49 protein-coding genes and 1 tRNA gene are annotated in these 48,887 nt (G+C 69.4%); 27 read left to right on the top strand and 23 right to left on the bottom strand.

Translation table 11 applies throughout. The annotated features are described in order from the left end of the window. Positions 1-89: 89 nt before the first annotated feature. From ACHFGS_RS11295 to ACHFGS_RS11305, 3 genes are all read right to left on the bottom strand, one after another. Positions 90-275: a hypothetical protein gene (locus tag ACHFGS_RS11295; RefSeq protein ID WP_394278137.1), complete on the bottom strand. Its 186-nt coding sequence runs from the start codon at positions 273-275 to the stop codon at positions 90-92. Between the two features lie 5 nt (positions 276-280). Continuing rightward, positions 281-463 (bottom strand): hypothetical protein, encoded by a 183-nt coding sequence (locus tag ACHFGS_RS11300; RefSeq protein ID WP_394278136.1) that lies wholly within the window; start codon positions 461-463, stop codon positions 281-283. A gap of 142 nt (positions 464-605) precedes the next feature. Further along, positions 606-1,277 (bottom strand): fasciclin domain-containing protein, encoded by a 672-nt coding sequence (locus tag ACHFGS_RS11305; protein ID WP_394278135.1) that lies wholly within the window; start codon positions 1,275-1,277, stop codon positions 606-608. Between the two features lie 151 nt (positions 1,278-1,428). On the opposite strand from ACHFGS_RS11305, the gene ACHFGS_RS11310 reads away from it, so the two are divergent. The 5 genes from ACHFGS_RS11310 (at position 1,429) to ACHFGS_RS11330 (ending at position 6,682) form a co-directional block, all read left to right on the top strand. Further along, positions 1,429-3,177: a cytochrome c biogenesis protein DipZ gene (locus ACHFGS_RS11310; protein WP_394289476.1), complete on the top strand. Its 1,749-nt coding sequence runs from the start codon at positions 1,429-1,431 to the stop codon at positions 3,175-3,177. Positions 3,178-3,205: 28 nt separating this feature from the next. Further along, positions 3,206-3,793, top strand: a complete 588-nt coding sequence (sigK, locus tag ACHFGS_RS11315) for an ECF RNA polymerase sigma factor SigK (RefSeq protein ID WP_394289477.1) — start codon at positions 3,206-3,208, stop codon at positions 3,791-3,793. After that, a complete protein-coding gene (locus tag ACHFGS_RS11320; RefSeq protein WP_394278132.1) occupies positions 3,790-4,722 on the top strand; it encodes an anti-sigma factor domain-containing protein in 933 nt (310 codons plus the stop codon). Before sigK ends, ACHFGS_RS11320 begins: the two co-directional genes overlap by 4 nt. Positions 4,723-4,805: 83 nt before the next feature. Continuing rightward, on the top strand, positions 4,806-5,444 hold the full coding sequence (locus tag ACHFGS_RS11325; protein ID WP_394278131.1) for a DNA-directed RNA polymerase subunit beta: 639 nt from the start codon (positions 4,806-4,808) through the stop codon (positions 5,442-5,444). 353 nt (positions 5,445-5,797) lie between these two features. Then, the gene (locus tag ACHFGS_RS11330) at positions 5,798-6,682 is read left to right on the top strand and encodes an aminodeoxychorismate lyase (protein ID WP_394289478.1); all 885 of its coding nucleotides are present in this window, start codon (positions 5,798-5,800) and stop codon (positions 6,680-6,682) included. Positions 6,683-6,848: 166 nt separating this feature from the next. Here ACHFGS_RS11330 and ACHFGS_RS11335 read toward each other — a convergent pair whose 3' ends face one another. The 8 genes from ACHFGS_RS11335 to ACHFGS_RS11370 all read right to left on the bottom strand — a co-directional run bounded on the left by ACHFGS_RS11335 (position 6,849) and on the right by ACHFGS_RS11370 (position 16,212). Further along, positions 6,849-7,658, bottom strand: coding sequence for an endonuclease domain-containing protein (locus tag ACHFGS_RS11335; protein WP_394289479.1), 810 nt, complete (start codon positions 7,656-7,658; stop codon positions 6,849-6,851). 427 nt (positions 7,659-8,085) lie between these two features. Further along, positions 8,086-8,865, bottom strand: coding sequence for a phosphate ABC transporter ATP-binding protein PstB (gene pstB, locus ACHFGS_RS11340; RefSeq protein ID WP_394280401.1), 780 nt, complete (start codon positions 8,863-8,865; stop codon positions 8,086-8,088). 30 nt (positions 8,866-8,895) lie between these two features. After that, on the bottom strand, positions 8,896-9,978 hold the full coding sequence (gene pstA / locus ACHFGS_RS11345; RefSeq protein WP_394280402.1) for a phosphate ABC transporter permease PstA: 1,083 nt from the start codon (positions 9,976-9,978) through the stop codon (positions 8,896-8,898). Next, the gene (gene pstC, locus ACHFGS_RS11350; RefSeq protein ID WP_394280403.1) at positions 9,978-10,940 is read right to left on the bottom strand and encodes a phosphate ABC transporter permease subunit PstC; all 963 of its coding nucleotides are present in this window, start codon (positions 10,938-10,940) and stop codon (positions 9,978-9,980) included. Before pstC ends, pstA begins: the two co-directional genes overlap by 1 nt. Positions 10,941-11,020: 80 nt before the next feature. Continuing rightward, positions 11,021-12,139 (bottom strand): phosphate ABC transporter substrate-binding protein PstS, encoded by a 1,119-nt coding sequence (locus tag ACHFGS_RS11355; protein ID WP_394280404.1) that lies wholly within the window; start codon positions 12,137-12,139, stop codon positions 11,021-11,023. Between the two features lie 205 nt (positions 12,140-12,344). After that, entirely contained in the window at positions 12,345-13,283 is a 939-nt protein-coding gene (locus tag ACHFGS_RS11360; protein WP_394280405.1) for an NUDIX domain-containing protein, read from the bottom strand. Continuing rightward, a complete protein-coding gene (locus tag ACHFGS_RS11365) occupies positions 13,280-15,448 on the bottom strand; it encodes an RNA degradosome polyphosphate kinase (protein WP_394280406.1) in 2,169 nt (722 codons plus the stop codon). The genes ACHFGS_RS11360 and ACHFGS_RS11365 overlap by 4 nt, the downstream gene beginning before the upstream one ends. 77 nt (positions 15,449-15,525) lie before the next feature. Next, entirely contained in the window at positions 15,526-16,212 is a 687-nt protein-coding gene (locus ACHFGS_RS11370) for a winged helix-turn-helix domain-containing protein (RefSeq protein ID WP_394280407.1), read from the bottom strand. Between the two features lie 112 nt (positions 16,213-16,324). Between ACHFGS_RS11370 and ACHFGS_RS11375 the strand changes: the two genes are divergently transcribed. The 4 genes from ACHFGS_RS11375 to ACHFGS_RS11390 all read left to right on the top strand — a co-directional run bounded on the left by ACHFGS_RS11375 (position 16,325) and on the right by ACHFGS_RS11390 (position 19,573). Continuing rightward, positions 16,325-16,615 carry a hypothetical protein gene (locus tag ACHFGS_RS11375; protein ID WP_394280408.1) on the top strand — a complete coding sequence of 97 codons (291 nt, stop codon included), beginning with the start codon at positions 16,325-16,327 and terminating at the stop codon, positions 16,613-16,615. A 158-nt stretch (positions 16,616-16,773) separates the two neighbouring features. After that, on the top strand, positions 16,774-17,379 hold the full coding sequence (locus ACHFGS_RS11380) for an FABP family protein (protein WP_394280409.1): 606 nt from the start codon (positions 16,774-16,776) through the stop codon (positions 17,377-17,379). Between the two features lie 8 nt (positions 17,380-17,387). Beyond that, positions 17,388-18,482: a YgfZ/GcvT domain-containing protein gene (locus ACHFGS_RS11385; RefSeq protein WP_394280410.1), complete on the top strand. Its 1,095-nt coding sequence runs from the start codon at positions 17,388-17,390 to the stop codon at positions 18,480-18,482. Next, a complete protein-coding gene (locus ACHFGS_RS11390) occupies positions 18,479-19,573 on the top strand; it encodes an aromatic acid exporter family protein (RefSeq protein ID WP_394280411.1) in 1,095 nt (364 codons plus the stop codon). Before ACHFGS_RS11385 ends, ACHFGS_RS11390 begins: the two co-directional genes overlap by 4 nt. On the opposite strand, the gene ACHFGS_RS11395 is transcribed toward ACHFGS_RS11390, so the two are convergent. Next, on the bottom strand, positions 19,570-20,409 hold the full coding sequence (locus tag ACHFGS_RS11395) for a class I SAM-dependent methyltransferase (protein ID WP_394280412.1): 840 nt from the start codon (positions 20,407-20,409) through the stop codon (positions 19,570-19,572). The two genes, ACHFGS_RS11390 and ACHFGS_RS11395, sit on opposite strands and share 4 nt — an antisense overlap. A gap of 41 nt (positions 20,410-20,450) precedes the next feature. Between ACHFGS_RS11395 and ACHFGS_RS11400 the strand changes: the two genes are divergently transcribed. Further along, complete coding sequence (locus ACHFGS_RS11400; protein WP_394280413.1) at positions 20,451-21,200, top strand: phosphoglyceromutase; 750 nt, start codon at positions 20,451-20,453, stop codon at positions 21,198-21,200. Positions 21,201-21,403: 203 nt separating this feature from the next. On the opposite strand, the gene phoU is transcribed toward ACHFGS_RS11400, so the two are convergent. Further along, on the bottom strand, positions 21,404-22,075 hold the full coding sequence (gene phoU, locus ACHFGS_RS11405; RefSeq protein ID WP_394280414.1) for a phosphate signaling complex protein PhoU: 672 nt from the start codon (positions 22,073-22,075) through the stop codon (positions 21,404-21,406). A 179-nt stretch (positions 22,076-22,254) separates the two neighbouring features. On the opposite strand from phoU, the gene ACHFGS_RS11410 reads away from it, so the two are divergent. Both ACHFGS_RS11410 and ACHFGS_RS11415 read left to right on the top strand, forming a co-directional pair. Next, entirely contained in the window at positions 22,255-23,466 is a 1,212-nt protein-coding gene (locus ACHFGS_RS11410) for a sensor histidine kinase (RefSeq protein ID WP_394280415.1), read from the top strand. Next, positions 23,463-24,146, top strand: a complete 684-nt coding sequence (locus tag ACHFGS_RS11415; RefSeq protein ID WP_394280416.1) for a winged helix-turn-helix domain-containing protein — start codon at positions 23,463-23,465, stop codon at positions 24,144-24,146. Before ACHFGS_RS11410 ends, ACHFGS_RS11415 begins: the two co-directional genes overlap by 4 nt. A 72-nt stretch (positions 24,147-24,218) precedes the next feature. Here ACHFGS_RS11415 and ACHFGS_RS11420 read toward each other — a convergent pair whose 3' ends face one another. Next, on the bottom strand, positions 24,219-24,689 hold the full coding sequence (locus ACHFGS_RS11420) for a DNA modification methylase (RefSeq protein ID WP_394280417.1): 471 nt from the start codon (positions 24,687-24,689) through the stop codon (positions 24,219-24,221). Between the two features lie 135 nt (positions 24,690-24,824). On the opposite strand from ACHFGS_RS11420, the gene ACHFGS_RS11425 reads away from it, so the two are divergent. Continuing rightward, positions 24,825-25,307, top strand: coding sequence for a CarD family transcriptional regulator (locus ACHFGS_RS11425; protein WP_394280418.1), 483 nt, complete (start codon positions 24,825-24,827; stop codon positions 25,305-25,307). A gap of 112 nt (positions 25,308-25,419) precedes the next feature. Then, a complete protein-coding gene (gene ispD, locus ACHFGS_RS11430) occupies positions 25,420-26,601 on the top strand; it encodes a 2-C-methyl-D-erythritol 4-phosphate cytidylyltransferase (protein WP_394280419.1) in 1,182 nt (393 codons plus the stop codon). A 6-nt stretch (positions 26,602-26,607) separates the two neighbouring features. Here the strand turns inward: ispD and ACHFGS_RS11435 are convergent, their stop codons facing one another. Together ACHFGS_RS11435 and ACHFGS_RS11440 are read right to left on the bottom strand one after the other, a co-directional pair. Then, entirely contained in the window at positions 26,608-27,072 is a 465-nt protein-coding gene (locus ACHFGS_RS11435; protein WP_394280420.1) for a GNAT family N-acetyltransferase, read from the bottom strand. A gap of 2 nt (positions 27,073-27,074) precedes the next feature. Beyond that, positions 27,075-27,998: a DMT family transporter gene (locus ACHFGS_RS11440; protein WP_394280421.1), complete on the bottom strand. Its 924-nt coding sequence runs from the start codon at positions 27,996-27,998 to the stop codon at positions 27,075-27,077. A gap of 58 nt (positions 27,999-28,056) precedes the next feature. Between ACHFGS_RS11440 and cysS the strand changes: the two genes are divergently transcribed. From cysS to ACHFGS_RS11455, 3 genes are read left to right on the top strand one after another with little or no spacing between them, the layout of a single operon-like run. Next, the gene (gene cysS / locus ACHFGS_RS11445) at positions 28,057-29,493 is read left to right on the top strand and encodes a cysteine--tRNA ligase (RefSeq protein WP_394280422.1); all 1,437 of its coding nucleotides are present in this window, start codon (positions 28,057-28,059) and stop codon (positions 29,491-29,493) included. Continuing rightward, positions 29,486-30,472, top strand: coding sequence for a 23S rRNA (guanosine(2251)-2'-O)-methyltransferase RlmB (gene rlmB / locus ACHFGS_RS11450; protein WP_394280423.1), 987 nt, complete (start codon positions 29,486-29,488; stop codon positions 30,470-30,472). The genes cysS and rlmB overlap by 8 nt, the downstream gene beginning before the upstream one ends. 14 nt (positions 30,473-30,486) lie before the next feature. Continuing rightward, positions 30,487-31,125, top strand: a complete 639-nt coding sequence (locus ACHFGS_RS11455) for an NAD(P)-dependent oxidoreductase (protein ID WP_394280424.1) — start codon at positions 30,487-30,489, stop codon at positions 31,123-31,125. Here ACHFGS_RS11455 and ACHFGS_RS11460 read toward each other — a convergent pair. Together ACHFGS_RS11460 and ACHFGS_RS11465 are read right to left on the bottom strand one after the other, a co-directional pair. Next, entirely contained in the window at positions 31,122-32,423 is a 1,302-nt protein-coding gene (locus ACHFGS_RS11460) for a DUF4032 domain-containing protein (RefSeq protein ID WP_394280425.1), read from the bottom strand. The two genes, ACHFGS_RS11455 and ACHFGS_RS11460, sit on opposite strands and share 4 nt — an antisense overlap. Positions 32,424-32,498: 75 nt before the next feature. Continuing rightward, a complete protein-coding gene (locus tag ACHFGS_RS11465) occupies positions 32,499-33,602 on the bottom strand; it encodes an ABC transporter ATP-binding protein (protein WP_394280426.1) in 1,104 nt (367 codons plus the stop codon). A gap of 228 nt (positions 33,603-33,830) precedes the next feature. Here ACHFGS_RS11465 and ACHFGS_RS11470 point away from each other — a divergent pair, with 228 nt between their 5' ends. Further along, positions 33,831-34,799, top strand: a complete 969-nt coding sequence (locus ACHFGS_RS11470; RefSeq protein ID WP_394280427.1) for a DsbA family protein — start codon at positions 33,831-33,833, stop codon at positions 34,797-34,799. 32 nt (positions 34,800-34,831) lie between these two features. Further along, positions 34,832-34,904 (top strand) — tRNA-Thr (locus tag ACHFGS_RS11475). Between the two features lie 54 nt (positions 34,905-34,958). Here the strand turns inward: ACHFGS_RS11475 and ACHFGS_RS11480 are convergent. The 4 genes from ACHFGS_RS11480 to ACHFGS_RS11495 all read right to left on the bottom strand — a co-directional run bounded on the left by ACHFGS_RS11480 (position 34,959) and on the right by ACHFGS_RS11495 (position 40,566). Next, a complete protein-coding gene (locus ACHFGS_RS11480) occupies positions 34,959-36,233 on the bottom strand; it encodes a hemolysin family protein (RefSeq protein WP_394280428.1) in 1,275 nt (424 codons plus the stop codon). A gap of 109 nt (positions 36,234-36,342) precedes the next feature. Beyond that, positions 36,343-37,335 (bottom strand): TerC family protein, encoded by a 993-nt coding sequence (locus ACHFGS_RS11485; protein ID WP_394280429.1) that lies wholly within the window; start codon positions 37,333-37,335, stop codon positions 36,343-36,345. A 186-nt stretch (positions 37,336-37,521) separates the two neighbouring features. Continuing rightward, positions 37,522-38,403: a hypothetical protein gene (locus ACHFGS_RS11490; protein ID WP_394280430.1), complete on the bottom strand. Its 882-nt coding sequence runs from the start codon at positions 38,401-38,403 to the stop codon at positions 37,522-37,524. Between the two features lie 60 nt (positions 38,404-38,463). Next, positions 38,464-40,566 (bottom strand): S9 family peptidase, encoded by a 2,103-nt coding sequence (locus tag ACHFGS_RS11495; protein WP_394289481.1) that lies wholly within the window; start codon positions 40,564-40,566, stop codon positions 38,464-38,466. Positions 40,567-40,753: 187 nt separating this feature from the next. Here ACHFGS_RS11495 and ACHFGS_RS11500 point away from each other — a divergent pair, with 187 nt between their 5' ends. From ACHFGS_RS11500 to ACHFGS_RS11520, 5 genes are all read left to right on the top strand, one after another. Next, a complete protein-coding gene (locus ACHFGS_RS11500; protein ID WP_394280431.1) occupies positions 40,754-42,028 on the top strand; it encodes an anion permease in 1,275 nt (424 codons plus the stop codon). After that, a complete protein-coding gene (locus tag ACHFGS_RS11505; protein ID WP_394280432.1) occupies positions 42,025-42,360 on the top strand; it encodes a peptidase in 336 nt (111 codons plus the stop codon). Before ACHFGS_RS11500 ends, ACHFGS_RS11505 begins: the two co-directional genes overlap by 4 nt. Before the next feature lie 59 nt (positions 42,361-42,419). Beyond that, entirely contained in the window at positions 42,420-43,319 is a 900-nt protein-coding gene (locus ACHFGS_RS11510; protein WP_394280433.1) for a phosphodiesterase, read from the top strand. Between the two features lie 114 nt (positions 43,320-43,433). Then, positions 43,434-44,912 (top strand): aspartate ammonia-lyase, encoded by a 1,479-nt coding sequence (locus ACHFGS_RS11515; protein WP_394289480.1) that lies wholly within the window; start codon positions 43,434-43,436, stop codon positions 44,910-44,912. 45 nt (positions 44,913-44,957) lie between these two features. Next, positions 44,958-45,416: a DUF4190 domain-containing protein gene (locus ACHFGS_RS11520; RefSeq protein WP_394278142.1), complete on the top strand. Its 459-nt coding sequence runs from the start codon at positions 44,958-44,960 to the stop codon at positions 45,414-45,416. A 72-nt stretch (positions 45,417-45,488) separates the two neighbouring features. On the opposite strand, the gene ACHFGS_RS11525 is transcribed toward ACHFGS_RS11520, so the two are convergent. Next, a complete protein-coding gene (locus tag ACHFGS_RS11525) occupies positions 45,489-46,352 on the bottom strand; it encodes a fumarylacetoacetate hydrolase family protein (protein WP_394278141.1) in 864 nt (287 codons plus the stop codon). 102 nt (positions 46,353-46,454) lie between these two features. Between ACHFGS_RS11525 and ACHFGS_RS11530 the strand changes: the two genes are divergently transcribed. From ACHFGS_RS11530 to ACHFGS_RS11540, 3 genes are all read left to right on the top strand, one after another. Continuing rightward, positions 46,455-47,618 carry a PrsW family intramembrane metalloprotease gene (locus tag ACHFGS_RS11530; RefSeq protein WP_394278140.1) on the top strand — a complete coding sequence of 388 codons (1,164 nt, stop codon included), beginning with the start codon at positions 46,455-46,457 and terminating at the stop codon, positions 47,616-47,618. 240 nt (positions 47,619-47,858) lie between these two features. After that, positions 47,859-48,422, top strand: coding sequence for a YceI family protein (locus ACHFGS_RS11535; protein WP_394278139.1), 564 nt, complete (start codon positions 47,859-47,861; stop codon positions 48,420-48,422). A 42-nt stretch (positions 48,423-48,464) separates the two neighbouring features. Then, complete coding sequence (locus tag ACHFGS_RS11540; RefSeq protein ID WP_394278138.1) at positions 48,465-48,833, top strand: FKBP-type peptidyl-prolyl cis-trans isomerase; 369 nt, start codon at positions 48,465-48,467, stop codon at positions 48,831-48,833. Positions 48,834-48,887 lie beyond the last annotated feature (54 nt).

Raw genomic sequence — 48,887 nt, forward strand, 5'->3', positions numbered from 1 at the left:
AACTCGGATTAAAAGTCCGATGCTCTACCGACTGAGCTAGAGGCCCTCAGCGATCCAGCCTAATAGGCGGAGCGGATGGCATCCGCCAGTCAGCGCCTCTTCTTGGTGTCATACATCGACCCGAGAAGAAGGCCGAGCGGCAGGCCGAAGGCGATGCCGAGCGCGAAGTTGTCGAAGAAGAGCAGACCGATTGTGCCGCCGATCGGGATCCCGAGCGCGATCCCCAGAGCCAGCCCGTCACCCTTGCTCGACTTCTTTTTCCGCTTGTCGGTCACGAGACTCAGCCGTTCTGGCGGCGGTCGTACAGCATCCCGAAGATCAGGCCGAGCGGAACGCCGATCGCGGTGCCGGTCGCGAGGTCGTCGAACACGGTGAGTCCGAGTCCGGCGCCGAGCGCGAGACCGATGCCGACTCCGACGCCGGTGGTGGACGTGGGCTTCTCCTGGCTCTCTGCGTTGGTCACGCTTCGACGCTACCGAGGCGGCGCGGCAACGGCATCCGTCGTGTGCGGGAGATCTCCACGCCACGCGGGGGAGACGAAGAAAAGCGGCGCCGCCGGAGCCCGCAGAGCTCCGACGACGCCGCCGGTATCGGTGAGACCGAGATCACATCGGGGGCATCAGCACCGTGTCGATGAGGTAGACGGTCGCGTTGGCGGTCTGAACGCCACCGCAGATGACCATGGCGTCGTTGACCATGAGCTCGTCACCCGAGCCGGTGACCTCGAGGTCGGCGCCCTGCACGGTGGTGTGGGTGCCGGCGATGTCGGCCGGCTCCACCTGACCGGGAACGACGTGGTAGGTGAGGATCGACGACAGCAGGTCGCTGTCGGTCTTCAGGGTCTCGATGGTGGCGGCGTCGATCTTGCCGAACGCCTCGTCGACGGGAGCGAACACGGTGAACTCGTCACCGTTGAGGGTGTCGACCAGGTTCACGTCGGGGTTCAGCTCACCGCTGACCGCCGAGACCAGCGTGGTCAGGAGCGGGTTGTTGGATGCCGCGACCGCAACCGGGTCCTGCGACATGCCCTGCACCGAGCCCGCACCGTCCGGGACCTGCTCGGCGTAGTCGGCGCAGCCGGGGCCCACGAGGTTCGCGGCGGGGTCCATCATGCCCTCGTCGGTCTCCTCGGGAGCGGTGGACTCCATGGGAGCCGAGGGTTCCATCGCCTCATCGGTCTCGGTGTCGGAAGCGCCCATCGAACATCCGGCGAGGACGAATGCCCCGGCCAGGGTGAGGGAGAGTGCTGCTGTCATCTTCTTCGTCGTGCTGAGCATGATTGCCTCCAGATGTGTGACCGCCCTCTGCGGCGGCGATGACAGGTCTTCGGAGACCCTTCCGGAATCGGATTGCTCGTCTGTCAAGTTTTTTCGGAATCAATCCGAATGCCCACCCGTGGCGAACCTCCTGTGACAGACGGGACACCCCATGGACCTCATCCTCATCGGCCTCCTCGGCGGGCTCATCACCGGAATCTCGCCGTGCATCCTGCCGGTGCTCCCGGTCATCTTCCTCACCGGCGGCGCGCAGTCGGCGACCTACGAGCAGGGCGACGCCGCCGGCGGCGGAACCGCCACCGCGCAGCGCACCCGCACCCTGCCCGCCAAACGCAGCCGGCCCTACCTCGTCATCCTCGGCCTGGTCATCAGCTTCACGATCGTCACCCTCGCGGGCTCGCTCATCCTCGGCGTCCTGAACCTGCCGCAGGACATCATCCGCTGGGTCGCGATCGGCGTTCTCCTCATCATCGGCGTCGGCCTTCTCTTCCCCGGCTTCGAGCAGCTCCTCGAGAAGCCCTTCTCCTGGGTGCCCAAGAAGGAGGTCAAGAACCAGGGCAGCGGCTTCGGCGTGGGCCTCGCGCTCGGCGCTGTCTTCGTGCCCTGCGCCGGCCCCGTCCTCGCCGCGATCATCGTCGCCGGCGCCACCGGCCAGATCGGCCTCGACACCGTCCTGCTCACCACGTCGTTCGCGATCGGCGTCGCCGTGCCGCTGCTCATCTTCGCGCTCGCCGGCCGCAGCGTCGTCGAGCGCATCCGCGCCTTCCGCAGCCGCGAGCGCGGCTTCCGCATCGCCGCGGGCATTGCGATGATCGCGCTCGCCGTCGGCCTCGTCTTCAACGTTCCCCAGCAGCTGCAGCGCCTGCTGCCCGACTACACCGCAGGGCTGCAGCGCGACCTCACCGAGAACGAGCAGGCGCGGGAGGCACTCAACCTCGGCGGCCTCGTCAACGACGAGAACAAAGACCTCGACAAGTGCACCAACGGCGCCGAAGAGCTCGAATCCTGCGGCACCGCGCCCTCGATCAGAGGTATCGAGCAGTGGCTGAACACTCCGAACGGCGAGGGGATAGTGCTCGACGATCTGAAGGGCGAGGTCGTCCTCATCGATTTCTGGGCGTACTCCTGCATCAACTGCCAGCGCTCCATCCCGCACGTCGTCGCGTGGGACGAGACCTACCGCGACGCGGGGCTGAACGTCATCGGCATCCATTCGCCGGAGTACGCCTTCGAGAAGGATGCCGGCAATGTGAAGGCCGGGGTCGAGGACTTCGGCATCGAGTACCCCGTCGCCCTCGACAACACGCTCTCCACGTGGACCAACTACCGCAACCGGTACTGGCCCGCCCATTACCTGATCGACGCCGAGGGCACCGTGCGGCACATCTCGTTCGGCGAGGGCAACTACGCCGCGACCGAGAAGATGATCCGCGAACTGTTGACGGATGCCGACCCCTCGGCGCAGCTGCCCGGCGAGACCGACGTCGAAGACACCACTCCCGATGTCGGGTCCACCACGCGGGAAACGTTCCTCGGGTCGTCGAAGGACGTCAACTTCGGCGGCGGCGAGTACCGCGCGGGGGAGCGGGACTACACGTTCCCGGAAGGCCAGCCCAGCGACTCGTTCACCCTCGACGGCGGCTGGAACGTCGAGACCCAATACGCCGAGCCCATGGGGGAGAACGGACGCATCCGCCTCGACTTCACGGCATCCGAGGTCCGCGTGGTCGTCGCCGGCGAAGGCGAGATCCGCGCGACGCTCGACGGCGGCGAGGAGAAGGTCATCGATGTCTCGGGAACGCCCCGGTCGTACGAACTCCTGAAGGGAGACAGCACCGACGGCATCCTCGACCTCGAGGTGTCACCGGGCCTGCAGGTCTACTCGTTCACATTCGGATGAGAGCGGGGGATAAGGCATGCTTATCGAGATGGTTATCGACGGTGTAGACGTCCCCGAAGACGGGCCCGCGGCAGATCATGCCGCCGACCTGCTGGTGCGCGTCGCCAGCGGCGACCAGACCGCCTTCGCCGACCTCTACGACATGCTCTCGTCCCGCGTCTTCGGACTCATCCGGCGGGTCCTCGTCGATCCCTCGCAGAGCGAAGAAGTGCTGCAGGAGGTTTTCCTCGAAGTGTGGCAATCCGCTGCGGCCTTCGCTCCGAACAAGGGGCAAGGAAGAAGCTGGATCCTGACGATCGCCCATCGTCGGGCCGTAGACCGGGTGCGCGCGTCGCAAGCGAGCACCGACCGGGACCTGCGCGTCGGAGCCCGCGACGCGCACACATCTCAAGAGGGAGTAGCCGAGCAGGTCGAACTGCGCATCGAGGGACGTCGCGTCATGCGCGCCCTCGGCACGCTGCCCGACCCGCAGCGCGAAGCCCTCACCCTCGCCTACTTCGGGGGATACAGCCAAAGCGAGATCGCTGCCCTGCTGGGCACGCCGCTCGGAACGATCAAGACCCGCATGCGCGACGGACTGTCGCGCTTGCGTCAGGAAATGGGGGTGACACTGTGAACGAGAAGGACTTCGCCGAACTCTCGGCCGGACACGCGCTGAACGCGCTGACTCCCGAAGACGAGCGCGCCTACCGTGACGCCCTCGCGGCCCACCCCGAATGGGCCGACCTCGCGAACGCAGATGTCCAGACCGCCGCCTTCCTCGCTGAAGGATTCGGCGAAGAGACGCCGCCCGAATCGGTGCGCGAGAACCTGCTCGCGCGCCTCGGGACCACACCGCAGTTCACGATGGATGCCGCGGACGCCGCCCCGGCGCCGGTTCCGGCTGTCGTTCCGGATGCCGCGGACACGCCGGTTGCTGGTGGAGTTCCGGATGCCGCTGATTCTGTGACGCCGGCGGAGGCTCCGGATGCCGCGGCCCCGCCGCTTCCGCCCGTTCCCGCCGCTGAGGCTGCCGCGGCGGAGCCCGCCGCTCCCACGGCGCCGCCGACCGAGGTCGTGCAGACCATCCAGCGCAAGAACTGGACCCGAGGGCTGTTCGCGCTCGTCGCATCGGCAGCGCTTCTGGTCGGCATCGGCTGGGGTGTCGGCTCGATCGTCGAGCGGGCCCGGACCCCCGTCGAGGTGCTGGCGCTCGAGGAGATCGAGGCCGCCCCCGACGCGGAGACCGTGGTCGGTCAGTTCGAGGACGGCAACGAGGCGACCGTGCACTGGTCGGACACGGTCGGCAAGGTCGTGTTCACCGTGGATGAGACTCCCGAGATCGCTGATGACCGCACCTTCGAACTGTGGATCATCCGCGACGAGACCCCCGTCGCTGCGGGCACCTTCGAGCCCGGGCAGGACATCACGGCGCTTCTCGACGGCACCGTCGAACCCGGCGACGTCATCGCCGTGACCGTCGAGGCCGACGGCGGATCGCCCGACGGCTCGCCGACGACCGACCCGATCATCGCGATCTCGACGAACCCCGGCGACGAAACCTGACGCGCGGCCGGAGACCCTCCTGGAAGGCCCGGCCCGGCCGCGGCCCCGGCCCTTGGCGGAAGGCCCGCCGGTACCCTGGAGTGATGTCCGACGCGTCCCGTGACTTCCACAAACCGGTCCGCCGCTCACCCGACTCGTTCGACCGAAACTTCGCCGCCGACGATCCCGCTGAGGCCAGCCGGGTCGCACACGCCACGGCATCCGCTCTGCTCTCGCGCGTGCGCGAGGCGCCGCACGACGAGGTCATCGACCGGCTCGTGCAGTTCACAGACGCGCACGGGATCGCGACGATCGCCGAGCTGTGGTCGCAGTCGCCCGCCCGGTCGCTGCCCGGCACGCTCTGGCGGCTGTACCTGCTGCAGCTGATGATCCACGACGACCCCGAGACCTCCGCGCTCCTCTACGAACGCGGTCGCGTGCGGCTCGCCTCGGCCGATCCGGTCATCGCCGGTGCCCCCGCACCCGCCGGGCCCGACGAGCTCGTCGCACTGATCGACCTGATCCTGCGCGGCGTGTTCGCCGGCGACTTCGCGCTGGCTTTGGAGCGCGCGGCATCCTTCTCACGCGTCGTCGCCGCCGGCGCGACCGACCTCGCCGACGACTACGACGAGAGCGAACCCGCGCGGGCGTCGCAGTTCACCGTGCGGGCGCTGCGCCTCGACACGTATGCGGGCGACCTCGCAGCATCTGCCGGCCTCTGGCGACGCGACGGCCTCGCCTGAGCATTCCGCGGCGTGGTCGCCTGCAGTCTCTGCGGCGCCATCGCCTGCAGAAAAAAGTAAGCGCCGAGCCGCAGAACGCCTCTCGGCGCGTGGCCGCTCGCAGCGGCTGAAGATGGAGCCCGGGGTTACTGCGGCCCGGCTAGAAGAGTGTAACGAATCCTCGCCGGGGGTATTCCGACGGATGCCACTCGATCCGCATTCCGCGCCCTGACGCGGCTCCTGCGGCGACGGTTCCGGCCGGGTCGGGCGTGTCGCCCGAGCATCGTCGATGCCATCGGAAGCCCGCCCGCGACACGCGTCGAGGCGCCCGCGCGCGCCCGCTGTCGGAGGCTCTGCGAGCGTAGGCTCGCACCATGGCTTGGCGCTTCGCTCTGATGATCGACCCCGCGGCATCCGATGATGCCCGCACCGACTTCTCGGACACGTTCTCCGAGGTCGACCCGTCCGCCCCGGCGCTCACGGTCGGCGAGCTGAGCACGCAGCGCGGCGACGGGATCTTCGAGTCGATCGGGGTCGTCGACGGGCACGCGCAGGAGGTCGAGGCGCACCTGCAGCGCCTCGCGCACTCCGCCGCGATCTGCGAGCTGCCGGCGCCGCACCTCGGTCAGTGGCGCGAGGCCGTCCGCCGTGCCGAGGCCGCGAGCGGCGAGGGGGAGTCGGTCATCAAACTCATCCTCAGTCGCGGCGTCGAGCACGGGCCGACGCCGACGGCGTGGGTGACCGTCGCGCCGGCCGCCGACTTCACCGAGCCTCGCACGCGCGGCATCCGGATCGCCGTCCTCGACCGTGGGTACTCGATCGATCTGCCCGGTCGTGCGCCGTGGCTGCTACTCGGGGCGAAGACGCTGTCGTACGCCGTGAACATGGCCGCGATCCGCGAGGCCAAGCGCCGCGGCGCCGACGATGCGGTGTTCGTGAGCTCCGACGGGTTCGTGCTCGAGGCGCCGACGGCGTCGCTCATCATCCGTCGCGGCGACACGTTCGTCACGCCCGCGCCGAATGGCGGCATCCTGCACGGCACGACGCAGCTGAGCCTGTTCGAGCACCTCGCCGCCGAGGGATACGAGACCGCCTACGAGACGCTCCCCGTCGCGGCGCTGACCGACGCGGATGCCGCGTGGCTCGTCTCCAGCGTCCGCCTCGCCGCCCCGATCACCGCCGTCGACGGTCACGCCGTCCCGCTCGACGCCGAGCTCACGGCATCCTTCAACCGCTACCTCCTCAGCCCGCGCGACTGACCGGGCACGGCCCTCACCTGCCGCGCGCCCGCGCGTGCGCGGCCGGCACCCGCCGCGTGCCGGATTGCAATGGATGCACCTCGACACGCCGGTCAAGGGACGGATGCCGCGGCGCGCCCCGCGGCATCCATTGCAATCCCGGTCGGCGACGTCGAACCCTGCCGCCCTACAGCCGCGCCAGCGCCCCGAGGATCGCCGCTTCGACGAGCTCCCAGTCGTGCACGACCATCGCATAGTCGAAGCGCAGGGTGACGTACCCCCACATCGCCGCGTTCGCATCACGGACGAGGTCCTTGTGGCGCAGCGGGGTGCCGTCGTGATTCTGCCTGCCGTCGACCTCGACGATCAGCCGATCGCCGATCAGCGCGTCGACGATGCCGACACCCGCGACGCTCACCTGCGTCCTCACCGCCAGGCCGAGGTGCCGGAGCCGCCAGCGCAGAAGCGACTCCAGCCCGCTGTCGGCGTCGTCGCGGCTGAGAGCGAGCGCCTCCCGGCCCACGGCGTTGAGGTGCGCGCTCAGCCACCGCATCCCGTCACCGTCGAGGAGACGCTGCCGCCGCGCCGACTCGAGCGCGACGAAGAACGTCTCGACGCCGTGGCAGGTGAGGACCTGCCGCAGCACCCGCGCAAGCGACGGCTCGTGGCGGTCCTCGCCGGGCGCGGGTGCATCCCAGTGCTCGGTGCACGCGCAGCGGTCGTCGTACGACCGACCACCGGGACGCATCCACACATGCGGCATCCGCTCGTCGTCGAGCACCCACAGGCCGCGGTGTCGCGCCGCGGAGACGCACCCCATCGACCCGCCGTGGCGCGCGACCGCGACCGCCTCGGCGCACGCGCCCGGCACGACGTAGACGCCCGGCCTCGCACGCCGCAGCGCACCCTCCCGCAGCGCGCGCTGCACCCGCCGCTGCGACCACCCGTCGTCGAGCAGGTGCCGCAATCGGACGATCGGATGCCGGAGCTCGCACATCCCGCAATCGTCGCCGCCTCGGCGCACGACGCGGCCTCGCGGCCATCAGCCCGTGGAGACCCGCCCCGGAATCTACGCGGGGGAGGAGCCGGTGCGAGAGCAATAGATCCCGGGGCCCGCAGACTGCAAGACAGCGGATGCCGCGTGTCATGCGGCATCCATTGCACTCCGCCTCGATGTCTAGGCGGGGGAGGAGTCCGTGCGCGATTGCAACAGATACTGGGCGACGCGCCGGCTCAGGACCAGCGGATGCCGCGTGTCGTGGGGGATCCATTGCAATCTGCACCGCATCCCGCCGCAACCACCCGCGCCGCCCTGCCCCGCACCCCGCCGCAACCGCCCCCCCAACAAACAGACGCGCCGGCACGGAACCCGAATCCGTGCCGGCGCGTCACCAGCGTCGCAGCCCCCCGGCTGCGACGCGGGGTCACCCGAAGCGGCCCGAGACGTAGTCCTCGGTGGCCTGCACGGACGGCTTGGTGAAGATGGTGCCGGTTTCGTCGTACTCGATGAGCTTGCCGGGCTTGCCGGTGCCGGCGATGTTGAAGAACGCGGTCTTGTCGGAGACGCGCGACGCCTGCTGCATGTTGTGCGTGACGATGACGATCGTGTACTCGCTCTTGAGTTCCTGGATGAGCTCCTCGATCGCGAACGTCGAGATCGGGTCGAGGGCCGAGCAGGGCTCGTCCATCAGCAGCACGTCGGGGGAGACGGCGATCGCACGCGCGATGCACAGACGCTGCTGCTGACCGCCCGAGAGGCCGGAGCCGGGCTTCTCGAGCCGGTCCTTGACCTCGTTCCAGAGGTTCGCGCCGCGCAGCGACTTCTCGACGAGTGCGTCGGCGTCGGACTTTGAGATCCGGTTGTTGTTGAGCTTCACGCCCGCGAGGACGTTGTCGCGGATCGACATCGTCGGGAACGGGTTGGGCCGCTGGAAGACCATGCCGATCTGGCGGCGCACGAGCACGGGGTCGACGCCCTGGCCGTAGAGGTCTTCGCCGTCGAGCAGCACCTCACCCTCGACGCGGGCGCCGGGGATGACCTCGTGCATGCGGTTGAGGGTGCGGAGGAAGGTCGACTTGCCGCAGCCGGACGGCCCGATGAAGGCCGTGACGCTGCGGGGCTCGATGTCGAGGGATACGCCCTCCACCGCGAGGAAGTCGCTGTAGTAGACGTTGAGGTCGTTGACTTCGATGCTCTTGGACACTTCGGGGTGCTTTCTGTCGGATGCCGCGGGTCAGCGGCCGAACTTGGGGGCGAACTTCTTCGCGACGAAGCGTGCGATGAGGTTCAGCGCCATGACGATGATGATGAGGGTCAGCGCTCCGGCCCAGGCGCGCTCGAGCGCGGCGGGGATGTTGGTGCCGGGGTTCTGGAACTGGTCGTAGACGAAGACTGGGAGGGTCATCATCGGGCCGTCGAAGGCGTCGACGTTGAGGGACTGGGTGAAGCCGGCGGTCAGCAGCAGTGGCGCGGTCTCGCCGATGACGCGGGAGATCGAGAGCATGATGCCGGTGGTGATGCCGGCGATCGAGGTGGGGAGGACGACCTTCACGATCGTCAGCCACTTCGGCACACCGAGCGCGTAGCTCGCCTCGCGGAGCTCGTTCGGCACCAGACGGAGCATCTCCTCGCTCGAGCGGACGACGACGGGGATCATCAGCACCGACAGGGCGATCGAGCCCATGAAGCCGGTGTTCAGGCCCGGGTCGATGAGCGCGACGACGGCGACGATGAACAGACCCGCGACGATCGAGGGGATGCCGGTCATGACGTCGACGAAGAAGGTGATGAGCTTCGCGACGCGGCCACGGCCGTACTCGACGAGGTAGATCGAGGTCATGAGGCCGATCGGCACCGAGATGAGCGCGGCCCATGCGGTGACGATGAGCGTTCCCCAGATCGCGTGGACGGCGCCGCCGCCCTCGCCGACGACGTTGCGCATCGAGTACGAGAAGAACTGCAGGTCGAACCGGGCGATGCCGTTGGTGACGACCGTGAACAGCAGCGAGATGAGCGGCAGCAGCGCGATCACGAACGCGATCGAGACGAGGACGGTCGCGAACCGGTCGACGGCGCGACGGCGGGTCTCGACGACGCTCGAGAGCACGACGAGCGCGATCGCGAACACGACGACACCGACGAACACGGCGCCCGCGATGTTGAAGTCGGTGAGCGAGCCGCCCGTGTTGACCACGGCGAAGGCGGCGCACGAGAGGACGAGGCTGCCGGCGAGCAGCGCCCACGGCATCCACTTGGGGAGCTGACCGGCGGTGAGCGAGTTGCCCACGGGGGTCTTGGTGCGGGTCAGGGTCGTCATCAGTTCGCTCCGGAGAACTCGGCGCGGCGGTTCACGACGTAGCGCGCGATGGCGTTGACCGCGAAGGTCACGAGGAAGAGGATGAGGCCGGTCGCGATCAGCACATTCACGCCGTCGCCGTACGCCTCACCGAAGTTGAGGGCGATGTTCGCGGGGATCGGCGTCGGGTTGTTGGAGTTGAGCACCTGGAAGGTGACCGCTCCGGTGGCCGAGAGCACCATTGTCACCGCCATGGTCTCGCCGAGCGCGCGGCCGAGGCCGAGCATCGCGCCCGAGACCATGCCGCCGCGCGCGAACGGGAAGACGGCCATGCGGATCATCTCCCAGCGGGTCGCGCCGAGCGCGAGAGCCGCCTCCTCGTGGAGGACGGGCGTCTGCAGGAAGACCTCGCGCGTGATGGCGGTCATGATCGGGAGGATCATGACGGCGAGTACGAGGGATGCCGTGAGGATCGTGCGGCCGGTCGGGGACACCGCTCCGGCGAAGAAGGGGATCCAGCCGAAGTTCTCGTTCAGCCAGACGTAGAACGGTTTCAGCATCTGGGAGAACACGAGCGCGCCCCACAGGCCGTAGACGACCGAGGGGATGGCTGCGAGCAGGTCGATGATGTACCCGAGCAGGGCGGCGATGCGGCGCGGCGCGTAGTGCGAGATGAACAGCGCGATGCCGATGGCGAGGGGGGATGCCACGACGAGGGCGATGATCGACGCCCACAGCGTGCCGAAGATGAACGGCCACACGTAGACGAGGAACGGCTCGCCGTTGAGGAACTGGGTCTCCTCCGGGTCGCCCGTGAGGGCGGGGACGCTCTCCACGATGAGGAAGAGGGTGACCGCGGCGAGGACCACCAGGATCATGATCCCGGCGCTCACCGCGGTGCGTGAGAAGACGAGGTCTCCGCGACGCCGGATCGCCTGCTTCGGGGTCGCCTGTTCGGTGACCGGGTCGGAGGTGGGGGGCATCGCAGTCCTCGGGTTGGAAGCGGGTGAACGTGACTGCTGCTGGTGTCCCCGTTCGCACGGGGACACCAGCAGCCAGGGTATTACTCGGTGGCGCCGATCAGGTCGATCGCAGCCTGAGCCTTCTCGGCGACCTCAGCCGACAGCGGCGCGGAGCCGGCGGCCTCGTTCGCGGCCGTCTGGCCCTCTTCGCTGACGATGTACGAGAAGTACTCGCGCACGATGTCGGCGACAGCGGCGTCCTCGTACTCGACGCAGCCGATGAGGTAGCTCACCAGCGCGATCGGGTAGGAGCCGGCCGGAGCGTTGGCGGGGTCGACGGCGAAGACGAGGTCGCCCTCGCCGCGGCCCTCCTCGAGCGGCGACGCGGCGACCAGCTGAGCGGCGGCATCCGACGAGAAAGCGACGAAGTCGTCGCCGACCTGAACGGCGGCCGAACCGAGCTCGCCGACGCGCGACGCGTCGATGTAGCCGATCGTGCCCTCACCGGCGTTGACGGTGGCCTCGACACCGGAGGTCTGCTGGGCAGCCTCGGAGCGCTTGGCGTCGACCGGCCACTCGTCGGCGTCCTCGTACGGCCACGCCTCGGGGGCGACCGACGCGAGGTACTCGGTGAAGGTGCCGGTGGTGCCTGACGCGTCACCGCGGAAGACGGGGGTGATCGCGAGGTCGGGGAGCTCGACGCCCTCGTTGATCTCGGCGATCGACGGGTCGTTCCACTTCTCGATCTTCTCGTTGAAGATGTTGCCGATGAGCTCGGGCGTGAGGTTCAGGGTCTCGACACCGGGAAGGTTGAAGACGACGGCGACGGGGGAGATGTACGCCGGAACCTCGACGATCTCGTCCGTGGCGCAGGCGTTGAAGCCGCCCGCGGCGAGCTCCTCGGCGTTGTACGCGCGGTCGGAGCCGATGAAGTTGCTGGAGCCGGCGAGGAAGTTGTCGCGACCGGTGCCCGAACCGGTGGGCTGGTAGTTGATGGTGACGTCACCGTTGGCCTGCTGGAAGGCGGCGGTCCAGGCCTGCTGAGCGGCGCCCTGCGACGATGCGCCGGTGGCCTTCACGGTGCCGGAGAGCGTCGTGGTCTCGGAGCCGCCCGCGGGGGGCTCACTGGGAGCGGGGGTCTCGTTCGCCGCGCACGCGGTGAGGGAGAGTGCGGCGACGGCTGCGACAGCGCCCAGGCGGGCGATGCGGTTGAGCTTCACGTGTGATCCTTCGGATTGTTCGGGAACACCCCGGTGCAGGGGCTGGGCTCGACGCTATGGTCCGTCGGTGTCCAGACTCCGGTACGGAGGTGAACGACAGGTGAACGGAGGCCGTCCGAACAGGATCGTCGCGTTGCCCGCTGTTCACGCGATCGAGGGGATGCCGTTGCCGTGGTATCCGTCGCCGAGAGCGACGCTCAGCCGGTCAGACTTTCGGCTGGTGCGTCTCGATCGCGACGATCCCCGAGCCGGGGTTGGTCGCCGACAGGTGCACGACGCTGAACGCGCCGGTCTCGAGTGCTGAGGCGCTGCCGAGGTAGGAGCCTCGCAGCGTGCCGGTCGCGAGGGCCAGCTCGGTGAGGATCTCCGGCAGGACCGGGCCGTGCGAGCAGAGCACGACCGGCGTGCGGGCACTCACCCGCTTCCCGATCACCGTGCGGGCGTCGGACTCGCCGGTCTCCCACGCGTCCTGCGAGATGAGCGGTGTCTTCTGCACTTTCTTGCCGAGCGCCTTCGCGAACGGCGAGACGGTCTTCACGCAGCGCACCGCGTCGCTTGAGACGACCTTGCGGATCCCGAAGGCCTGGAGCGGGCCGACGAGCGCCTTCGCCTGGGCGGTGCCTCGGGCGGTCAGCGGACGCGCGGCATCCGCCCCGTCCCAGTCCTCGCGGGGGCGCGCCTTGCCGTGGCGGAGCACGGCGATGGGGAAGGTGGCGAGCACGCCGTCGTCGACGAAGGTGAGGAAGTTCTGGAGGATCTCGATGTCGACCGGGTAGCTCAGCCGGGCGAGGGCCTTCCGCGGTGTCAGCCACTCGATCGCGGCGATCTCCTTGTTCGGGACGAACGCCGAGGCGCGGATCGCCTCGTCGGTGGCCTCCGCGCTCCAGTAGTGGACGATCTTCTGCCGCTTGTTCGGCAGGCGGTACTTCGAGACACCCACTGGCACGCCGAGCACGACACGGATGCCGGTCTCCTCGAAGATCTCGCGCGCGGCGGTCTCGGCGAGCGATTCGCCCGGGTCGACCTTGCCTTTGGGAAGGGTCAGGTCGGCGTAGGCGGTGCGGTGCACGACGAGCACGTGGAGCTTGCCCTCGACGAGGCGCCAGACGACCCCGCCGGCGGCGTAGACGGCGGTCTCCGTCATCGCACCGCCCGCGCCCGGCGACGGCGCTGCACCTGCGTCATCGTCTTCTCCTGCAGGTCGACGAGCGGCTTGCCCTCGGCGTCGGTGTTGTGGCGCGTCCAGGTGCCCTCCGCGCCGAGGTGCCACGAGCTCGTGGTGTCGGCCATCGCAAGGTCGAAGAGGGCGGTGAGCTCGGCGAGGTGCGCGGGTTCCACGACCCGCACAAGCGCCTCGACGCGGCGGTCGAGATTGCGGTGCATCATGTCGGCGCTGCCGATGTAGATCTGCGGGTCGCCGTCATTGTGGAACGCGAAGATGCGCGAGTGCTCGAGGTAGCGGCCCAGAATCGAGCGCACCGTGATGTTGTCGCTCACGCCGGGCAGGTCGGTACGGAGCGAGCAGATGCCGCGCACCCAGACCTCGACCTTCACCCCGGCCTGGCTCGCGCGGTAGAGCGCATCGATGATCTGCTCGTCGACCATCGAGTTGACTTTGATGCGCACCGAGGCGGGCTTGCCCGCGATCACGTTGCGTCGTTCGTGGTCGATGTGGCGGAGCAGCCCCTTGCGCAGGTGCAGCGGCGCGACAAGCAGGCGCTTGAACTTCTTCTCGATCGCGTAGCCGCTCAGCTCGTTGAACAGGCGGGTGAGGTCGCGGCCGACCTGCTCGTTCGCGGTGAACAGGCCGAAGTCCTCGTAGATGCGGCTCGTCTTCGGGTTGTAGTTGCCGGTGCCGATGTGGCTGTAGCTGCGGAGGACGCCGTCCTCCTCGCGGATGACGTGCAGCAGCTTGCAGTGGGTCTTCAGTCCCACGAGGCCGTAGACGACGTGGACGCCGGCCTTTTCGAGCTTGCGGGCCCAGACGATGTTGGCCGCTTCGTCGAAGCGTGCCTTCACCTCGACGAGTGCGAGCACCTGCTTGCCGTTCTCGGCCGCGTCGATCAGCGCTTCGACGATCGGGCTGTCGCCGGAGGTGCGGTAGAGCGTCTGCTTGATGGCGAGCACATGGGGGTCGCGCGCGGCCTGCTGCAGAAACGACACGACGCTCGTCGTGAATGATTCGTACGGGTGGTGCACGAGGGCGTCACCCTTGCGGATGGCCGCGAAGATGTCGGCGCGCCCGTTCTGCTCTGCCGGCTGGAACGGGGTTGCCGTCTTCGGGACGTGCGCCGGGTAGCGCAGCTCCGGACGGTCGATGCCTGACAGGGCGAACAGGCCGCGCAGGTCGAGCGGAGCGGGGAGCCGGTAGACGTCGTGCTCGGTGATGTCGAGCTCGTCGAGGAGCAGGTCGAGTGTGACGTCGTCCATGTCCTCGGTGATCTCGAGGCGGATCGGCGGGCCGAACCGGCGGCGCAGGAGCTCGGCTTCGAGGGCCTGGATGAGGTTCTCGGTCTCGTCCTCCTCGATCACCATGTCCTCGTTGCGAGTGAGGCGGAAGGTGTGGTGCTCGAGGATCTCCATGCCCGGGAACAGGTCGTCGAGGTTCTCGGAGATGAGCTCCTCGATCGGCAGGTACCGCACGTGCGCGTCCGCCGTCTTGACTTCGACGAACCGAGGGAGCATCGGGGGCACCTTCAGACGCGCGAACTCCTGGCGTCCGGTGCGGGCGTTGCGGATGCGCACGGCGAGGTTCAGCGACAGGCCCGAGATGTACGGGAACGGGTGCGCGGGGTCGACCGCCAGCGGCATCAGCACGGGGAACACCTGCGCCGAGAAGTAGTCGTACAGGTCGCTGCGCTCGTCGTCGGTGAGGTCCGCCCAGGAGACGACCTCGATGCCGGCCTCGGCGAGGGCGGGCCGTACGTCTTCCGACCACACCCGCGCGTGGCGCTCCTGCAGCTCGTGAGCAGCCGTCGAGAGATCGGTGAGGACGTCCTGCGGGGAACGCCCCACGTTCGTGGGGACGGCGAGCCCGGTGATGATGCGGCGCTTGAGTCCCGCGACGCGCACCATGAAGAACTCGTCGAGGTTGCTGGCGAAGATGGCGAGGAAGTTCGCCCGCTCCAGCACCGGCAGGTTGTTGTCCTCGGCGAGCTCGAGCACGCGCTTGTTGAACGCGAGCCAGCTCAGCTCGCGGTCGAGATAGCGGTTGTCGGGCAGCTGCGAGTCGTACGCTTCGACGACGCCATCGAAGTCGTCGTCGTCGGCGTCGCCCAGTCCGGAGTCGTGTACCTGGGGGTCGATCATCCCCACATCATTGCAGGGCGGGGTGGCCAGTGCGTGAACGGGCCGGCCGACGGCGGTTCGTGGACGGATGCCGCGGCTCAGCCGCCGGCACCGGGCATCTGCTCGTCTTCGTAGACGTTGAACCGGTATCCGACGTTGCGGACCGTGCCGATGAGCTGTTCGAGGTCGCCGAGCTTCGCGCGCAGGCGGCGCACGTGCACGTCGACCGTGCGGGTCCCGCCGAAGTAGTCGTAGCCCCACACCTCGCTGAGCAGCTGCTCGCGGGTGAACACGCGGGAGGGGTGGGTGGCGAAGAAGTGGAGGAGCTGGAACTCCTTGTAGGTGAGGTCGAGCGGGCGACCGTGCACCTTGGCGGAGTAGGAGGACTCGTCGATCGTGATGCCGGAGGTCTGGATGCGGGTCGAGACCTGCTCCTTCGACACCCGGCCCATCGCGAGGCGGATGCGGGCGTCGACCTCGGCGGGCCCGGCGGTGCCGAGGATGACGTCGTCGACGCCCCAGTCGGAGGAGATCGCGGTGAGTCCGCCCTCGGTGACCACGAGCACGAGCGGGGCGTCCGCGCCGGTGGTGGTGAGGATCTTGCAGAGCGACTTCGCGCCGACCAGGTCGATGCGCGCGTCGATGAAGATGACGTCGGCGCTCGGGGCGTTCACCAGCTGTCCCGCCTCGGCGGGGATCTGCCGGACGCGGTGGCTGAGCAGCTCGAGCGCGGGCATGACGGCATCGCCGCTGGGTGCGGAACTCAGGACGAGCAGCTGTGCCAAGGGGATCCTTTCGGAATCAGACCCGGAACCGGTCCCATCCTAAGGTGTGCGCGGATGCCGGTCACGACCACGGCCCGTGCAGCCGACAGGCCGGTGCGTCACAATGGTTCGCATGAGTGCACCCGAGCTGTTCCCCGCCGCCCGCTTCCGCGGCGTCATCGGTGTCTGGGTCTTCGCCGTCGTGGTCGCGCTCGCGATCGGCATCTTCGCGCCGCCGGAATCGCGGGGTGCGTGGCTGCCGGTGGGTCTCGGGCTCTGCGTGCTCGCATCGTTCGCGGTGCAGCTCGCGTCGGGACGGTCGCAGGGCTTCATCATGCGGGTCTCCGCGAGCTCCCTCGGGTCGATGCTCGTCATGGGGCTCATCGGCGCCGGCTTCGCGCTCGCCGAGCTCTTCGGCGGCTGAGTCGGCGCTCGAGGGCGCCCTCGAGCGCTAAAGTGGCCGCATGGACCTTCTCGCTCTCGAACTCTTCTTCGTCGGGCTGCTCGGCCTCGCCTCGCTGGCGATCGTGTTCGTGTCGGGCGTCGTGATCAAGAACCTCTACCGCGGCCAGCGCTGAACACGTGATCGAACTGCCGACCGACCTCCCGGCCGATCTGGTCCCGCTGTCGTGGCTGCTCGGCGTGTGGGAGGGCACCGGCGTCCTCGATTACGACGCCGGCGGCCTGTCGATGTCGGGCGAGTTCTCGCACCGCGTCAGCTTCAGCCATGACGGCGGCAACGCCCTGAACTATGCAGCGTCGGCGTGGTTCGACACCGACGACGGCACCCGTCACGACCTCGTCTCCGAGATCGGCTACTGGCGCCTCGCGCGTCCCGCGACCGATGAGGATGCCGGGCCCGCACTGCTGCCGGCTCTCCGCCCCCGCTCCACGCCGCGCACCATCGATGACGTCGAGGCGCTCCGCACGCCGGAGGACGGCTTCGAGGTCGAGGTCTCGCTCGTGCACTCCGACGGGATCAGCGAGCTCTACCTCGGCCAGGTCCGGGGCCCGCGCATCGACATCGCGACCGACGCGATCGTCCGTCCCGCCGGTGCCAAGGACTACACCGCCGCGACCCGGATGTACGGCCTCGTCGACGGCCACCTGCTGTGGGCGTGGGATGTCGCCGCCCTCGGCAGCCCGCTCGGCTCGCACGCCTCGGCCCGTCTGGCGAAGGTCCAGTGATCGAGCCGGTGGCCGTTCCCGCGGCCTTCGAGCCCTTCGCCGCCGTTCCCGGCGCGGTCACCGACGCGAGCGGCATCGCCCACCTCGGCAACCCGATGCGCGAGCAGCGCGACCTCGCCGCAGGGCGCGCCCTCGCCCCGCTCGCCGATCGCGCCGTGATCACCGTGGCCGGCGAGGACCGGCTGTCCTGGCTCGACTCCATCACCTCCCAGGCGCTCACCTCGCTGGCGCCGGGCGTCGGCACCGAGCTGCTCGTGCTCGACCCGCAGGGTCACGTCGAGCACGCGGCATCCGTCGTCGATGACGGCGAGCGCGCCTGGCTGATCGTCGACCGCGACCGCGCCGCCGCGCTGGTGGGCTGGCTGCAGCGCATGCGGTTCCGGCTGCGGGTCGACCCGCAGGACGTGTCGGAGAGCTACGCCGTCGTCGGCGGCACCTCGGGCGCCGTCGCCGCGCTTCCCGCTGCGGCGGTGTGGCACGACCCGTGGCCCTCGGTCAGCGTCGGCGGATGGGGCTACTCGCCGGTCGACCCGCATCCCGGCGGAGACCGCGATTGGTCGGAAGCCATCGTCGCCGTCGCCGACCTCGCACAGCTCGCGGACTCCGCCATCCGCGGCGATCAGCCTCTTGCCGGGTCGCTCGCCGTCGAGGCGCTGCGGGTCGCCGCGTGGCGCCCGCGAGCGAGCCACGAGGCCGACGGCCGGACGCTCCCGCACGAAGTGGACTGGCTCCGCACCGCCGTGCACCTCGACAAGGGGTGCTACCGCGGCCAGGAGACCGTCGCCAAGGTGCACAACCTCGGTCACCCGCCCCGGCGTCTCGTATCGCTCCAGCTCGACGGTTCCGACGGGGAGCTTCCCGAGGTCGGCGCCGCCGTCCGCCGTGAGGGCACCGAGGTCGGCGCGATCACCTCGGTCGCACGGCATCACGAGGAGGGCCCCATCGCCCTCGTGATCGTGAAGCGCTCCGTTCCCGTCGACGCCGCCCTCGACGTCGATGTGGCCGACGGCGTGATCGCCGCCGCCCAGGAGGTCGTGGTCCCGCCGGATGCGGGACGCGCGGCATCCGTCCCGCGTCTGCCGCGGCTGTCGCAGCGGCGATGACGACCGAGCCGCCGGCCACCGCTCCGGTGTCGACCGCGCGGCGCTATCCGCGCGACGGGTGGGCGCGCCTTCGGGAGTCGGCCCCCGCGATCGTGCAGCTCGTGGTCGCCGCGACCGCCGCCTTCTCGATCGCCCACTATGGGTTCGGTCACCCCGCACCGCTGATCGCCGCGACGGTGACGATCTCGAGTCTCGGGCTCGTCCGCGACGCCCGGCCCCGCCGCGTGCTCGAGACCGTCGTCGGCATGGTGCTCGGGGTGTTCGTCGCCGAGCTGGTGGTGATCCTCGCCGGAAGCGGGTGGTGGCAGCTGGCCCTGACGCTGGCGGCGAGCCTCGCGATCGCGCGCTTCGTGTCGCCGCAGCCCGCCTTCGCGATCGCGGCGGCGATCCAGTCGATCATCGTCGTGGTGGTGCCCGCCTCGGCGCCGTTCCTCCGGCTGCTGGATGCCGTGATCGGCGGCATCATGGCGCTTCTGGTGACCGCGCTCATCCCGCGGAGCCCCCTGCGGACGGCGGTCGCCGACGGTGCGCGGCTGTTCGCCGCGTTCGATCAGGCGGCGGGCACGGTCGTCCAGGGCCTCCGCCGTGGGAGCCGGGTGCGCGCCGAGCGCGGGCTCGAGAAGGCCCGCGAGCTGCAGCGGCTCGTCGACGACTGGCGGGTGTCGGTCGAGTCGGGGCTGGCGATCGCGCGGATCTCGCCCTTCCTGCGGCGGCAGCGTGACGAGCTCGAGCGGCACGAGCGCATGCGGGCGAGCATGGATCTCGCGGTCCGGAACCTGCGCGTGGTGGCGCGTCGCGCGGTCTACCTGAGCGACGACGGGCGCGAGCGCGAGACGGCGGCCGACCTGCTCGTGGAACTCGCCCGGGGCGCCGACCTGCTGTCGAGCTCGCTGACCGACATCGCCGATGAGCCGATCGCGCGCGCCACGCTCGCCGCGGTCGCCGCACGCCTCGACCCGCTCGCCCTGGTGCCCGATGGGTCCCTCGGGGATCAGACCCTCGTCAGCGCGCTCCGGCCGCTGGCGACCGATCTGCTCTGCGCGACGGGGCTCGATCCCGCCGAGGCGCGCGCGCTGCTGCCGCGGGTCTAGCCCGCGGCTCCGTCTGCGGGGGCGACCGCGCTCCACGGGAGGGTGACCTCGCCGAGGCGCCACCGCGACCTCCCCAAGACCGGCCAGCCCGCCCGGTCGAGCGCGTCCAGCGCGGCGCGCCAGCGCTGTTCGGGTCCGAAGGAGGATGCCGGGGCCGCGCGCGTCCACTCCGTCTCCAGCGCCGCGAGGACGGCGTGGATCCGCTCCCCGGCGACGTTCCGGTGGATGAGCGCCTTCGGCAGTCGCTCCGCCGCGACGGCGGGGGAGTCGAGCCCCGCGAGGCGCAGCGAGATCGTGAGGCTGCGCGGCGCGGCATCCGGCCCCACCTCGATCCACGTGGAGATCCGTCCGAGCTCGTCGCAGGTGCCCTCCACGAGCATGCCGTCAGGACGCAGGCGCGCCGCCATCCGCTGCCAGGCGCCCACGACGTCTGCCTCGTCGTACTGGCGCAGCACGTTGAACGCGCGGATCACGGCCGGGCGTCGGCCGCCGGGAACCGGAACCTCGAAGCCGCCCCGCGCGAAGGACACCCGGGCATCGGCAGCGAACGGGGTCGCGCCCTCGCGCACGCGCTCCAGCTGCTCGAGCGCCCGCTGCACCCGCGCCGGCTCGATCTCGAGCCCGCGGACCTCGACGTCGGGGCGGGCCCGCCGGAGCCTCGCCTCGAGCTCGAAGGCGGTCACGCCGCTGGCGCCGTATCCGAGGTCGACGACGAGCGGATCGGCGGTGCGGCGGAGCACGGGGTGGCGCGCGATCCAACGGTCCACACGCCGCAGCCGGTTGGTGTTCGTGGTGCCGCGCGTGATCTGGCCCACGACCTTGTCCGCGCGCGTCATGCCCCCATGATCCCACCCCTCGCGCCGATAGGATGGCGAGCATGACAGCCCCCTACACGTTGATCCTCCTCCGGCACGGTCAGAGCGAGTGGAACAAGTCGAACCAGTTCACCGGCTGGGTGGACGTCCGCCTCACCGATCAGGGCAAGGCCGAGGCGCAGCGCGGCGGCGAGCTGCTCAAGGAGTCGGGTCTGCTCCCCGACATCTTGCACACGTCGCTCCTGTCGCGCGCGATCCAGACCGCGAACATCGCCCTCGACGCCGCCGACCGACTGTGGATCCCAGTGACGCGGTCGTGGCGCCTCAACGAGCGGCACTACGGCGCCCTACAGGGCAAGGACAAGGCGCAGACCCTCGACGAGTTCGGAGAGGAGCAGTTCATGCTGTGGCGCCGCTCGTTCGACGTGCCGCCGCCCGACATCTCCGACGACGACCCCTACACGCAGGTGGGCGACCCGCGCTACGTCGGCATCGACGGTGACGTGCCCCGCACCGAGTCGCTGAAGATCGTCATCGACCGCCTCCTGCCGTACTGGGAGCAGGAGATCGTCCCCGACCTCCGCGCGGGCAAGACCGTCCTCGTCACGGCGCACGGCAACTCGCTCCGCGCCCTCGTGAAGCACCTCGACGGGATCAGCGACGACGACATCGCCGCGCTGAACATCCCCACCGGCATCCCGCTGGTCTACCGCCTCGGCGAAGACCTGAAGCCGCTCGGCCCGGGCGAGTACCTCGACCCCGAGGCCGCCGCCGCCGGCGCTGCGGCCGTCGCCTCGCAGGGCAAGGGCTGACGAAAAGTCCCCAGACAGAGCGAAGAGCGGATGCCACGTGGCATCCGCTCTTCGTCGTTCAGGCGCTCTTCGTCGTTCAGGCGCTCTTCGTCGTTCAGGCGCTCTTCGTCGTTCAGGCGCTCTTCGTCGTTCAGGCGCTCTTCGCCTGTCAGGCGCTCTTCGCCTGTCAGGCGCTCTTCGTCTGTTCAGGCGACCGGTCCCCGTCAGATCGACGGCTCGGTGTCCTCGGTGTCGACGGCCCAGTTGCCGGTGGCGAGGTACGCGACCTTCTTCGCCACGGAGAGGGCGTGGTCGGCGAAGCGCTCGTGGTAGCGGGAAGCCAGAGTCGCGTCGACCGTGGCCGCGGCCTCTCCCTGCCAGGCGTCGCTGAGGACCTTCTCGAAGACCGAGAGGTGCAGCGCGTCGAGCTTGTCGTCCAGCTCCTGCAGGCGGGCGACCAGCGACAGGTCCTCGGTGCGCAGGAGCTCCGTCAGGATGCGCGCGGCTTCGCTGTCGATCTCACCCATCTTGGTGAAGGTGCCCTTGAGGCCCTTCGGGATGGCCCGTTCGGGGAAGCGCATGCGCGTCAGCTGCGCGATGTGCTCGGCGATGTCGCCCATGCGCTTGAGGGAGGAGCTCACGCGGATCGCCGCGACGACGATGCGCAGGTCGCGCGCGACCGGCTGCTGCCGGGCGAGGATCTCGATGGCGAGCTCGTCGATCGCGAGCGCCTTCTCGTCGATGATCTGGTCCCTGTCGATGACGTCTTCGGCCAGGGCGACGTCGCCAGTGCCGAAGGCGCGGGTCGCGTTCTCGATCGCGGTGGCGACGAGGTCGGAGATCTCGACGAGGCCGTTCTGCACTTCCTGCAGGGACTGGTGGAACACTTCGCGCATCTGGGCACCTTCTTTGTCGTGCGGAGCGGGCAGGCGGGACGCGGCATGGTGCGGCAGGCCCCGGCGATCCTCCCGCGCCAAGGTTAACGGCCGGTGCCGACGTGGTGAACACTCGGCGGTGCGCCCCGGCGAGCCCGATTCCGTCCGGATCGGGTCAGCGGCCACTCTACGCTGGGAGCATGGACTCGACGCAGCTCGCGTTGCTCGCCCTCATCATCGGGGCGCTCATCGGCGCCGCTGTCGTGGGGCTCACCGTCTTCGCCCTCCGCTCTCGCGACCGCACGCGTCGGGTGACGTCGGTGGCGATCCCCGATGGAACGGATGCCGTGCTGCAGGGCATGGATGACGCCGCCGTCGTGGTGGATGCCTCCCTGCTGGTGCTCTCCGCCTCTGCGGCCGCCGAGGTGTTCGGGCTGCACGTGGGGCAGACCCTCGCGTCGGATCCGCTGAAGCTCCTCGTCCGCGGTGTCCGTGCGAGCGGCGTCGCCGCCACCGAGACGATGAACCTGCGCCGCGGCATCGAACCGCGCCTGGTCGCCGCGCGGGCGAGCGTCATCACGCCGCGCCTCACCCTCATCGTCATCCGCGACATCACCGAGCGCGAGCGCGTCGAGCAGATGCGCCGCGACTTCGTCGCGAACACCTCCCACGAGCTGAAGACCCCCGTCGGCGCGGTGACCCTCCTCGCCGAGGCGATCGACTCCGCCGCCGACGACCCCGAGCAGGTGCGTCACTTCGCGCGCCGGCTGACCGGTGAGGCCACGCGCCTCGGCCAGCTGACCTCGCGCATCATGAACCTCTCCCGGCTGCAGTCCGCCGACGACATCGTCGAGATGCGCACCGTGTCGGTCGACGAAGTGGTCACCGCGGCGATCGAATCGCAGCAGATCACTGCGGAGGGCTCGGGCATTTCGATCGCGCGCGGCGGTGACCGCGGGCTGTTCGTGCGGGGCGACCCGCAGATCCTCATCGAGGCCGTCAGCAACCTCCTCGCCAATGCCGTCTCCTATTCGCCTCCCGGCGCGCAGGTGGGGGTCGGGGTGCGCGATGCGGAGGATGCCGTCGAGATCGCCGTGGCCGATCACGGCATCGGCATCCACGAGGACGATCAGCAGCGCATCTTCGAGCGCTTCTACCGGGCCGACCAGGCGCGCTCCCGGCGCACCGGGGGCACCGGCCTCGGGCTGTCGATCGTCAAGCACGCCGTCCAGCGCCACGGCGGGTCGGTCGAGCTGTGGTCGCGCCCCGGGCGGGGAGCGACCTTCACGATCCGACTGCCGCTCGTGCACGCCACCGAGGCGGAGACGGTGCCGGTCCGCAAGACCAAGAAGTTCACGAAGTCCATGAAGTCCGCCGGTGCCCGCGCATCGGCCGAAAAGGGAGCACGATGACCCGCGTCCTGATCGTCGAAGACGAACCCGACCTCGCCGACCCGCTGGCCTACCTCCTCCGCAGGGAGGGGTTCGAGGTCGAGATCGCCGAGGACGGCGGCGTGGCGCTCGACGCGTTCACCGCCCGTGGCGCCGACATCGTCCTGCTCGATCTGATGCTGCCTGGGATGCCGGGAACCGAGGTGTGCCGCGTCATCCGCACCACCTCGAAGGTTCCGATCATCATGGTCACCGCGAAGGACAGCGAGGTCGACATCGTCGTGGGACTCGAGCTCGGCGCCGACGACTACATCACCAAGCCCTACTCGTCCCGCGAGCTGCTGGCCCGCATGCGCGCCGTCCTGCGGCGGAGCGAGACCGAAGAGGTCGACGTCGACGACCGCATCATCGAGGGCGGTCGCGTCACGATCGACATCGACCGGCACACCGTCGCCGTCGACGGTCGCGAGATCTCCATGCCGCTCAAAGAATTCGAACTGCTCGAGCTGCTCATGCGCAACGCCGGTCGTGTGCTCACCCGCGGTCAGCTCATCGACCGGGTGTGGGGGAGCGACTACTTCGGCGACACGAAGACGCTCGACGTGCACATCAAGCGCATCCGCTCGCGCATCGAGCAGAACCCCAGCGACCCCGTGATGCTCCTCACCGTGCGCGGCCTCGGCTACCGCTTCGAGGGCTGATCCGCTCGGGCGGCGCCCGTAAACGAGAACGCCCCCGCGGGATCCGCGGGGGCGTTCTTCGTCGCGTCGAGGTCAGAGCGTCGGTGCCGGCACGAATTCGGTGTAGTAGGGGAGGGTGCCGTCGAGGATCGGGATCGCGACCTCGACGCCTTCGCCGTCGCCGGACTGGAACGACATCTCGACGTCCGAGCCGGGGATCGCGCCCAGGTTCTGGAAGAGCATCGGAGCCGACGTCACGCCGAGGCTCACGGTGCTGCGTGCGGCGACGGGGATCGTCTGCAGGTCGGAGCCGAGGCCGACGTTGAGGACCAGGTCCTCGTCGGTCGAGTTCACGATGCCGGCGATGAAGTTGCCCATCGATCCGTCTTCGTTGGCGATGATCATGGCGTTGCGGACCTTGAGCGGCCCCGAGTCGGGGACGTTGCGGCCGTCGGACGCGGAGTACTCGATGGTCGTCGCCTGCGGTGCGAGCATGTTGCAGCCGGTGGCACCCAGGACGACAGCGGCGCCCAGGGCGATGGACGCGATAAGACGCGGTTTCACGGATCCTCCAGGTGAAGCGAACGGCATCGAGATCATTCTATGCGTTCGAGCGGCCCGCTCGCGGCCTCGGAGCGGGGCAAACCTTAGCGCATGCCGCCTGTGGTATTCTGGGGGTTGCCGAAAGGACACAACTGCATGCTTTTTGAGGTTGGCGAGACCGTCGTCTATCCGCACCACGGCGCCGCGACGATCATCGAAGTCAAAGACCGCGTCATCAAGGGCGAGACGAAGAAGTACCTGAAGCTCAACGTCACGCAGGGAGACCTCGTCATCGAGGTCCCGGCGGAGAATGTCGACCTGGTGGGCGTTCGCGACGTGATCGGTAAGGACGGACTCGAGAAGGTCTTCGACGTGCTGCGCGCGCCGTTCACTGAAGAGCCGACCAACTGGTCGCGCCGATACAAGGCGAACCTTGAGAAGCTCGCCTCCGGCGATGTCATCAAGGTCAGCGAGGTCGTCCGCGACCTGTGGCGCCGTGACCAGGACCGCGGGCTCTCCGCGGGTGAGAAGCGGATGCTGGCCAAGGCGCGTCAGATCCTCATCTCCGAGATCGCACTGGCGCTGAAGGCCGACGAGGAGAAGGCATCGGCCGTCCTCGACGAGGTCCTCGCCTCCTGAGAGCGTACCGAACGGCCGGGGTCATCCCCGGCCGTTCGTCGTTTCCTGCCGCGGGTTACGATCGCGGGACCGTCCGCACCACCCCGCGCGCACCCGTCGGTACGCTCAGAGGATGAGCATCATCCCGGTCCCGCGTGTGGCCGTCGTCGTCGTCGCCGCGGGCGCGGGCACCCGCCTCGGCGGGGCATCCCCGAAAGCCTTCGTCGGGCTCGACGAGCACACCATCCTCCGCCACGCCCTCGTCGGCGTGTTCGCGGCGCCGGCGGCACAGGTCGTCGTCGTCGCGCCGCAGGAGCGGGTCGGCGACGCGCTCACCGATGCGCTCGAGGTCGCCGGAGACCGGCGTGACCTCGTCTCCGTGGTCGCCGGCGGCGCCACCCGCCAGGCCTCCGTCGCCGCGGGACTCGCCGCGCTGTGGCCCGACGTGGAGATCGTCCTCGTACACGACGCCGCGCGGGCGCTGACCCCGCACGAGGTCTTCGAGCGCGTCCTCGACGCGATCGACGCCGGCGCCGACGCCGTCATCCCCGCGCTCCCGGTCGTCGACACGCTCAAGCGGGTCGACGGCGACGCCGTGGTCGATGCTGTCGACCGGTCGGTGCTCGCCGCGGCTCAGACACCGCAGGGGTTCCGGCGCGCGGTGCTGGACGCCGCCTACCGGAGCGCCCAGGCCGACCACACCGACGATGCGGCCCTCGTGCAGGAGGCCGGCGGAACGGTGCGAACGGTTCCGGGGGACGAGCGCTCCTTCAAGATCACGACGGCCGCCGACCTCGAACGGGCACAGCAACTGGTCGGGGCAGTGACGCGGACGCCCGCTCCCGCCGTTCCCCGCGTCGGCGTCGGGACGGACGTACACGCGTTCGGCGGGGACGGCACCCTCTGGATGGCCGGCTTGGAGTGGCCCGGCGAGCAGGGGCTCCACGGTCACTCCGACGGCGACGCGGTCGCCCACGCCATCGTCGACGCGCTGCTCGCGGCAGCGGGCCTCGGCGACATCGGCACGCACTTCGGCACCGACAAGCCCGAATACGCCGGCGCCCACGCCGACGTCTTCCTCCGGCGCACCCGCGCGATCCTCGCCGAGGCAGGCTGGGTCGTCGGCAACGTCAGCGTGCAGGTGCAGGCGAAGCGGCCCCGGTTCGCGGGGCGTCGCAAAGAGGCCGAGCACGTGCTGTCGACGGCGCTCGGCGCGCCCGTCTCGGTCTCGGCGACGACGACCGACGGCCTGGGGTTCACCGGCACCGGCGAGGGCGTCGCCGCGTTCGCGGTGGCGACGGTCATCCCCGCCTGAGCGCGCTCAGAGCGACAGCGTCATGAACGTCGAATTCGGGTCGGGTCGGTAGGGCCCGAACGCCTCGCACTCGACGAAGCCCTCGCTCGCGTACAGGGACCGGGCGGCGAGGAACCCCTCCTGCGCGCCGGTCTCCAACCAGAGCGCCCGCATCCCTGTCGCGCGCGCCTGGGCGATCAGATGCTGCACGAGTGCACGCCCCACTCCCGTGCCCAGATGCGCCGCCGCGACGCGCATCGATTTGATCTCGCCGTCCTGGGCGCTGAGACGCCGGAGCGCCGCCATCCCCGCCAGATCGTCCCCCGACCAGGCCGTCCAGAAGCGGATGTCGGGATGCCGCAGCTGCTCGACGCCGAGAGCGTGCACGCTCTCGGCGGGACCCTGACCGAACATGTCACCCAGGTGCTCGGACACGAGCGCCTGGATGGCCTCGCCGGTGAGGTCGTCCGGGACGATCCGCAGCGCCGGCACGATCAGCCCTCCACCGCGAACGGTTCGGGGTCGCGGGTGCGCCGCGATCCCCACGCGAGGGTGGCGAGGCCCGCAGCGAGCACGATGATGCCGATCGCCGCGAGTGCGGAGAGCTGCTCGCCGAGCACCGTCATGCCGAGCACCGCCGCCGTGAGCGGCTCCCCGAGGGTGAGGGTCGCCGCCGTGGCTGCGGTGAGACCCTGCAGTCCCCAGGTGAACAGCGTGTAGGCGACGGCGATCGTCGCCAGGCCGAGCCACAGCGTCATCACGAGCCCGCCCGGGTCCGCGATCCAGGTCAGGTTGACGAACGGGATCGCGAGGGCGCAGATGATCGCCGACCCCGCGCCCATCGAACCCACCACGGTGAACGCGTCCCATCCGGCATCCAGCAGTCTGCGCTGTGCGTTCGCGATCACCGCGAACGATGCTCCCGCACCGATCGCACCGAGCACGCCGATCGGGTCGGCACCGCCGGTGCCCGCGCCGCCTCCGAAGCCGAGCAGCCCCACCCCGAGGGTCGCCAGGGCGGTCGCGAAGAGCCAGACGGGCGAGGGGAGGCGCCGGGTGATCGCCCACTCGAGGAGCCCCGCGAGCACGGGGGCCGAGCCGAGCGCGATGACCGTGCTGACGGCGACGCCGTTGCGCTCGGTGCCGAGGAAGAAGAGCGGCTGGTAGACCGCGAGCGCCACACCGGTGAGCGCCATCAGCAGGAGCGGGCCGGTCGTCAGACGCGCCCGGGGGCCGGGGGAGACCCGGCGATGGCGCGCAGCGAGCAGGAAGGCGATCAGCGCGAGCCCGGTGCCGCCGACGACCATGCGGGCGACGCCGACCGAGAGCGGCGTCGTGCCCTCAGGACCGACGGCCTGCGAGGTGCCGGTCGTTCCGAAGAGGACAGCCGCGGCGAGGACGGCGAGAACGTGCAGCACGCTTCATTTCTACCGCCTGTGCGGGGGCTCCCCGGCCACCCCCCGGTAGCATGGACCGGTGACGGTTCGGCTCTATGACACCCAGGCGCAGGCGCTGCGTGAGTTCGCACCCGCCGACCCCGGGAACGTCACGATGTACGTCTGCGGTCCGACCGTCCAATCGGGCCCGCACATCGGTCACGTCCGCGCCGCGCTGAGCTTCGACATCCTGCGCCGCTGGCTCGCCCACCGCTTCGGCCGCGTGACGTTCGTCCGCAACGTCACCGACATCGATGACAAGGTCCTCGCGAACGCCACGCCGGAGGAGCCCTGGTGGGCGCTCGCCTACCGGATGGAGCTGGAGTTCACGCAGGCGTACACCTCGGTCGGCATCCTGCCCCCGACGTACGAGCCCCGCGCGACCGCGTCGATCCCGCAGATGCAGGAGCTCATCTCGCGTCTCATCGACGCGGGTCACGCGTACGCGGCATCCGGCGACGTGTACTTCGACGTGCGTTCGTGGGAGGCGTACGGGTCGCTCACCCGCCAGTCGGTCGACGCGATGGAGTCCGCCGCCGACGCCGACCCGCGCGGCAAGCGCGACCCACGCGATTTCGCCCTCTGGAAGGGCGCCAAGGACGGCGAACCGGCGGATGCCTCGTGGGCATCGCCGTGGGGCACGGGCCGACCCGGCTGGCACATCGAGTGCTCCGCCATGAGTCGGCGCTACCTCGGACCGGAATTCGACATCCACGGCGGCGGCCTCGACCTGCGCTTCCCCCATCACGAGAACGAGCTCGCGCAGTCCACCGCAGCGGGCGACGGCTTCGCCCGGTACTGGGTGCACAACGGCCTGGTCACCGTCGGCGACCAGAAGATGTCGAAATCCCTCGGCAACTTCCTCCTCGCCGCCGACATCCTCGACGAGTTCGACCCGCTCGTGGTCCGCTACGCCCTCGCGTCGGCGCACTACCGATCGAACCTCGACATCTCGCCCTCGACCTTCGCCGAAGCGGATGCCGCGCTCGACCGCATCCGGAGCTTCCAGGCACGGGTGGCCCGCATCGACGCCCCGTTCGAATGGTCCGCCGAGCGTCCGGAGACGGATGCCGAGCCGGAGAACCTCTTCGTGCTGCCCGCCGCGTTCGCGGCTGCGATGGACGACGACCTCGGCGTGCCGCAGGCGCTCGCCGCCGTGCACGAGACGGTGCGACGCGGCAACGCCGCCCTCGACGCAGGCGACACCGACGCCGCGTCGATCGCCGCCTGGCAGGTCCGGGAGATGACGGGCCTCCTGGGTATCGACCCGACGGCGCCGCAGTGGCAGCGGGGCGCCGCAGCGCCCGCGACCGAGGCACTCGACGTGCTCGTGCGCACCATGATCGACCAGCGCGCGGATGCCCGCGCGAACAAGGACTGGGCGAGTGCCGACCGTATCCGCGACGCGATCGCGGCGGCCGGCATCGTCTTGGAAGACGGTCCCTCCGGGACACATTGGAGTTTGGAAAATGGCTAAGTTCGGCAACCCCTCTGCAGGCAAGGGCAAGAAGGGCCCCACGAAGGGTTCCGGCGGCAAGAACCGCCGCTCGCTGGAAGGACGCGGCCCGACACCCAAGGCCGAGGACCGCGCGTGGCACCCCGCCGGCAAGCGCAAGGCCGCCCAGGAGCGATACATCGCAGCCGGTGGCAAGACCCCGCAGCGCTCGAGCGGCGGCAACCGCGCGCCCAAGTCGAAGGCCGGTGACGACACCGAGACCGTGACCGGGCGCAACAGCGTGCTCGAGGCGCTGCGCGCCAAGATCCCCGCCACGGCGTTCTACATCGCCCAGCGCGTCGAGATGGACGACCGCGTCAAGGAGATGCTGTCGATCACGACGCACCGCGGCATCCCCGTCCTCGAGGTCACTCGACAGGAACTCGACCGCATGGCCGGGTTCGACGGCGTGCACCAGGGCGTCGCACTCAAGGTGCCTCCGTACGAGTACGCGCACCCGCAGGACCTCCTCGAGGACGTCATCGAGAAGGGTCAGCTGCCCCTGTTCGTCGCCCTCGACGGCGTCACCGACCCGCGCAACCTCGGCGCCATCATCCGCTCCACCGCAGCCTTCGGCGGCCAGGCGGTCATTGTGCCGCAGCGCCGCTCCGCCGGCGTCAACTCGGCAGCCTGGAAGACCAGTGCCGGTGCCGCCGCGCGCGTTCCCGTCGCGATCGCCGCGAACCTGACGACCATGCTCAAGGAGTTCAAGAAGCAGGGCGTCTTCGTGCTCGGCCTCGACGGTGGCGGCGACGTGTCGCTCCCCGCCCTCGAGCTCGCCGACCGGCCCGTCGTGATCGTCGTCGGCTCAGAGGGCAAGGGCCTGTCGCGCCTGGTGACGGAGACGTGCGACCAGATCGTGTCGATCCCGATCCACGCGGCGACCGAATCCCTCAACGCCGGCATCGCGGCATCCGTCGCGCTGTATCAGGTCTCGACCCTGCGCGCCGCGCAGGACTGACGAAAGGACACCACATGACCCGTATCGCCGTCATCGGAGGCACCGGCTACGCCGGAAGCCACATCGTCCAGGAGGCCGTCTCGCGCGGTCACACGGTCGTCTCCGTCGCCCGCAAGCTTCCGGCTGAGCGGATCGAGGGCGCCACCTACGTCGAGGGCACGCTCCTCGACGCGCCTGCCCTCGCCACCGAGCTCGACGGTGTCGAGGTCGTCGTCTTCACCACCTCGCCGCGCGGCGACATGGCCGGCAAGATGCGCGACGCGGTGGGCGAGGTGATCGCTGCGCTGCCCGCCGAGGTTCGCGTCGGAGTCGTCGGCGGTGCCGGCGGCAGCCTCGTCGCTCCCGGCGGCCCCCGCGTCGTCGACAGCGGATTCCCCGACGAGATCAAGCCCGAGGCTCTCGAGGCGATCGGCATCCTCGAAGATCTGCAGTCGGATGACCACGGTCACGACTGGTTCTACATCCACCCGGCCGGGGGCTTCGGTTCCTGGGCGCCAGGGGAGCGCACCGGTTCCTACCGTGACGGCGGCGACGTCATCGTCACCGATGACAAGGGCGAATCCTTCATCTCGGGCGCGGACTTCGCGATCGCCGTGCTCGACGAGATCGAGACGCCGCGGCACTCCCGCGAACGTTTCACCGTCGGCTACTAGACCAGATCGCGCCAGTCCACGTCGTCCTCGTCGCTCACCGGCACATCGCCGGTGACGACGGGCACGGCCATCGTCTCCGTCGGCGGTCCCATGACGGTCGCCTCGTCCCGGCGGTGCCGCAGGACGTCACTGATGTACGACGACAGCACCTCGGCGATGGGCACCGAGCGTCCACGGGCCTGCGACATGTACCAGCGGTGCTCCAGCACCTGATGGAACACCTCCGCCGGCTCCAGCTTCGCGCGGAGGTCCCACGGGATCGCCTTCACGACCGGCTCGAACACGCGGGTGACCCACTCGTGCGCGACCATGTCCTCGTCGTTGCCGAGACGGGAGACGCGGGCGGCGAACTCATCCATGTCGTTGAGCAGGCGTCGCGCCTGGTTCTCCTGGGCGTCGAGGCCCGTGAGGCGCAGCAGACGTCGCTGATGGTGCCCGGCGTCGACGACCTTCGGCTGGATGAGCACCTTCGCGCCGTCGGCGGTCTCATCGATCGACATCTCGCCGATGTCGAAGCCGAGGGTGTTCAGTCGCTGCACCCGCTCGGTGATCCGCCATGTCTCGTCCGCCGCGAACGTCTCCCGCTCGGTGAGCGCGCTCCACAGCGACCGGTAGGACGACATGATGCCGTCGGCGATCGCGACGGCATCGACACCGCCCTCCAGGCGGCCACCGGCTTCGAGGTCCATGATCTCGCCGGCGATGTTGGTGCGGGCGACATCGAGGTCGTGCTCCCGCTGGCCGCGCGTCAGGCCGCTCTCGTGGAGCTCACCCGTCTCCGCGTCGACGAGGTAGGCGGCGAAGGCACCGGCATCCCGTCGGAACAGCGTGTTCGACAGCGACACGTCGCCCCAGAAGAAGCCGACCGTGTGGAGGCGGACCAGGAGCACGGCGAGGGCGTCGACGAGGCGATTGGCGGTGTCGGGCCGGAGGACTTGGGTGAACAGCGCCCGATAAGGGAGCGAGAACTTGAGGTGCGAGGTGACGAGCGCTGCCGGGAGTGGCTCGCCCTTGCCGGTGCGGCGACCGTCGATGACGGCGACACGGTCGACGCAGGGGACATCGAGACGCGCGAGCGAGCCGAGCATCTCGTATTCACGGCGCGCCATCTCGGCCGTCGTCTCCTTGACGGCGACGACGCGCCCGGACAGGTTCGCGAACCGTACGAGGTGCCGTGAGAGGCCCTTCGGCAGCGACACGATCGTGTCGCTCGGCCATTCGGCCAGCGGTGTCGACCACGGCAGCGCGAGCAGCCCCGCGTCGACGTTGCTGGCCGTGATGCTCAGCGATTGGACCACGCTAACTCCTGGAGACGCGACGCGGCGCGGGAGGTCCGAAGACCTGCCCGCGCCGCGTCATTGCCACGGGGACGATCAGGCCGAAGCGGTCGCCTTGTCGTTGAGGCGGTCGCCCGACTCGAGGTCGAAGGCGTGCACGTGACCCGGCTTGGCGGCCAGGGTGACCGTCTCGCCGGCGTTCGGGTGGTTGCGGCCGTCGACGCGAGCGACGATGTCGGTGCGCTTGCCGCCGATCTCGGTGTGACCGTAGAGGTAGCCGTCAGCGCCGAGCTCCTCGACGAGGTCCACCTGGACCGAGAGGCCACGGCCGTCGGCGGGGCCGACCTCGATGTCCTCGGGGCGGACGCCCACGGTGACCTGGCTGCCGTGGGCGCGGCCCACGGTGTCGCGGTCGAGCGGGACGACCTCGGTGCCGAACCGCACGCCGCCCTCGGCGAGGTCCGCCGGGAACAGGTTCATGGCGGGGGAGCCGATGAAGCCGGCGACGAAGACGTTGTTCGGCTTCTCGTACAGGTCACGCGGGGTGCCCACCTGCTGGAGCAGGCCGTCCTTGAGGACCGCGATGCGGTCGCCCATCGTGAGGGCCTCGGTCTGGTCGTGGGTGACGTAGACGGTGGTGACGCCCAGGCGACGCTGGAGCGAGGCGATCTGGGTGCGGGTCTGCACGCGGAGCTTGGCGTCGAGGTTCGACAGCGGCTCATCCATGAGGAAGACCTGCGGCTGGCGGACGATCGCGCGGCCCATGGCGACACGCTGACGCTGACCACCCGAGAGGGCCTTCGGCTTGCGGGTCAGGTACTGCTCGAGGTCGAGCAGCTTCGCCGCCTCGAGCACACGCTGAGCGCGCTCCTCCTTGCCGACACCGGCGATCTTGAGCGCGAAGCCCATGTTCTCGGCGACGGTCATGTGCGGGTACAGCGCGTAGTTCTGGAAGACCATCGCGATGTCGCGGTCCTTCGGCGGCACGTCGGTGACGTCGCGGTCGCCGATGCGGATGGCGCCGGAGTTGACCTCTTCGAGGCCGGCGAGCATGCGCAGGGAGGTCGACTTGCCGCAGCCGGAGGGGCCGACGAGGACGAGGAACTCACCGTCACCGACCTCGAGGTTGAGCTTGTCGACGGCCGGGCGGGTGCCACCGGGGTACAGACGGGTTGCGTTGTCGAACGTGACGGACGCCATTGTTTCTTCTCCTTCACCGGCAGGTACGTGCCGGACGATCCGTTGTGAAGCGAGCGGGGGTCTCCCCGCACACCCTTCATCGGGTGCGTGCCCAGTATGTCACGGGAAGGGGCGATCGGGAGGGGACATCGGGTCAGCCAATTTCCAGGGCCCTTGGCTAGCATCGACAGGTCCGCTACACCCGAGCGGACGACCGCAGTGCGGCACCACAGATTTCCCCGAGGTTCCATGTCACACGACTCCGGCGAGAACACGCCCGCCGTCCCCGATCGGCGCGAGGCTGTCCGCGAGAAGGCCCAGCTCGTTCACGCGCGCCAGTCCCGTGCCCGCATCGCGCGGCGCGTCGGGCTGGGCGTCTTCGCTGCCGGCGCCGTCGCCGCGGTGGGCGGCGCCGTGGTCTGGTCGGTCATGTCATCGACCGATGGCCGCGACCTGATGCCCGCCGGCGTGACCGCTGACGGCTTCGCCATCACGTCTGTCGCCGGGGCTGCCCCCGAGGCGGGTGCCGCGATCATGGAGGCGTCTCCGACGGCGACCCCCACCGCCGAGCCCCAGGCCGACGCTGAGGTCGAAGGTGAGGCCACCGCCGACCCCATCGACATCCGCGTGTACGTCGACTACCTCTCGCCCGGCGCGCGCGACTGGCACCTGGCCAACGTCGAGCAGCTGACCACGTGGGTCGACCAGGGTGCGGCGACGCTGTCATACCACCCGGTGTCGATGCTCACCGCGAAGTCGAACGGGACGAAGTACTCGCTCCGTGCCGCCGCGGCATCCGCCTGTGTCGCCACGTACGCCCAGGACGTCTTCTTCGCCTACAACTCCGAGCTGCTCAGCCGCCAGCCGGCGATCGACTCCGACGGCCACTCCGACACGGAGCTCGCCGACATCGCGCAGGCGATCGGTGCGAAGGACCCCGAGACGGTGCGCTCATGCATCGAAGACGGCGACTTCATCCAGTGGGCCAAGGACGCCACCGACCGCGCGATCGATGAGCTCCCCGACACCGATGGTCTGTCGCTCACGGGCGCGCCGACGATCCTCGTGAACGGTCAGTCCTACCTCGGTGTGCTGACGGATGCCGCGGAGTTCTCGCAGTTCGTCCTCACCAGTGCCAGCGACGCCTTCTACAAGAAGCAGGCCGAGCTCACGAGCCCCACACCCACGCCCACACCCACAGCCACCCCTGCACCGTGACGCGGGTGCGCCCACAGTAGACTTGGCGCTCTGCCGGCTTGGCGCAATTGGTAGCGCACCGTACTTGTAATACGGGGGTTGCAGGTTCAAGTCCTGTAGCCGGCACTCCTCGGATGCGTCGGACCGGACGTCGTCCTCGTCGTCCGCTCCGACGCGCTGTCAGTCGGAGGCGCGGGGGGAGACGCGCACCTCGGCGATGCGGCGCCGGTCCATCGCTGTCACCTGGATCGTCGCGCCGTCGACCGCGACGACGTCGCCCACCATCGCGAGACGTCCGAGCTGCTCGGTGATGAACCCGGCGATGGTGTCGGACGATCCGCGGGGGAGATCGATGCCGGTGACCTCTTCGAACTCCGCGAGGTTCAGTCGTCCGTCGACGACGCCGTCGCCGGCGGACGGGAGGGCGGCGGTGTCGTACTCGTCGAAGATCTCCCCGACGACCTCCTCGACCAGGTCCTCGAGCGTGACGATGCCGTCCGTGCCGCCGTACTCGTCGACGACCACCGCGATGTGGTGGCCATCGGCACGCATCCGCGTGAGGGTGGGGAGCACTCCGGCGGTCGACGGGAAGTACGACATCGGGCGGAGCACGCGCTCCAGCGGCGCGTCGGGGTCGGTGCCGATCAGCTCGAACAGGTCGCGCACGTGGACGAAGCCGACGATGTCGTCGATCGACTTGTCGGACACCGGGTAGCGGGAGAAGGGCAGGTCGCGCACCTGCGCGACCGCCTCTGCGATGGTCGCCGTCTCGTCGAGAGCGGTCACCTCGGGACGGGGGCGCATCACCTCGCTGAGCTGACGACCCCGCAGGGACAGCACGTCGTCGAGGATCTTCCGCTCATCCTCCGGGAGGCCTTCGTGACTCGCGACGATGTCACGGACCTCCTCGTCGGTCAGTTGCTCTCCGCTCTTGTCGGGGTCGCCGCCGAGCAGCCGCACGAGTGCGTTCGTGGACACCGAGAGCAGCCAGATCACCGGGCGCATGAGCTTCGCGAACCCGTTCAGCACGGGAGCGACGGCATAGGCGAACTGCGCGTTGCGCTGGATCGCGAGACGCTTGGGCACCAGCTCCCCGAGCACGAGCGACAGGTAGGCGATCACCAGGGTGAGCAGCACCGTCGCGAGGGTGAGGGCGAGACCGCTCTCCACCCCGAGCGCCTCGAACAGCGGCGAGACGGACGGGGCGATCGACGCCGCACCGTATGCGGCCGACGCGAAGCCGGCCACGGTCACGCCGATCTGCACAGCCGAGAGGAAGGTGTTCGGGTTGCGCGCCAGGTCGGCCACCTTCTGCCCACGCCTGCCGCGTGCCGCGATCGCGTTCAGCTGCGACTCGCGCAGCGTCACGAGCGCCATCTCGGTCGCGGCGAACACACCGCCCACGAGCACGAACGTGATGACCAGGGCGATGTTCCAGATGAGGTCGCCACTCATCGCGTGCGCTCCTGACGGGGGTGGAGGTGGGATGCCGCGGGGCGGCACGCGGCGCGGGCCGGATCAGTCGCGTCTATCGGCCGGCTCCGGGGCGGTGGTGTCGATCTGCTCACCGCGCACCTTGTCGCGGCCCGGGACCCGGGACCCGGCGCGTGCGGATGAGGCTCGCAACGGCGGCGACGGTGATCGTCAGCGAAATGAACAGGAGCGAGAACCAGATCGGGATCTCGGGAGCCCACAGCATCGGCTCGCCGCCGTTGATGAACGGCAGCTCGTTGACGTGCATCGCGTGCAGCACGAGCTTCACGCCGATGAAGGCGAGGATGACGGCGAGGCCCTGCGCCAGGTACACGAGGCGCTCGAGCAGGCCGCCGATCAGGAAGTAGAGCTGGCGGAGACCCATGAGCGCGAACGCGTTCGCCGTGAAGACGATGTACGCCTCCTCGGTCAGGCCGTAGATGGCCGGGATCGAGTCGACGGCGAAGATCAGGTCGACGAAGCCGATCGTGATGATCGTGAGAAGCATCGGTGTGACGAACCGCTTGCCGTCGAGGCGGACGGTCAGCCGGTCGCCGTGGTACTCCTCGGCGACCGGGAGGTGCCGGCGGACGAACTGCATGACCTTGCCCTGTGAGGGGTCGCCGTCGTGGCCGCCGAAGGCCTGACGGTAGGCGAGGAACAGGAGGAGCGCGCCGAAGACGTAGAAGATCCACGAGAAGTTCTCGATCAGCGCCGCACCGACGGCGATGAAACCACCGCGGAGGATGAGCGCGATGACGATGCCGATCATCAGCACTTTCTGCTGATAGATCTTCGGAACCGCGAACCCGGTCATGACGATGAGGAAGACGAAGAGGTTGTCGATCGACAGCGCCTTCTCGGTCAGGTAGCCCGCGAAGTACTCGCCGCCGTAGCGCCAGTCGCTGAAGACGCCGATACCAACACCGAACAGCAGCGCCAGGCCGATGTAGAACGCCGACCACCGGGCGGATTCGCCGATCGTGGGGGCGTGGGGTTTGCGGACGTGCGCGAAGAACTCGTAGACGAAGAACGCGATGGTGACGGCGATCGTGATCGCCCAGATGAGGGGGGTGATGTTCACCGGGAGGTCTCCTGGGGAGGCGTGACGGATGGACGCCAGAGTCTCCTCCATCCCGCGGTGCGGGACCGATGGCCCGGAATGCCGTGGCATCCGTAATGGCGAGCCGATCGTGTCGGAGTACTCCCCCTGGAGTTCTTCATCGTATGAAGCGGACCTTTCCGATTCCTGTGAGCGGTCTCGGCCGCCTCACCGTCCGGCGGGCTCCTTCGGTTCGTCGTTCGCGTACGGAACCGACTCGGCCGCGCGCGAGTACGGGATGAACCAGCTCCCGAAATCCGTCGGGGGGAACCCGTCGGCGGTGTCGTCGTCGGGGTCGTCGGCAACATACAGCGAATCGATGTCGAGATCTTGGAACAGCACCGCGTCCAGATGCGCGCGCCACCCGTACGGCAAGGCTCCCTTGAGCTGCTCCGCACCTCGCTCGGCCTCATCGAGCACGATCTTCAGCGCCAACTCGTGTGCGATGGTCTGCGGGTACACCGGTGCCGCCGTCAGCCGCGACGTCACCTCGATCATGGCCGCGAGGAATTTCTGGGCGAACGCGCGGTCGTAGTGGCGGGCGAACGTCGGCGGCAGCTGAGACAGAACATGCGTGTCGCGCACGTGCAGGTCGCGGACGGGGGTCGTGGCAAGGGTGACGACGTCCTCGAAGAGGCAGTCGACGACGACGACCGACGCGTTCCAGATGAGACCCTTCAGAACTGACCGCTGGCGAAGGTCACGCGCTCCTTCCGCCGCGTCGGTCTCATCTGCGAACAGTTCGTTGAGCGCCCAGTCGATTCCCGGCAACCGCGCGCCGGCCTGCGCGACGCGGGTCTCGTCGCTCGAGGCGGAGGGCACAGAGCCGGCTGTGCCGTCTGCGTCGGAGGACAGCACACGCGCTTCGAGGGCTTCGAGCTGAACGTGACGCCCCGCGTCGGTCGCGACCGTCACATCGAGGAGAGACAGGATCGCGGCGTCGTGAGCAGGGTGTCTGCGGTTGGAGACGGGGTCTCCTGCCGGGGGCGCGTCGCAGGTCAGATCGACATCGATGCGCACAGTGGCGTGAAATCGGTCCGCGGAGGGCATGGCCAGATCGTAGCGAGCGCGCGGCGACGCGTCATGTTCGGGTCGCCGCGCGGCGCGGCATCACTGCGTGGCGTCGGCGACCCCCAGCACATCCAGCAGCCACGCGAGCTCGAAGGCGCGCTCGCGCCACGAGTTGTACCGGCCGCTCACGCCCCCGTGGCCGGCGACCATCTCGCACTTCAGGAGGGCGTCGGCGCCGACTTCGCGCAGGCGCGCGACCCACTTGGCCGGCTCGACGTAGAACACGCGGGTGTCGTTGAGCGAGGTCACCGCGAGGATGCGCGGGTACCGGACACCTTCCTGCACGTTCTCGTACGGCGTGTACGACTTCATGTAGGCGTAGACGTCGGCGTTGTGGAGCGGGTCACCCCACTCATCCCATTCGATGACCGTCAGCGGGAGCGACGGATCGAGGATCGTCGTCAGCGCATCCACGAACGGCACCGCAGCGACGATGCCCGCGAAGAGGTCGGGCGCGAGGTTCGCGACGGCGCCCATGAGCAGGCCACCGGCGGAGCCACCTTCGGCGACGAGTCGATCGGGGGTCGTGTATCCGGCATCCACCAGGTGGCGCCCCACCGCGACGAAGTCGGTGAAGGTGTTGCGCTTGTTCAGCAGCTTGCCGTCCTCGTACCACTGACGGCCCATCTCGCCACCGCCGCGGACGTGCGCGATCGCGAAGATGACGCCGCGGTCGAGCATCGACAGGCGGGCGACCGAAAAGCCGGGCTCGATGGAGTGCTCGTACGAGCCGTACCCGTAGAGGTGCGTCGGGCGCGGGCTGTCACCCGGCTCTCCGAACGAGCGCTTCCACACCAGCGACACCGGGACGCGGGTGCCGTCGTCGGCAGTCGCCCAGATGCGGGCCTGGCCGTAGTCGGACGGCTCGTACCCGCCGAGCACGGGCTGGCGGCGGCGCAGCAGCAGCTCCCCACGCGCGACGTCGTAGTCGAAGACCGTGCCGGGCGTGATGAACGAGGCGAAGCCGAGGCGGATCACCGGCGGCGCCCACTCCGCACTGCCCGATTCGCCGACCGCGTACAGCTCCTCGTCGAACGCGATCTCGCGGACCGTGTCGGTCGCATAGTCGAGGATCCCCACGCGGGCGAGACCGTCGCGGCGGTACTCGGCGACGGCCCAGTCGCGGTAGGCGGAGACGTCGAGCAGGCGACGCCCCGGCGCATGGGGGAGGACGACGCGACGCTCGCCCTGCGGATCGACAGCCGCGACGCGGACGAGCTCGAAGTCGAGTGCGCCGTCGTTGTGGAGGATGTACAGCACGTCTTCGCCGCCGACGACGGCGTGGGTCAGCGAGTACTCGACGCCCTCCCGCCGCGGCCACACGGACTGCGGCGTCGCCGTCAGGTCGTCGGCCGGGACGAGGAACTCCTCCGACGTGATGGACGATCCCACCCCGATGACGAGGTACCGGTCGCTGCGCGTGAACCCGGCCCCCACCCAGTACCGCTCGTCGGGTTCGGTGAACAGGGTCACATCGGCCGCGGCATCCGTCCCCACAACGTGCAGCCACACGGTGTCGGGCCGCCAGGCGTCGTCGACCGTCGTGTAGACGATGTGGCGCCCGTCGGGAGAGAACACCGCTCCCGAGAAGGTGCCTTCGATCAGGTCGGCGAGGTCCTCTCCGGTGCGCAGGTCGCGCACGCGGAGCGTGTAGCGCTCGTCTCCGGAGACATCGACGCCATAGAGCATGCGGGTGCCGTCGGTGGAGATGTCGAGGCTCCCGAGCGAGAAGAACTCATGTCCCTCGGCCTCGAGATTGCCGTCGAGGAGCACCTGCTCGCCCGGGACCGGCACGTCGGGGGAGAGGAGCGGCGGAGTCCAGTCGTCCTGATCGGCGATCGGGGCGCGGCAGTGGATGCCGTACTGCTGGCCCTCCACGGTGCGGGCGTAGTACCACCACTCGCCGCGGCGCGACGGCACCGACAGGTCGGTCTCGAGCGTGCGACCCTTGATCTCCTCGAAGATTTGCTCCCGCAGGGGCTCGAGGTGGGCGGTCCGCGAGGCGGTGTACGCGTTCTCCGCCTCCAGGTGCGCGAGGACATCGGCGTCCTCCTTGGCGCGGAGCCACTCGTAGCGGTCCTCGATCTCGTCTCCGTGGTGCGAGCGGACGATGGGTCGGGCGTCGGCGAGCGGGGGCTGCAGGGCGTCGGTGGTCACCGGTCCACGCTAACGGACGCCGGTGCGGGCGCCCGGGGTGATGATTCAGGTTCGAATGTGCGAGGATTTCTCCGGCCCGGTTGAACAGCAGGTGACGCCTGGGTGAACTCTTCGTTCGCAACGCCGATCGCCGCGGCACCCGTTCCCCCCCCGACCTGACGGAAAGCGAACTGTGGAAACCGCAGCCCTCATCGTCGTCCTCGTCATCGCGCTGGCGCTCTTCTTCGACTTCACCAACGGCTTCCACGACACGGCCAACGCCATGGCGACCCCCATCGCCACCGGCGCGCTGCGGCCGAAGGTCGCTGTCCTCCTGGCCGCCGTCCTCAACCTGGTGGGCGCGTTCCTGTCGACCGAGGTGGCCAAGACGATCTCCGGCGGCATGATCCGCGAGGATGAACTCTCCGCCTCGATCTTCCCCGCGATCATCTTCGCGGGCCTCATCGGCGCGATCACCTGGAACATGCTCACCTGGCTCCTGGGACTTCCCTCGAGCTCGTCGCACGCGCTCTTCGGCGGACTCATCGGCGCGACGCTGGTGGGTGCGAGCGCCGCCGCCATCGACTTCGGCGTCGTGATGTCGAAGGTCGTCCTGCCGGCGCTCATCGCGCCCCTCACCGCCGGCATCATCGCCTTCGTCGTCACGAAGATCGCGTACGCCGCGACGCGTCGCTACGACAACAAGCCCGACGGCCGCGACGGATTCCGCTGGGGACAGATCTTCACGTCCTCCCTCGTCGCACTCGCGCACGGCACCAACGACGCCCAGAAGACGATGGGCGTCATCACCCTCGCCCTCATCACAGTGGGCTGGCAGACCCAGTCCGACCCTCAGCCGTGGGTCGTCGTCGCGTGTGCCGTGACGATCGCACTCGGGACCTACATGGGCGGCTGGCGCATCATCCGCACGCTCGGCAAGGGCCTCACCGACGTCAAGCCCGCGCAGGGGTTCGCCGCCGAGGCATCCACCGCCTCGACGATCCTCGCCTCGAGCGCCCTCGGCTTCGCCCTCTCGACCACCCAGGTCGCCTCTGGCTCGGTCATCGGCTCGGGCCTCGGCCGACGCGGCTCGAAGGTCCGCTGGAACACCGTCGGACGGATCATGGTCGGCTGGCTGCTCACCCTCCCCGCCGCCGGTGGCGTGGGCGCGCTCGCCGCCCTCATCGTGGTCTGGTTCGGGCAGCTCGTCGGCGTCATCATCGGCGCCGTCGCCGCCGTCGCGATCATCCTCGGGATCTTCCTCCGCTCGCGACGCAACGAGGTCACCCACGCGAACGCCATGAACGAGGTGGCCGACTCGGGACGCGCCGTCAAGGTGAAGCGCAACCCGCCGCCCACCCGTCGCCAGCTCCGCGCCGAGCGTGAGAAGGCGGCCGCGACGAGCGTCGCACCCGCGACTCCCGCGTCCACCACCGCCACCATCGACGACGAGGAGAGCGCACGATGAGCATCGCGATCGATTGGCTCGCCTTCGTCGAGGTCTTCGTCGCAGCCCTCAGCGCTGCGGCGGTCGTCGTCACCTTCTACGCGATCGGTCTGCGCCTGCTGGTGCGCGCCGGGCGCGCACCCGTGGTCGCCCCCGCCGACTTCACCGACGCGCTGACGGTCATCACCGAGAAGGACCGCAAGCGCGCCGCGAAGGCGGCGGCCAAGGCCGCCAAGAAGAGCCCGCTCAGCGCCGGACAGAAGCGTGTCGCACTCGTCGGGGCGTACGCCTCGTTCTCGGTGTGCGCGGTCGTCGTGCTCGCGGGCCTGCTGCTGATCATCTTCAACCACTGACCGTCTGCGGCCTGCCCGCGGCCCGAGCGAAGGTCGGCGACGGTCTTTAGGCTGACGGCATGCAGCCCGTCTCGTTCGGCCAGTATGCGCCGGCCCGCCGCACGATCATCCATCTCAGCGACACCCATCTGCTGGGTGCCGATCGGCACCTGGGCGATCGGTTCGACGCCACCGGTGGCCTGGTCGCCGCACTCGCGGCTGTCGAGCGCACCGGCATCCGTCCCGATGCGATCGTGTTCACGGGGGACCTCACCGACCTCGGCGAGCCGGCGGCGTATCGGCGACTGCGCGAGCTCGTCGAACCGGTGGCAGAGCGGCTCGGTGCGCCGATCGTCTGGGTCGCCGGCAACCACGACGAGCGCCCCGCCCTGCGCGAGGGCCTGTTCGACCTTCCCGGAACGCAGGAGCCGGTGACCGGCGTGTGGGACCTCGGCGGACTGCGTCTGATCGCGCTCGACTCCACCGTGCCGGGATGGCACCACGGCGAGCTCGACCAGCCGCAGCTGGAATGGCTGCGCGGCGTGCTCGCCGAGCCGGCCCCTCTCGGGACGATCCTCGCGCTCCACCACCCGCCGCTGCCGAGTCACGTGCCGCTGTTCGACATCCTCGAACTCCAGCGTCAGCACGAGCTCGCCGAGGTCATCGCGGGCAGCGACGTCCGTGGCATCCTCGCCGGGCACCTGCACTACTCCACGAGCGGCACCTTCGCGGGCGTTCCCGTCTCGGTCGCCTCCGCCACCTGCTACACGATGAACCTGCAGCGGCCCGGCACCGAGGTGAACGGAATGGATGCCGGGCAGTCGTTCCATCTCGTCCACGTGTACGACACCACCCTCACCCACTCGGTGGTGCCGGTGGTCGAGACCTATACCGCGGACCACTTCACGGCGGAGTGGGCGGCGCGGATGGCCGCTCTCACCCCCGAGCAGCGTCTGGAGGAGTTCTCGCGGAAGCGATGACCACGACGTGTGGGTGCCCACGGACATGCCGTCAAGACCCGATGCGCGGAAGGGGCACCGGGCTAGGCTCGAGAGCACCCCCTTTACGCTGTGAGACCCACAAGGACACCCCACATGGCACTGGACGCAACGACGCGCACCGAATCCGACTCCCTCGGAGAACTCGAGATCCCCGCCGATGCCTATTGGGGCATCCACACGGCGCGGGCGCTGGAGAACTTCCCGATCTCGATGCGCCCCATCTCGGTGTACCGCGACCTGATCGTCGCCCTCGCGATGGTGAAGCAGGCATCCGCCCGGGCGAACAAGGAGATCGGCGTCCTCGACGCGGAGAGGGCGGATCTCATCGACCGCGCCTCCCAGCGGGTCATCGACGGTGAGTTCCACGATCAGTTCGTCGTGGGTGTGGTGCAAGGCGGTGCCGGCACCAGCACGAACATGAACGCCAACGAGGTCATCACCAACATCGCCCTCGAGATGGCGGGCCGTGGGAAGGGCGACTACGCGTTCCTCTCGCCCATCGACCACACCAACCGCAGCCAGTCGACCAACGACGTCTACCCGACCGCGATCAAGGTCGGACTCGGGCTCGACCTCCGCACCCTCCTCGAAGAGCTCGACCTGCTGCGCCGCGCGTTCCTCGCCAAGGCGACCGAGTTCCATGACGTCCTGAAGGTCGGTCGCACGCAGCTGCAGGATGCCGTGCCGATGACCCTCGGGCAGGAGTTCCACGGCTTCGCGACGACGCTGGGGGAGGACTACCACCGGCTTCGGGAGAACGCCCACCTCCTCTACGAGGTGAACATGGGCGCCACCGCCATCGGCACCGGCATCACGACCCACCCCGACTACGCGCCCGCGGTCATCCGCCACCTGCGCGACATCAGCGGCCTCGACCTCGAGCTCGCCGCCGACCTCGTCGAATCGACGAGCGACACCGGCGCGTTCATGTCGTTCTCGTCCTCGCTCAAGCGCAACGCCATCAAGCTGTCGAAGATCAGCAACGACCTGCGACTGCTCTCCAGCGGGCCCCAGGCCGGCTTCGGTGAGATCAACCTGCCCGCCCGCCAGGCGGGATCGAGCATCATGCCCGGCAAGGTGAACCCGGTGATCCCGGAGGTCGTGAACCAGGTGGCCTTCGCGGTCGCCGGTGCCGATCTCACCGTGACGATGGCGGTCGAGGGCGGCCAGCTGCAGCTCAACGCCTTCGAGCCGATCATCGCCCACTCGATCTTCCAGTCGATCACCTGGATGCGTCGTGGCATGCGCACCCTCCGCGTCAACTGCGTCGACGGCATCACCGCCAACCGCGAGCGCCTGGGCACCATGGTCGGCTCGTCCGTGGGCGTCATCACGGCACTCACCCCCTTCATCGGGTACGCGGCGGCGGCGGCGCTCGCCAAGACGGCGCTGCTGACCGGACGCAATGTCGGCGACCTCGTCGTGGAAGCCGAGCTGATGTCCCGCGAGGAGGTCGACAAGCAGCTCTCTCCTGCTCGCCTGTCCGGACTTCAGGCGCACACGCGTGCGATCCCGGTGATCACCAGCCCCGATGACGAATCCGCCTTGTCGGCGGACGCACAGGCCAGATAGCGTCGGGGAGCACCTGCCCCCGCTGAGCGACCAGAAGGACACGACATGACCGACCCCTCCGCGCCCCAGCCCCAGAACACGCCCCCGCCGCCCGCCTACGAGGCACAGGCCTACCCGGCCGCCCCGCAGTACCCCTCGGCGCCGCAATACCAGGGCGGCGCTCCCGGCCCGGACGCGCCCGTTCCCGGCAAGATGCTCGGCATCGTCGCCTTCGTGCTGTCGTTCTTCGTCCAGCTCGTCGCGCTGATCCTCGGCATCGTGGCGCTCGTGCAGAGCCGCAAGGCTGGGCACAAGAACGGTTTCGCGCTCGCGGCGATCATCATCAGCGTCGTCATCGGCGTCCTGGCCATCATCGGCGTCATCCTCTTCTTCACCTTCTTCACCACCGCCGGCGGGGACCTCTACGAGCAGGTCGAGGCCTGCCTGCAGGACCCGTCGGGCACCGTCGTCTTCGGCGGCGTCACGATGACGTGCGAGGAAGTGCTGGAGCAGTCCGGCAACTGAGTTCGAATGAAAGAGGGTCGGATGCCGCGTGGCATCCGACCCTCTTTCGTGTTCGCCGTCAGGCGACGCGCCTCACTCGGTGATGCGGCAGAAGGTCGTCAGCTCGCCGATGCCGTCGATACCGACGGTGACGGTGGAGCGGTCGCGGAGGAAGATCTGCGGGTCGCGGGAGTAGCCGGCGCCGCCGGGGCTGCCGGTGGAGATCAACGTGCCGGGCAGCAGGGTCGCCGAGCGCGACAGGTACGAGACGAGCTTCTCGACGGGGTGGATCATCTGACCGGTAGAAGCGTCCTGCACGGTCTGGCCGTCGAGGACGGTCCAGATGTGGAGGTCCTGCGGTTCGGGGATCTCGTCGGCGGTGACGACGAACGGGCCGGTGGGGGTGAATCCGTCGAAGGACTTGCACCGTGACCACTGCGCCTCGGAGAACTGGATGTCACGGGCGGTGATGTCGTTGACGACCGTGTACCCCCAGACGTGATCGAGGGCATCCTCGCGGCTCACGTCGCGGGCCGCGGTGCCGATGATCACACCGAGCTCGGCTTCGTAGTCGACGGCCTGGCTCAGCGAGCGGGGCCAGGAGGTGGTCTGCCGGTGACCGCTGAGCGAGCCGGGCCAGAGCGTGAAGACGGTCGGTGCGGCATCGGCCTTGAGGCCGAGTTCGCTCGAGTGGGCGGCGTAATTCAGGCCGATCGCGATCGTCACCGGGTGGGAGAGGATGGCCGATGCGAACGCGGCATCCTTCAGCGCGACAGCAGGCGCACCGACAGCCGCATCGCGGACGCGATCGAGCATCACCTGCCCTCCCTCGATGAGGTTCTGCAGCCGCGACGGAGCACCGTCGAACAGGTCGGCGACGATCGTCGCCCGATCTCCGTCGACGAGGACCAGCCGCGGATCGTCGGCACCGTCGGAGAGAATGTGGGCGAAGCGCATCCCTCCAGGTTACCGTCGGGGAACCGGGGATGGCGGGAGACGCCTGCCCCCGGCAGCGGTGTCGCGGCGGACCGGATCGCCACGGCCCCTAGGCTATGCGCCATGACGTTCCCGTCGCCGCTCGCACAGCCCCCGCACGTCACCCCTGCCGCACCTCCGCCGGCACCCGTGCGGCGGGCACTCCCGCTTCCCCCGCCCTCTCGGGGGCGCATCGTGCTCTGGGTGACCGCGGCGCTTCTCACGCTGATCTGCGCGCTGGTGATCGCGTACCTGCTCACCTTCCTCGGCACGGTGGCGTCGGCCGTCGCCGCGGTGCTCGCGCTCTTCCCCCTCGCCATCGTCCTGCTGGCGGTGCGGGCGATCGACCGGTGGGAGCCCGAGCCCCGCGGGCTCGTGATCTTCGCCCTCGCCTGGGGAGCTGTCGCCGCCGTCGCCTTCGCCCTCGTCATCGACACGATCGTCGTGCTCCTCGCGAGCCCCGCTCTGGTCCCGGATGTCCTCTCCAGTGTCGTGCAGGCGCCCGTGGTCGAGGAGATCGGAAAGGGCGCGGGGCTGCTCCTCCTTTTCCTCGCGGCGCGACGCTCCTTCGACGGCCCGATCGACGGCATCGTCTACGGCGCGCTCATCGGTGCAGGTTTCGCATTCACCGAGAACATCATCTACTTCGCCAGCAGCCTCCTCACCGGGGGAGTGGGCGAAGCCGCATTCACGTTCTTCCTGCGCGGCATCCTCTCCCCGTTCGCGCACGTCATGTTCACCGCCGTCATCGGATACGCGCTGGGTCTGGCTGCGCGCGCCGGCTATGGCTTCGGGCGCTCCTGCGCGCTGTGGCTCGTCGGCCTCGTCGGTGGGATCGCCCTGCACGCGCTGTGGAACGGGTCCGCCCTGTTCGCCGACTTCTTCGCGCTGTACGCGACGCTGCAGGTGCCACTGTTCGTCGGCGCGATCGTCGCGGTGATCCTGCTGCGGCGCGAGGAGGCGCGACTCACGCGCGAGCGGCTCGGCGAGTACGCGGCGGTCGGCTGGTTCACGCCCGCGGAAGTCGACATGCTCGCTACCGGCGCGGGGCGCCGTCAGGCCGTCGCGTGGGCACGGACGCTCAGCGGCGACCGCTCACGCATCATGAAGACCTTCATCTCCGAGGCGACGGCCCTGGCAGCCGCGCGCCAGCGGGTCACGACGGGGCGTGACCGCCTCGCCGCAGCCGACGAACGGGTCTACCTGGAGCGGGCGACCGCCGCTCGGGAGCAGCTGCTCGCGCCGTGAACTCCGGCGGCTGAAAGCCGCCCCGACAAAGACTCAGCGCCCGGCGCCGCGGCGATGCCTGCGAGTCTTCCGGGCGCTGAGTTGGCCTACGGCAATGATCCCGCCGCACCGCGAGGGTGTCAAGACCCCCGCCAGACGCGCCCTCGACACGTGCGGAACGTGTTCACGGAAATACAATCGGATGCCACCGCGTTCCCCTGCGAGAGCCGGATCTCCCGGACACGAAACGAAGGACGATCAATGACCGAATCCACCGCTCCCGTAGAGATCCCCGGCTACAAGGCCGGCACCTGGGTCCTGGACGCCTCCCACAGTGAAGTGGGCTTCGTCGTCCGCCACATGATGATCTCGAAGGTCCGTGGACACTTCAACATCAAGGAAGCCACCCTCACCGCGCCCGAGAACCCCCTCGAGGCCACCCTCACGGCGACGGTCGACGCGGCGTCGCTGGACACGAAGGACGAGGGTCGCGACAACCACCTCCGCAGCGCCGACTTCTTCGACGTCGAGAACTACCCGACCATCACCTTCGTCTCGACGGGTATCCGCCTCGAGGGCGGCGACTTCCTCGTCGACGGTGACCTCACCATCAAGGACGTCACCAAGCCCGTCACGTTCGACGTCGACTTCGGTGGCTTCGGCACCGACCCGTGGGGCAACTACAAGGCCGGCGCGACCGCGAAGACCGTCATCAACCGTGAGGACTTCGGCCTGACCTGGAACGCCGCGCTCGAGACCGGCGGCGTGCTCGTCGGCAAGGACGTCACGATCGAGCTCGACCTGCAGGGTTCGGTCCAGGCCTGACCTCGCGTTGACCCTCGCCCGCCGCTCAGGTTGGATGGAGCCATGACTGCAGACCGCACCAAGCCCGAGATCGACGCTCCGCTCGAGCCCGCACCCAGCGACCTCGCCATCCGTGACCTCATCGAGGGTGACGGCGCCGAGGCCAAGGCCGGAGACACCGTCACCGTCCACTACGTGGGTGTCGAGTACGAGTCCGGCGAAGAGTTCGACTCCTCGTGGGGTCGCGGCGAGAGCATCCAGTTCCCGTTGCGCGGCCTGATCCAGGGATGGCAGGACGGCATCCCGGGGATGAAGGTCGGTGGGCGCCGCGAGCTCATCATCCCGCCGCACCTCGCGTACGGGCCCGCCGGTGGGCACTTCCTCGGCGGCAAGACGCTGATCTTCATCATCGATCTGCTCGACGTCGCCTGAGCCGCAGGGCTCCGAAGCGGCCCGGCCGGACATGCTCCGGTCGGGCCGCACTTA

Origin of the sequence: Microbacterium sp. (genome assembly GCF_043427715.1) — a bacterium.
Classification (GTDB): domain Bacteria; phylum Actinomycetota; class Actinomycetes; order Actinomycetales; family Microbacteriaceae; genus Microbacterium.

Excerpts from the sequence above, each read along its gene's own strand:
- ACHFGS_RS11540 (WP_394278138.1), top strand. The coding sequence starts at position 48,465 with ATGACTGCAGACCGCACCAAGCCCGAGATCGACGCTCCGCTCGAGCCC.
- ACHFGS_RS11535 (WP_394278139.1), top strand. The coding sequence starts at position 47,859 with ATGACCGAATCCACCGCTCCCGTAGAGATCCCCGGCTACAAGGCCGGC.
- ACHFGS_RS11425 (WP_394280418.1), top strand. The coding sequence starts at position 24,825 with ATGCTTTTTGAGGTTGGCGAGACCGTCGTCTATCCGCACCACGGCGCC.
- pstA (WP_394280402.1), bottom strand. The coding sequence starts at position 9,978 with ATGACGACCCTGACCCGCACCAAGACCCCCGTGGGCAACTCGCTCACC.
- sigK (WP_394289477.1), top strand. The coding sequence starts at position 3,206 with ATGGTTATCGACGGTGTAGACGTCCCCGAAGACGGGCCCGCGGCAGAT.
- phoU (WP_394280414.1), bottom strand. The coding sequence starts at position 22,075 with ATGCGCGAAGTGTTCCACCAGTCCCTGCAGGAAGTGCAGAACGGCCTC.
- ACHFGS_RS11520 (WP_394278142.1), top strand. The coding sequence starts at position 44,958 with ATGACCGACCCCTCCGCGCCCCAGCCCCAGAACACGCCCCCGCCGCCC.
- ispD (WP_394280419.1), top strand. The coding sequence starts at position 25,420 with ATGAGCATCATCCCGGTCCCGCGTGTGGCCGTCGTCGTCGTCGCCGCG.
- ACHFGS_RS11400 (WP_394280413.1), top strand. The coding sequence starts at position 20,451 with ATGACAGCCCCCTACACGTTGATCCTCCTCCGGCACGGTCAGAGCGAG.
- rlmB (WP_394280423.1), top strand. The coding sequence starts at position 29,486 with ATGGCTAAGTTCGGCAACCCCTCTGCAGGCAAGGGCAAGAAGGGCCCC.
- ACHFGS_RS11470 (WP_394280427.1), top strand. The coding sequence starts at position 33,831 with ATGTCACACGACTCCGGCGAGAACACGCCCGCCGTCCCCGATCGGCGC.
- ACHFGS_RS11360 (WP_394280405.1), bottom strand. The coding sequence starts at position 13,283 with ATGACGGAGACCGCCGTCTACGCCGCCGGCGGGGTCGTCTGGCGCCTC.
- ACHFGS_RS11325 (WP_394278131.1), top strand. The coding sequence starts at position 4,806 with ATGTCCGACGCGTCCCGTGACTTCCACAAACCGGTCCGCCGCTCACCC.
- ACHFGS_RS11365 (WP_394280406.1), bottom strand. The coding sequence starts at position 15,448 with ATGATCGACCCCCAGGTACACGACTCCGGACTGGGCGACGCCGACGAC.
- ACHFGS_RS11410 (WP_394280415.1), top strand. The coding sequence starts at position 22,255 with ATGGACTCGACGCAGCTCGCGTTGCTCGCCCTCATCATCGGGGCGCTC.
- ACHFGS_RS11415 (WP_394280416.1), top strand. The coding sequence starts at position 23,463 with ATGACCCGCGTCCTGATCGTCGAAGACGAACCCGACCTCGCCGACCCG.
- ACHFGS_RS11505 (WP_394280432.1), top strand. The coding sequence starts at position 42,025 with ATGAGCATCGCGATCGATTGGCTCGCCTTCGTCGAGGTCTTCGTCGCA.
- ACHFGS_RS11530 (WP_394278140.1), top strand. The coding sequence starts at position 46,455 with ATGACGTTCCCGTCGCCGCTCGCACAGCCCCCGCACGTCACCCCTGCC.
- ACHFGS_RS11330 (WP_394289478.1), top strand. The coding sequence starts at position 5,798 with ATGGCTTGGCGCTTCGCTCTGATGATCGACCCCGCGGCATCCGATGAT.
- ACHFGS_RS11525 (WP_394278141.1), bottom strand. The coding sequence starts at position 46,352 with ATGCGCTTCGCCCACATTCTCTCCGACGGTGCCGACGATCCGCGGCTG.
- ACHFGS_RS11480 (WP_394280428.1), bottom strand. The coding sequence starts at position 36,233 with ATGAGTGGCGACCTCATCTGGAACATCGCCCTGGTCATCACGTTCGTG.
- ACHFGS_RS11390 (WP_394280411.1), top strand. The coding sequence starts at position 18,479 with ATGACGACCGAGCCGCCGGCCACCGCTCCGGTGTCGACCGCGCGGCGC.
- ACHFGS_RS11515 (WP_394289480.1), top strand. The coding sequence starts at position 43,434 with ATGGCACTGGACGCAACGACGCGCACCGAATCCGACTCCCTCGGAGAA.
- ACHFGS_RS11465 (WP_394280426.1), bottom strand. The coding sequence starts at position 33,602 with ATGGCGTCCGTCACGTTCGACAACGCAACCCGTCTGTACCCCGGTGGC.
- ACHFGS_RS11510 (WP_394280433.1), top strand. The coding sequence starts at position 42,420 with ATGCAGCCCGTCTCGTTCGGCCAGTATGCGCCGGCCCGCCGCACGATC.
- pstC (WP_394280403.1), bottom strand. The coding sequence starts at position 10,940 with ATGCCCCCCACCTCCGACCCGGTCACCGAACAGGCGACCCCGAAGCAG.
- ACHFGS_RS11335 (WP_394289479.1), bottom strand. The coding sequence starts at position 7,658 with ATGTGCGAGCTCCGGCATCCGATCGTCCGATTGCGGCACCTGCTCGAC.
- ACHFGS_RS11455 (WP_394280424.1), top strand. The coding sequence starts at position 30,487 with ATGACCCGTATCGCCGTCATCGGAGGCACCGGCTACGCCGGAAGCCAC.
- ACHFGS_RS11395 (WP_394280412.1), bottom strand. The coding sequence starts at position 20,409 with ATGACGCGCGCGGACAAGGTCGTGGGCCAGATCACGCGCGGCACCACG.
- ACHFGS_RS11310 (WP_394289476.1), top strand. The coding sequence starts at position 1,429 with ATGGACCTCATCCTCATCGGCCTCCTCGGCGGGCTCATCACCGGAATC.
- ACHFGS_RS11375 (WP_394280408.1), top strand. The coding sequence starts at position 16,325 with ATGAGTGCACCCGAGCTGTTCCCCGCCGCCCGCTTCCGCGGCGTCATC.
- ACHFGS_RS11490 (WP_394280430.1), bottom strand. The coding sequence starts at position 38,403 with ATGCCCTCCGCGGACCGATTTCACGCCACTGTGCGCATCGATGTCGAT.
- ACHFGS_RS11305 (WP_394278135.1), bottom strand. The coding sequence starts at position 1,277 with ATGCTCAGCACGACGAAGAAGATGACAGCAGCACTCTCCCTCACCCTG.